This window comes from Caulobacter sp. P1_D6, from assembly GCF_056406095.1.
The window spans coordinates 1-44,538 of the sequence record NZ_JBFUAW010000031.1 but is presented as its reverse complement, the minus strand read 5'-3'; the positions used below and the strand labels follow the sequence as shown (position 1 = coordinate 44,538).

Below are 44,538 nucleotides of genomic sequence, written 5' to 3'. Positions count from 1 at the left end.
CGTCTGGGCGATGCCGATGATCGGCTTGCCCGACTGCAGCTCATCCAGCGACAGGCCGAAGTTCAGGTAGCGCTCCAGATACAGCGCCGTCATGTCCGCGTTGTCCGGATTGTCGAACCAGGCGCGCGAACGAAGGGCGCGGGGCGGAACGGCGGCAGAGCTCATGACAGTCCTTGATAGGCGGCGACAGCGGGAGGGCCTGGCGGGTGACATGAGGATTGTCCGCCATCTGGACGGAGCGATCGACAGCCCGTTCGGTTCACCCCTGTTTATTTGTCTGACTATACCGGCCAAGACGCGGCGTCAACGTGAGAGCTGCACCGCTCGACAAGGCCGGCAAGCCGTGTTTTCCAATTGAACGCAAACGAAAATTATTCGCCGTTTGTTGTCGGACGATAGGTCGCTCGGGAGGCGCCGATGGACTCGAAAAATCCGCTCGCGAGGAGCCAATTCCGCGCCCTTCGCCGGGCCTTGCTGGCCGCTTCGGTGGCCGCGCCCTGGCTTCCGGGCCTCGCCATGACCGCCAATGGGGCCGCCGATCCCCTCGCCTTCCGCCGCCTGGCCCCGACTCCGCCGATGGGCTGGAACAGCTGGGACAGCTTCGCCACCACCCTGACGGAAGACCAGGCGATCGACAACGCCAAGGTGATGGCCAAGGTGCTGCTGCCGCACGGCTACGACGTCTTCACGGTCGACATCCAGTGGTACGAGCCGGGCGCGACCGGCTTCGACTACCGCAAGGACGCCCATCTCGAACTGGATCCGTGGGGACGGCTGCTGCCGGCCGTCAACCGCTTCCCCTCCTCGGCCGCCCCCACTTCAACTGGCGTCGCGGGGTTCAAGCCGCTGGGCGACCGGCTGCACGCCCTGGGCCTGAAGTTCGGCATCCACCTGATGCGTGGCGCGCCCCGACAGGCGGCGGATCGGAACCTGCCGGTGCTGGGAACCGACGTCCGCATCGGCGACATCGTCGACCGCTCCAGCCTCTGCCCCTGGAACCCGGACATGTACGGCGTCGACATGACCAAGCCCGGCGCCCAGGCGTATTACGACAGCGTCTTCAAGCTGCTGGCCGCCTGGGGCGTCGACTACGTCAAGGTCGACGACATGAGTCGGCCCTATCACGACCACGCGCCGGAGATCGAAGCCGTGCGCAAGGCCATCGACGCCAGCGGTCGGCCGATGGTGCTGAGCCTGTCGCCCGGCGAGACGCCGCTGGACGCCGCCAGCCATGTGCAGCGCCACGCCAACCTCTGGCGGATCAGCGACGACTTCTGGGACCAGTGGCCGCTGCTGATGGAGCAGTTCGGCCGGCTGGAGCGCTGGAACCCGTACCGCATCCCCGGCTGCTGGCCCGACGCCGACATGCTGCCGCTGGGCGTGCTGGACCTGGGCAAGCGGACCACGCGGTTCACGCCCGACGAGCAGCGCACCATGATGACCCTGTGGTCCATCGCCCGCTCGCCGCTGATCATGGGCGGCGACCTGCGCAAGCTGGATCCGGCGACGACGGCCCTGCTGACCAATGACGAGGTGCTGGCCGTGAACCAGGCCAGCACGGGCAACCGGCCGCTGATCAACGCCGGCGGAAGCGTCGTCTGGATGGCGGAGGTTCCGGGCTCGACGGCGCGCTACCTGGCGCTGTTCAACACGACGGACGAGGAGATGCTGGTCAGGATCGACCTTGGGCTAGCGGGCGTGAAGGGCCGCGTGAACGTGCGCGACCTCTGGGCCCGCAAAGACGACGGCTTGGTCGAGCACAGCCTGCAACGAAGACTGCCGCCGCATGGCGCGGGGCTGTATCGGCTGGGGTGAGCCTACGATTGGGGACAGGCGCATGCGCCTGTCCCCAGCCGAGAACGACGCCGACAAGGAACCTGATCCCTAGGACTCGATCGCCGCGCGGGTGTCTTCCAGCGCCAGCCCCACCAGCCGCTCCATCGCCTGCCGCGCCTGGTCCGGCCTTCCGGCGGCGATGGCGTCGAACACCTTCCAGTGGTCGGGCATCGGGTCGCGCGGCAGCTCGCGCTTGCGCTGCTTGAAGATCGTGGTCCAGCGCACCGCCGCGCCGATGCTGCTGCTGAGCGTGAACAGCGGCGCGTTGGCGGTGGCCTCCAGCACGGTGTCGTGGAAGTCGCGGTCGGCGGCCTGGCCGGCCTCGGTGGCCAGGGTCTGGCTCTCCATCTGGATCAGCGCCTTGCGCATGCGTTCCAGCTGGCCGTCGTCGCGGCGCTCGGCGGCCAGGGCCGCGGCGGCCGGCTCGACGATCATCCGCAGCTCGTACAGCCCCTTGAGGAACTCCTCGCTGGGCTCGGACTCGAAGAACCAGGCCAGGACCTCGGGGTCCAGCAGGCTCCAGCGGTTGCGCTCGGTGACCCGGGTGCCGGTCTTGGGACGGCTCTCGACCAGGCCCTTGGCCGCCAGGATGCGGATGGCTTCGCGGTAAGCGCTGCGCGAGACCTGCAGCTGCTCGCTGGAATCGATCTCGTTGTTGAGGATGTCGCCCGGCTGGTACTGGCCCGAGACGATGGCCACGCCCAGGTTGCGGGCGATCGAACCGTGGATCCGGCTGGTGGCCGCAAGGCTGTCCCGCGCGAAATCGCCGTCCCCGGCCTTATCCTTCTTCTTCCGCACGCGCGCTTTGCCTCCCTGTCCAGTCGATGAACGGAGCCCCCGTCCGTCCGCCGATCTCGACGCAGCGCGACACTAACGAGACAGTTTGTGCGCCGACAAGGGATTTCGCAGCCACGACGTCGTTCGCGCGAAGCGGATTTCCACGCTGAAAAGTATGATGATTGCCAAACGCCGACACGGCGCGGGTTTGCGCCCGTTCTCGTGTTTCCACAGCGCCCCGCCTCGTCCGGGCCACCGCCGCAAGCCCGCCGATCCGGGTTTGACACCGCCCGGCAGTTCGCTATTTGTCTGACTAAATAGCCAAACCCGTTGGCCAAATCTCTTGGGAGTCACGACAGCCATGGTGCTGCGCTTTGTGCAACTGAAGGAACAGGGCGGGACGCGAATCCTCGCGGCGGTTAACGATGCGGGCCTGGCCCGCAAGGTCGAGGTGGCCGACACCCTGCTGGCCCTGGCCCAGGCCGCCCTGGCGGCCGGCGCCACCCTGGCCGAGGCCGCCCAGGCCCACCCGCTGGGCGCCGAGATCGACATCCCCGCCGCCCTGGCCGAGGGCCGGGTGCTGGCCCCGATCGATCATCCCGATCCCGCCCACCTGATCCTGACCGGCACCGGCCTGACCCACCTGGGCTCGGCCGAGGGGCGCGACAAGATGCACAAGGCCGCCCAGGCCGGCGAACAGCTCACAGATTCCATGCGGATGTTCCTGATGGGCGTCGAGGGCGGCAAGCCCGCCGCCGGCGCGGTCGGCGCCCAGCCGGAGTGGTTCTACAAGGGCGACGGCTCGCACGTGGTCGGCCATGGCGCGCCCCTGACCTCGCCCGCCTTCGCCCAGGACGGCGGCGAGGAGCCCGAGATCGCCGGCGTCTACATCATCGGTCCCGACGGCGCGCCCTACCGCCTGGGCTTCTGCCTGGCCAACGAGTTCTCGGACCACGTGATCGAGCGCGGCAACTATCTGTGGCTGGCCCACTCCAAGCTGCGCCAGGCGGCCCTGGGCCCCGAACTGCTGACCGGCGAGCTGCCGGCCGACGTGCGCGGCGCCAGCAAGATCCTGCGGGACGGCCAGGTGGTCTGGGAAAAGCCCTTCCTGTCGGGCGAGGCGAACATGTCCCACACGATCGCCAATCTCGAGCACCACCACTTCAAGTACGACCTCTTCCGCAAGCCGGGCGACGTGCACGTGCACTTCTTCGGCACGGCGACCCTGTCGTTCTCGGAAGGCTTCCAGACGAAAGTCGGCGACGTGTTCGAGATCGGCGCCGCGCCGTTCCTCTACCCCGTCAGCAATCCCCTGGCCCAGGCGCAGGACAAGCCGGTGACGGTGCGCAGCCTGTGACGCCGATCCGCCTTGCACTGGTGGGTCTCGGCAAGATCGCCCGCGACCAGCACCTGCCCGCCATCGCCGCCGACGACCGCTTCGAGCTGGTCGCCGTCGTCAGCCGCAACGCCGACCTCGACGGCGTCGCCCACTTCACGACCCTGGCCGAGCTGCTGGCCAGCGACGTGGCGGTGGACGCGGTGTCGCTGTGCACCCCGCCCCAGCCGCGCCACGCCCTGGCCCACCTGGCCCTGGCGGCCGGCAAGCACGTGATGCTGGAAAAGCCGCCCGGCGCGACGCTGAGCGAGGTCGAGGACCTGCGCCAGACCGCCGCCGAGCGCGGCCTGACCCTGCAGACCACCTGGCACTCGCGCTACGCCCAGGGCGTGGCGCCGGCCCGCGAATGGCTGGCCGACAAGACCATCAAGTCGGTGCGCATCGACTGGCGCGAGGACGTCCGCGTCTGGCACCCGGGCCAGACCTGGATCTGGGAGGCCGGCGGCCTGGGCGTTTTCGATCCGGGCATCAACGCCCTGTCGATCGCCACCGCCATCCTGCCCCGGCCGTTCTTCCTGACGAGCGCGGCGCTGCACGTGCCCGAGAACTGCCAGTCGCCGATCCAGGCCGAGCTGGACTTCGTGGACGCGGCCGGCGCGCCGATCCGTGCCGAGTTCGACTTCCTGCAGACCGGTCCGCAAAGCTGGGACATCACGGTCGAGACCGGCGACGAAGATACCGGTAACAACGTGTTGAAGCTGTCGCACGGCGGCGCCAAGCTATGGATCGACGACGTCCTGCTCCGCGAGGGGCCGGACGCCGAATACGCCGGTCTCTACGACGCCTTCGCGCGCCTGGTGGCCAGCTCCGCCAGCGATGTCGACGTCAGCCCGCTGCGTCACGTCGCCGACGCCTTCCTGCTGGGCCGACGGGTCGTCGCTCCGGCGTTCATTGAATAGAGCGAGACAACGAATGGCCGAAGCCGCCCTGCGGGCCTTGAACCCCGCCACCAACGAACACTTCGGCCAAAGCTTCCCAGAGCCCAGCCCCGCCGAGATCGAGGCGGCGCTCGCCGCCGCGGCCGCCGCGTTCGACGTCTATCGCGAGACCGACCTGGAAACCCGCGCCGCCTTCCTCGAGGCGATCGCCACCGAGATCGAGGCCCTGGGCGACGAGCTGATCCAGACCGCCGTGGCCGAGACCGGCCTGCCGGTGGCCCGGATCACCGGCGAGCGCGGCCGCACCTGCGGCCAGCTTCGGCTGTTCGCCCAGGTCGTGCGGCGCGGCGACTGGATCGGCGCCCGGATCGACCCGGCCATGCCCGAGCGCACGCCCCTGCCCCGTTCCGACCTGCGCCAGCGCTTCATCCCGCTGGGCCCGGTGGTGGTGTTCGGCGCCAGCAACTTCCCCCTGGCCTTCTCGACGGCCGGCGGCGACACCGCCTCGGCCCTGGCGGCCGGCTGCCCGGTGATCGTCAAGGGCCACTCGGCCCATCCCAACACCGGCGCCCTGGTCGGCGGCGCGATCGACAAGGCGATCAAGACCGCGGGCCTGCCGGCCGGCGTCTTCGCCATCCTGATCGGCCAGCAGCGCACCCTGGGAACCGGCCTGGTCGCCGATTCCCGCATCAAGGCCGTGGGCTTCACCGGCTCGCGGGCCGGCGGCACGGCCTTCATGCGGATCGCCGCGAGCCGACCCGAGCCGATCCCGGTCTTCGCCGAGATGAGCAGCATCAATCCGGTGGTGCTGATGCCCGCCGCTCTGGCCGCCCGGGCCGAAGCGCTGGGCACGGCCTTCATCGGCTCGCTGACCATGGGCGCGGGCCAGTTCTGCACCAATCCCGGCCTGATCTTCGCCCTGGCCGGCCCTGACCTCGAGCGCTTCGAAGCGGCCGCCGTCGCCGCCCTGACCGCCGCCCAGCCGCACGTCATGCTGACACCGGGCATCTTCGGCGCCTACGAGCAGGGCGTGGACCAGCTGAGCAACCGCGAAGGCGTCCAGCAACTGGCGCGCGGCTGCGTCGGCGACGGCGTCAACCAGGCGGTCGGCGCGCTGTTCGCCGTCGACGCCGAGACCTTCCAGCGCGACGAAGTGCTGAGCCACGAGGTGTTCGGCTCGTCCTCGCTGATCGTCCGCGTGCGGGACGCCGTCCAACTGGCCGCCGTGCTGGAGGGCCTGGAGGGGCAGCTGACCGCCACCCTGCAGATGGACGCCGCCGACGCCGAGGCCGCGCGCGGCCTGATCCCGATCCTGGAGCGCAAGGCCGGCCGCATCCTGGCCAACGGCTGGCCGACCGGCGTCGAGGTCTCGCACGCCATGGTCCACGGCGGCCCGTTCCCGGCCACCTCGGACCCGCGCGGCACCTCGGTCGGCACCCGCGCCATGGAACGCTTCCTGCGCCCGGTCTGCTACCAGGACATCCCCGACACCCTGCTGCCGCCGGCCCTGAAGGCGGACAATCCGCTGGGCGTGCGTCGCGCCGTGGACGGCGTGCTGTAAGGAATGGCCCCAAGTTCGTCATCCCCCGCCCCGCCGGGGGATGACGGCTTTATAGTCCGACAATTACAGCTTCCCTTTCGTAACCTCTCCACCGTGGAACCGGGCGCGCGGCCAATCATCATACTTTTGATCTTGCGCCCTCCAGGATTCATCGTTATCCCGCTTTTGTCTGAGTAAATAACTCAGACAATAACCAGCCCCCAATCAAAGGCGGGCGGAAGCAAGAGCGCTCTGGCGCCGTGACCGGGAGGAGACGACGGCTTCACGCCACCCTTCCGTCACGCGTCGCGGGCCGACTGGGGAGTGGATGCGTGGCGCGTGTGCGGCTTGACCATCTGAGCAAGAGCTTCGGTTCCGTCGCCGTGCTCGACGACATTTGCCTCGACATCGCGTCCGGCGAGTTCATCGCCTTCCTCGGTCCGTCGGGCTGCGGCAAGTCCACCCTGCTGCGGATGATCGCCGGGCTGGAGACGGTGGAGACCGGCCAGATCCATATCGGCGAGCGTCGCGTCGACGCCCTGGCGCCGGGCGACCGCGGCGTGGCGATGGTGTTCCAGCACTACGCCCTCTACCCGCACATGACGATCTTCGAGAACATGGCGTTCGGCCTGCGCAACGCGAAGGTTCCGAAAGCCGAGATCGAGGCCCGCGTGGCCGAGGCGGCGCGCATCCTGGAGATCGAGCGCTTCCTGCAGCAGAAGCCCGGCCAGCTGTCGGGCGGCCAGCGCCAGCGCGTCGCCATCGGTCGGGCCATCGTCAAGAAGCCGGACCTGTTCCTGTTCGACGAGCCGTTGTCCAACCTCGACGCCGCCCTGCGCATGCGCACCCGGCTGGAGCTGGCCCAGCTGCGCCGACGCGTCGAGGCGACGATGATCCTGGTCACCCACGACCAGGTCGAAGCCATGACCCTGGCCGACCGCATCGTCGTCATGAGCGACCGCAGGATCCAGCAGGTCGGCACGCCGATGGAGATCTACGCCCGGCCCGCCAACCGCTTCGTGGCCACCTTCGTCGGCTCGCCGCCGATGAGCTTCCTGGACGTGACGCTGGGCGAAGGCGCCGGCGGCGTGGCCCGCGCCACCCTGCCGGGCGGCGCGACCGTCGACACCGAAGTCCCGCTCGCCGCCCTGCCCGCCAGCGCCGCCTGGCGCCTGGGCGTGCGCGCCGAGGCCGTGAAGGTGGTCGCGCCGGGCGCGGGCCTGGTCGACGCCAAGGTCGAGTTCGTCGAGCGCCTGGGCGACCGCACCCTGGTCTATCTGCGCCTGGCCGACGGGGCGGCGATCATCGCGGAGGACGCCGGGACCAGCCGCGCGGCCATGGGCGACGCGGTCGGCCTGGCCCTGGACGGCGCCGTGCACCTGTTCGACGCCGACGACCGCGCCCACTACGCCCCCCCGCCCATTGGGGCTGTCGCATGACCGCCGTCTCGCCTCGCAAGAGCACCTGGGTCAACGGCCTGTTCGTGACGCCGTACCTGCTGGTCTATCTCACCCTGCTGCTCTACCCGCTGCTGGCCGGGGTGTGGCTGAGCCTGCACAAGGCCGACCTGTTCGGCGGCGAGGCGTTCGTCGGGTTCGAGAACTTCGGCCGGCTGCTGCGCGACGGCGTCTTCCTGCAGGCGGTGCGCAACACCTTCTGGTTCGTGCTGCTGACCGTGCCGCCGCTGGCGGTGATCGCCCTGGCCCTGGCCATCGCCCTGAACCGTCCCACCCGGGCGGCGGCCTTCTTCCGGGGCGTGTTCTTCAGTTCCTCGGTGCTGTCGGTGACCATCGTCACCCTGATCTGGCGGCTGGTGCTGATCCCCGACGGCGGGCTGATCGCCAACATCCTGCACGCGGTCGGCCAGCCGCCGATCCCGCTGCTCAGTCATCCCGACCTGGTGCTGCCGGCCATCGCCCTGACCACCGTCTGGTGGTGCCTGGGCCTGCCGATGATGCTGTACCTGGCCGCCCTGCAGCAGGTTCCCGCCGAGCTCTACGAAGCCGCCGCCCTGGACAAGGCCAGCCCCTGGAAGGCCCTGACCCGCATCACCCTGCCCTCGATCCGCCGGACCCTGGTGCTGGTGGTGATCATCCAGTGCGTGCTGCAGTTCCAGCTGTTCGGCCAGGCCCAGTTGCTGACCCAGGGCGGCCCCAGCGGCTCCTCGCGGCCGATCGTGCTGTTCATCTACGAGGTCGGTTTCCGGCGCTGGGACATCGGCTACGCGGCCGCCGCCTCGGAGATCCTGTTCGGCCTGATCCTGGTCGCCACCGTGCTGCAGTACGTGACCACGCGCGAGAAGGAGGCGGTCCGATGAGCGCGCTGGACCGCGCCGCCGGGCGCAATCCCTGGATCAACCGCCTGGGCTGGGCCGCCCTGACCCTGGCCGTCCTGGTCATGATCATGCCCTTGCTGTGGACCGTGGGCCTGTCGCTGAAGTCGAACGGCGAGCTGCTGCGCGACACCGCCTCGGTGTTCCGCGGCCCCTACACGCTGGAGAACTACGGCTCGATCCTGGCCCGGGCGGCGGTGTTCCGCTGGCTGGCCAACAGCCTGCTGGTCTCGCTGTGCACCACCGCCGGCGTGCTGGCCCTGTCGTCCCTGGCCGGCTACGGCTTCGCGCGGCTGGAGTTCCCGGGCCGCAAGTGGCTGTTCGCCCTGGTGCTGTTCGGCCTGGCCGTGCCCGAGCAGTCGGTGATCATCACCCGCCACCAGCTGTTCAGCGCCCTGCACCTGCACAACACCTATCCCGGCCTGATCCTGCCCGGCCTGGCCGCGCCGTTCGGGGTGTTCCTGATGACCCAGTACTTCAAGGCCATTCCGGTCGAGCTGGACGAGGCGGCGATGCTGGACGGGGCCTCGCGCCGGCAGGTGTTCTGGAAGGTGCTGCTGCCCCTGACCCTGCCCGCCCAGGCGACCCTGGGCATCTTCACCTTCCTGTCGTCGTGGAACGACTACTGGTGGCCGCTGATCTCGGCGACGCGGTCCGAGATGTTCACCCTGACGGTGGGCGTCGCCAGCTCGCAGATCAACTTCGCCCAGACCAGCGGGCTGGGCTTCCTGATGGCCCAGGCGGTGTTCGCCAGCGCGCCGATCCTGGTCGTCTACGTGTTCTTCCAGAAGTACATCGTGCGGGCGGTGTCGGGAGCAGCCGTGCGATGAGCCGCCCCCTGCGAACCCTCGCCCTGGCCGCCGTCGCCCTGGTCCTGACCAGTTGCGCCAAGAAGCCGCACGTCACCCAGATCACCGTCCAGCGGATCTTCGGCGAGTGCCGCTCGGCCGGGGCCGGCGCGCGCAATCCCGACGGCGAGTGCGAGATCATCACCGGCCTGCTGGACCAGTTCCAGCGCGAGAACCCGGACATCCGGCTGAAGGTCAACATCGCCGCCTGGCCCGGCTACGACCAGCTGTCGGCCCAGTTCGCGGCGGGCGATCCGCCCGACCTGGTGACCATGCACATGTCGGCGATCTCGGACTACCAGTCGCGCGGCCTGATCGAGCCGATGGGACCAGGGCTGGAGAGCGTCGGCGTCGATCCCGCCGCCTTCACCCGCGCGGCCCGCGAGGGGGTGACCAAGAACGGTCAGGTCTGGGGCCTGCCCTTCGACAACTGGGCGCCGCTCTGGCACATCAACCTGAACCAGTTCCGCCAGGCGGGACTGGTCAAGGACGGCCAGCCGGTCCTGCCCACCAGCGCCGACGAGCTGTTGGCCCAGGCCCGCCAGTTCAAGGCCGCCACCGGCAAGCCCTACCTGGTCCAGGCCATGGCCAACGAGACGGCCAGCTACACCCGCAACCTCTACACCTACCTGATGACCCAGGACGCGGTGTTCTTCACCGATCCCAAGCACATCAAGCTGACGACGCCGGAAGCCCACCGCATCGTCGCCCTGTTCAAGACCCTGCACGACGAGAACCTGTCGACCCGCGACCAGGACTATCCCGCCGCCACCAGCGGCTTCATGAACGGCGACGGCGGGGTCTATCTGGTCGGCACCTGGATGATCGGGACCTTCGAGGCCGAAGCGCACACGCCCGGCCGGCCGCTGTCGGGCGGCTACGCCGTCGCGCCCTATCCCCGGATTTTCGGGACCAAGGAGGCGGCCTATGTCGACGGCCATGCCTGGGTCGTGCCGCATCGCGATCGGACGCCCGAGCAACGCGCCGCCGTCTATCGACTGACGAGGTTCCTGGCCGACCACGACTACGACTGGTCGCGCACGGGCCACCTGCCGGCCATGCAGGCGGTGATCGACAGCCCGCGCTTCAAGGCCCTGCCGCACCGCCAGGCCATCGCGCCGCTGGCCACGATCGGCCAGACCCTGCCGCCGGAGGTCGAGCGCCAGTTCGCGATCCAGGACATCATCGGCGACGAGATGGCCAACGGCATCACCGGCCGCAAACCGATCGACACCGCCCTCGCCGACGCCGAGCGCCGCGTCAACGACCTGCTGTTCCACCTTCTCTAGCTGCACGAGCTCGCCATGCTGACCGCCAAGATCATCGCCGACGCCGACTTCGTGGTGGCTCCGCTGGACCGCCGGATCTTCGGCACCTTCGTCGAGCACATGGGCCGCTGCGTCTATGGCGGCATCTACGAGCCAGGCCACGCCACGGCCACGCCGGAAGGCTTCCGCCAGGACGTGCTGGACCTGACCAAGGAACTGGGCGTGACCATCGTCCGCTACCCGGGCGGCAACTTCCTGTCGGGCTACAACTGGGAAGACGGCGTCGGCCCCAAGGAGGATCGCCCCGTCCGCCTGGACCTGGCCTGGCACTCGACCGAGACCAACCAGTTCGGGACCAACGAGTTCATCACCTGGTGCCGCAAGGCGGACCTCGAGCCGATGTTCGCGGTCAATGTCGGCACGCGCGGCGCGGACGAGGCCCGCCATTTCCTCGAATACTGCAACCACCCGGGCGGCACCCACTATTCGGACCTGCGCCGCGCCCACGGCTACGAACAGCCGCACGACATCAAGTTCTGGTGCATCGGCAACGAGATGGACGGTCCCTGGCAGATCTGCGCCAAGACCTCGGCCGAGTACGGGCGCATCGCCCAGGAGACCGGCAAGGTGATGAAGTGGGTCGACCCCACCATCGAGCTGACCGCCTGCGGCTCGTCCCAGCGCGCCATGCCCACCTACGGCAAGTGGGAATACGAGGTGCTGGACCAGTGCTTCGATCAGGTCGACTACATCTCGCTGCACCACTATTGCCGCAACGACGCCGGCGACATCCACGAGTTCCTGGCCACGATCGACGACCTGGACCATTTCATCCGCGAGGTCGCCGCGATCGCCGACGCCGTGGCGGCCAAGCGCCGCTCCAAGAAGCGGATCATGCTGTCGCTGGACGAATGGAACGTCTGGTACAAGGCCAGCGGCCCCGACGACCTGAAGAAGCCCGGCTGGCCCGAAGCCCCCCCGCTGATCGAGGAAGTCTACAATCACGAGGACGCCCTGGTGGTGGGCGGCTGCCTGATCGTGATGATGAACAACGCCGATCGGGTGAAGGCCGGCTGCCTGGCCCAGTTGGTCAACGTGATCGGCCCGATCATGACCGAGACCGGCGGCCCGGCCTGGCGCCAGACCATCTTCCACCCGTTCGCCGACTGCACGCGCCACGGCCGCGGCGAGGTGCTGAAGCTGAAGGTCGAGACCGGCACGTTCCCGACCAAGGCCCACGGCGAGGTGTCGAACCTGCTGGCCACGATCGTGCGCGATCCGGATACCGGGGCGACGACCCTGTTCGCCCTGAACCGCAGCGTCACCGACGACATGGAGCTGTCGGTCGACCTGCGCGGCGTGGCCGACGACCTGGTGATCCAGACCTCGACCCAACTTCACGATCCGGACCTGAAGAAGACCAACACCAAGGCCGCGCCCGACGCGGTCTCGCCGGTCGCCAACCCGACCGCCAAGCTGGAAGGCGGCCGCCTGACGGCGACGCTGAAGCGCCAATCCTGGAACGTCGTCAGCCTCGCCCGGGACTGACCATCGACGATGACGACGACGGCGGCGGCGGCGCGGGATCGCTACCGCCGCCATCGACTGCCCCAAGGCGTGGTCATACGAATCTCTCATATTTGTCTGACCAAGATTCGAACGATCCAGGTGCCGAACCTGCCTCGGCGAACGAACCTATTCCGCGTTGCGAACCGCCCGTGCGCCTACCGTGCCGTTAGGTGACAGGTCTCATAATTCGCTGAATTTATTCAATCTATTGCCACACCCAGCGCCCTGGACAGGGCGCACGCCGAGGCGCGCCATTCTGCACGCGCGAACGAACGTCGTTCATATTTCGATGATCACATTAGTAATACTCTTGCGAATGGATCATTTGTCAGACAAGATAATCTGCATCGAGAAGCTTCCCGCGCAGACGGGGAGACGATGAGACTTGGGAGGGAAATCCATGACTACCGGCACCCAAAAGCCGATCCGATCCGCCGCGCGCCTCGCGCAGCGGGCCCTGCTGATTTCGGCCGCTTCGGCCATCACCTTGCTGGCCGCCGCGCCGGCCCTGGCCCAGACCGCCGCGCCCCAGGACGACCAGACGGTCGACGAAGTGGTCGTCACCGGTCAGCGTAAGGCCGCCCAGAGCGCCCAGCAGATCAAGAAGAACAACGACCTGGTGGTCGACTCCATCGTCGCCGAGGACGTGGGCAAGTTGCCCGACAACAACGTCGCCGACGCCCTGGCCCGCGTCACCGGCATCCAGGTCCGCCGCGACTCCGGCGAGGCCAATTCGGTGCTGATCCGCGGCCTGCCCAACCTGGTGACCCTGCTGAACGGCCGCGAGGTGTTCACCACCACCGGCCGCTACATCGCCCTGGCCGACGTGCCGGCCAACATGTTGCAGCGGGTCGACGTCTATAAGAGCGCCGCGGCCGACCAGATCGAAGGCGGCATCGCCGGGGCGATCGACATCCGCACCCGCCGGCCGTTCGACTTCGCCGGCGCCCAGGTCAACGCCTTCGGCCACGCCGCCTATTCCGACAAGGTCAAGGAATGGAACCCGGACTTCGGGGCCACCGCCTCGAACCGCTGGGAGACCGGCGCCGGTGAGTTCGGCGCCCTGCTGGGCGTGTCGTTCGTCGAGCGCGACTACCACGAGGAGCGGGCGTTCAACACGCGACCCGAAACGCAGACCGGCTGTCCGCAGCCGCCTCCGCCCGCCGCGCCCGTCCCGCCCAACCGCACCTGCGGCCAGTTCAACGCCGCGCACCCCGCCCCGGTCGACGACTTCCGCGGCCCGTTCGTGATGGGCTACATCCCGATCGTCGGCGACCGTAAGCGCCAGGCCGCCAACTTCGCCCTGCAATGGCGGCCGGACGACACCAGCGAGCTGTATTTCGAAGGCTTCGTCACCGACTACAAGAACGTGTTCGAGCTCGACTTCCTGGTCGGCCTGCCGTTCCTCGGCAACGGCGACATCTCGGCGACGGTCTTCCCGGGCACCAACCAGATGAAGACGCTGACCAACCACAACGTCTTCACGATCATGTCGACCCAGGCCAACGACCAGCACTCCAACACCAACCAGTTCTCGGCCGGCGGCTACAAGGAGCTAGGCAGCTTCAAGCTGTCGACCGACCTGTCGGTGACCAACTCGTTCTTCCGGTACGAAAACCCGATCCTCGACAGCTCGACGATCGTTCCGCTCGTGCAGGTCGACACCAGCCACGACGGCACCGCCCAGCTGAACTACAACAGCCCGGGCTACGACATCAAAAACCCGGCCGCCTACAATATCGAGAACTGGTTCGACAACTACGGCAAGCAGACCGGCACCTCGGTCGATTGGCGCGCCGACGTCGTCTACACCGCCCCGTCCGACGAATTCATCCGCGAGATCAGCGCCGGCGTCCGCTACGCCGACCGCAGCGCCGAGTCCAACCAGTCGTACGGCGGCGCGGCCTATCCGTTCGTGCACAGCTCGGTCAGCATCCTGCCCGGCCTGAACGGCGTGTCCGAGCCCATGGCCGACGGCGGTCCCGATTACGTCACCACCCAGTGGTACACGCCCAGCGCCTCGTACCTGCTGAACAACACCGACAAGGTGCGGGCCCAGACGGCCCTGCGCTACGTGCCCTACTCGATCAATGGGGCCGGCGTCGGTTCAGGCACCACGCCCACCGAATACGCCCTGCGCAACGACCCGGTCACCGGCAAGCGGAAGATCGATCCGGGCATGTTCTTCTCCGACGTCGAGAAGACCTTCGCGGGCTACGTCCAGTCCAAGATCGGCGGCGACCTGGGCAGCGTTCCCTGGAGCGGCGTCGTGGGCCTGCGCCTGGTCCGCACCGAACAGACCCTGGGCGGCAACATCGCCCAGGCCGTGCGCCTGGCCACCCCCTACAACAGCAACCCCGGACACCTGGACGATCCGGAAAACTTCCTGCTGACCTATACCCCGACCACCAAGAAGAACTCGTCGGTCGACCTGCTGCCCAGCGCGAACCTGAGGTTCAACCTGCGGCCGGACCTGGTGGCCCGCGTGTCGCTGGGCCGCACCGTCACCCGCCCCGACTTCGCCCAGCTCAATCCGGGCGTCTCGCTGTCGACCGTTGTGTCCAACACCACCTTCCTGTCGGGGTCGGGCGGCAATCCGGGCCTCAAGCCGGTGACTTCCGACAGCCTCGACACGTCGCTGGAATGGTACTTCTCGGCCGACGGTTTCCTGACGCTGGCCTACTTCCACCGCAACATCGACGGCTATATCGAAACCACCTCGGCCAACGAGGTGATCAACGGCCGCACCTACATCATGACCCGGCCCAGCAACTCCGGGAAGGACAAGCTGGACGGCGTCGAGCTGGGCTACCAGCAGTTCTACGACTTCCTGCCGGGCGTGTTCAGCGGCCTGGGCCTGCAGGCCAACGCCACCTTCATGGACGGGTCGATGAAGAACGCCGTCACCGGCGTGAAGACCGAGTTCCGGGGCCTGTCGAAGTGGTCCTACAACGTGGCGGTCCTTTATGAGAAAGGCCCGATCTCGGGTCGCCTGGCCTACAACTGGCGCAAGCACTTCCTCGACACGCCGAACTTCGAGAACAGCGGCTTCGACCTGATCGCCGACGACACCGCCCAGATGGACGGCAGCCTCTCCTACAAGGTCGGCGACAAGCTGACCCTGACCCTGGAAGGCGTCAATCTGCTCGACACCGAGTTCAAGGACTACTTCACCGACAAGCACCTGTACCCGCGCGACACCCGTCGCTACGACCGCCAGGTCCTGATTGGCTTCCGCTGGAAGATGTAAGACCCGCGCGCGCCCGGCTCCCCTGGAGTCGGGCGCGTCCGCCTTCGCGTCGGAGTTCGTGATGCTGACCCGCAGACATGCCCTGGCCGGGGCCCTGAGCGCCGCCGTCCCGGCCGCCGCTCAGGCCGCCGCCAGCCTCAACGACCGGATGACCGGCGACCTGTCGCCCGTCCACGATCCCTGCATCATCAAGCAGGGCGCGACCTACCACCTGTTCTGCACCAGCCAGGCCAACCAGAAGCCCGGCCTGATCCACTGGCGCACCTCGCCGGACCTGGCGGCCTGGACCCTGGTCGGCGCCGTCATGCCCGCCCTGCCTAACTGGGCGCAGAAGGAAGTGCCCGGCACGCGCGGCGCCTGGGCCCCGGACATCAGCCTGATCAATGGCCGCTATCACCTCTATTACGCGCTCTCGACCTTCGGGAAGAACCGCTCGGTCATCGCCCTGCAGACCACCGCGACCCTGGACCGCTCCGACCCGGCCTTCGGCTGGCGCGACGACGGCGTGGTGCTGGCCTCCAAGCCCGGCGACGACTTCAACGCCATCGACGCCAACATCGTCACCACCCCGGACGGGCGCGTCTGGATGAGCTTCGGCAGCTTCTGGTCGGGCCTGAAACTGGTCGAGATCGATCCCGCGACCGGCAAGCCCAAGCCGGGCGCCCCGCTGACGGCCATCGCCGCCCGGCCTCACCCAGACGCCATCGAGGCGCCCTGCGTCATCGAGCGCGACGGCTGGTTCTACCTGTTCGCCTCGTTCGACTTCTGCTGCCGCGGCGCCGACAGCACCTACTACACGGTGGTCGGCCGCTCGAAGGCGGTGGCCGGCCCCTATGTCGACCGCAACGGCAAGGCGATGATGACGAAGGGCGGCGGGCTGATCGTGCTGCACGCCGACCTGGATCCGGCCAAGCGCTTCAAGGGCCCCGGTCACGTGGCCGTGCTGCGCGACGCGGGCCGCGACTACATCGTCTACCACGCCTATGACGCCAGGAAGGGCGGCGTCCCGACCCTGCGCATCCAGCCCCTGGCCTGGAGCGCCGACGGCTGGCCCGTGGCCGTCTGAACCCTTTTCCCCACCTGAGTTCTGCCCCGCCTGCGCCGTTCCGGACCTGCTCCGGAACGGCGGCTTTCTTTCCGTCCAAGCTCGATTGCATCGGCTCGATTTGTCGGAGTATATGACAACTAAGCCGCCTCCAGAGCCGCTGCGTCGTTGGAACGAGGAACACCATGAAGACTTCAGGCCGCAAACTGACCGGCGCGCTTCTGGCCGCCACCGCCATCGCCCTTCCGGCGGGAGCCTTCGCGGCCGACTACGCCCGCGCCTCGTTCGGCAAGACGCCCGACGGCGTCGAGGTCGAAGCCATAACCCTGACAAACGGTAAGGGCGTCAGCGCCACGGTGATCACCTACGGCGCCACCCTGCAGTCGCTGATCGCGCCCGGCCGCGACGGGACCAAGGCCGACATCGCCCTGGGCTTCAAGGACGCCGAGGCCTACGCCAAGAACGCCAGCTATTTCGGGGCCTCGGTCGGCCGGTTCGCCAACCGCATCGGCAAGGGCAAGTTCATCCTGGACGGCAAGACCTACCAACTGGCCCTGAACAACAACGGCGTCGCCGCCCTGCACGGCGGGGTGAAAGGTTTCGACAAGCAGGTCTGGAAGGTCAGCGACATCAAGCGCGGCCCGGTCGCCTCGGTCACCTTCACCTATGTCAGCCCCGACGGCGAGGAAGGCTATCCCGGCACGCTCACCGCCACGGCCACCTACGCGCTGGACGAGGCGAACCAGCTGACGGTCGTCTACGGCGCGACCACCGACAAGCCGACCATCGTCAACCTGACCAACCACGCGCTGTTCAACGTGGCCGGCGAGGGTTCGCCCGACGGCGCGATGGGCAACGTCCTGACCCTAGCCTCGGACGGCTACACCCCGGTCGACGCCGAACTGATCCCGACCGGCCAGATCACCCCGGTGGCCGGCACGCCGTTCGACTTCCGCAAGCCCACCGTCGTGGCCGAGCGCCTGCGCGACGCCCGCGATCCGCAGATCGTCGTCGGCCGCGGCTACGACCACAACATGGTGCTGACCGGCAAGGCGGGCGGCGCCCCGCGCCTGGCCGCGCGCCTGGCCGATCCCAAGAGCGGCCGGGTCATGGAGATCCTCAGCGACCAGCCGGGCATCCAGTTCTACACCGGCAACTTCATCGACGGCACGATGGTGGGCAAGAGCGGCAAGATCTATCGCCAGGGCGACGGCATCGCCCTGGAGCCGCAGCACTTCCCCGACGCCCCCAACAAGCCGGCCTTCGCGCCGGTGCGGCTGGATCCGGGCCAGAAGTACAGCAACACCATGGTGTTCAGGCTGACCACGGACGGGAAATAGCCCCCTCTCGCCGGAGAACAACGACCTTCCGGGTCATTGCGGAAGGCGGTGGAAGTCTGTTTCCCTCTGGGCATGCCCGCCGCCTTCTCCATCCACTCCGTCCGCACCGCCGACGACCTAGCCGCGGTCGTCGCGCTGTTCGAGGACTATGTCGCCGGCCTGACCGTCGACCTGGGCTACCAGGACTTCAGCGGCGAGTTGGCCGGTTTGCCGGGCAAGTACGCGCCGCCGAAGGGCGAGCTGTTGCTGGCGCGGGACGCGGAGGGGCGGCCGCTGGGCTGCGCGGGCCTGCGCCCGATCCCACCCGATGGCCGCTGCGAGATGAAGCGCCTCTACCTGCTGCCCACCGCGCGAGGCCTTGGCCTGGGCAAGGCCATGACCGAGGCGGTGATCCAGGCGGCCCGCGCCCTCGGCTATGAAGAACTGCGGCTGGACACCCTGCCCAGCATGACCACCGCCATGGCGCTCTACGACGCCATGGGCTTCGAGCGCACCGGCCCCTACTACGCCCCGACGCCCGACGGCACGGTGTTCATGCGGCTGAAGCTCTAGCGAAAAAGACGCTGGACTGACCCAAGGGCGCCGGCGTTCTCCTCCGGTCAAACATCCGTTTCTGGGAGGAACGCCGTCATGCCCGAAGCCCTGATCATCGACGCCTGCCGCACGCCGCGCGGCATCGGCAAGGTCGGCAAGGGCGCCCTGGCCGACTTCCATCCCCAGCATCTGGCCGCCACGGTGCTGAAGGCCTTGGCTCAGCGCAACAACCTCAACACCGCCGAGGTCGACGACATCATCTGGGGCACAAGCACCCAGCGCGGCAAGCAGGGCGGGGATCTCGGCCGGATGGCGGCGCTGGACGCCGGCTACGACACCAAGGCCAGCGGCATGACCCTGGACCGGTTCTGCGGCTCGGGCATCACCACGGTGAACCTGGCGGCGGCCTCGATCATGTCCGGCATGGAGGACCTGGTCATCGCCGGCGGCACCGAGATGATGTCCTACACCGCCGCCACCGCCGACCGCACCTCGCCCGGCCTGCTGGACAGCGGCAACCTGCGCCTGCGGGCCAGGCATCCGCAGAGCCACCAGGGCGTCTGCGCCGACGCCATCGCCACGCTGGAAGGCATCCCGCGCCAGGCCCTGGACGAGCTGGCCCTGGTCAGCCAGCAGCGCGCCGACCGGGCGATCCGCGAGGACCGCTTCGACCGCGCCCTGGTTCCGGTCTTTCACGATGACGGGGCGCTGGCCCTGGACCGCGAGGAGTTCCCCCGCCCCGAGACCACGCTGGAAGGGCTGGCCGGGCTGAAGGCCTCGTTCGGCGCCGTCGCCGGCGTGCCGATCGACGAAGCGGGCACCACGCTGGGCGGGCTGATCAACCAGGTCTATCCGGACCTGAAGATCGAGCACGTGCACCACGCCGGCAACTCGTCGGGCGTGGTCGACGGCGCGGCGGCGGTGCTGCTGGCCTCGCCGGCCTACGCGGCCAAGCACGGGCTGAAGCCTCGCGCCCGCATCGTGGCCATGGCCAACATGGGCGACAGCCCGACCCTGATGCTCAACGCCCCTGTCCCCGCCGCCCGCAAGGTTCTGGCCAAGGCCGGCCTCACCGTCGACGACATCGACCTGTGGGAGATCAACGAAGCCTTCGCCGTGGTGGCCGAGAAGTTCATCCGCGACCTGGGCCTCGACCGCGACAAGGTCAACGTGAACGGCGGGGCCATGGCCCTGGGCCACCCGATCGGCGCCACCGGCTCGATCCTGATCGGCACGATCCTGGACGAGCTGGAGCGTCGCGACCTCAAGCGCGGCCTGGTGACCATGTGCGCGGCCGGCGGCATGGCCCCGGCGGTGATCATCGAGCGGGTGTAGCGGGCCAACGCTCTCAAATCTTTGATCTTCCAATCCGCTCATCCCGGCGAAAGCCGGGACCCAAGCGGGCTGTAAAGGCTGACGCTTGCGAACGGGGCGGCCGTGACCTATCGGCCTGCTCGGCTTGGGTCCCGACTTTCGTCGGGATGAGAGGAGCAAAGGAGCGACGCTTCGGTAGAGGCGAACGCTGTCGACACCTACCCCTTGGTCGCGCTCAAGAGATTGTCGCGCAGCCGGGCCACGGACGCCTGCACGACCGGAAACTCGGCCTCGTCCAGCCCGATGACGTCGGTCAAGGCCGCGCCGGGATCGGCGTCGACCAGCTTGCGGCCGGCCGGCGTCAGGTGCAGCCGCACCTGGCGTTCGTCGGCCGGATCGCGCCGGCGCTCGACATAGCCCAGCGCCTCCATCTTCTTGAGGATCGGCGTCAGGGTGTTGGATTCCAGGAACAGCTTCTCGCCCAAGGCGCCGACCGTCTGGTCGTCCTCGTCGGCCAGCGCCACCAGCGCGATGTACTGGGTGTAGGTCAGGCCCAGCGCGTCGAGCAGCGGCTTGTAGGCCCGGCCAAACGCCAGATTCGCCGAATAGACAGCGAAGCACAGGAACTTCGGAAGCTTGGGGTCGTCGCCATCGGTTGGCCGCGGGGTCGGGGGGGTGTGGGTCATCTGCATATCCAGGGGCGTCAGGGCCTCATTCATATAAATCGCATCCGATTAAATCGGAAAGGCTTGACTCGATATGGGGCGACAACTAATTAGATCGCATCCGATTGAAACGGATGCGATCAACCTCTCTCGAACAAGGAATTCCCCATGACCGCCAAGGTTCTCTTCACCGGCAAGACCCACACCACGGCCGGCCGCGATGGCGCCGCCCGCAGCGCCGACGGCTTCCTGGACGTCAAGCTGCCCCAGCCCCACCCCGCCGCCGAGAACCTGTTCGGCGCGGCCTGGTCGGCCTGCTATCTCGGCGCCATCCAGTTGGCCGCCGGTCAGCAAAAGGTCGCTCTGGTCGACCCTTCCGTCGACGCCGAGATCGACCTGGCCAACGAAGCCGGGGCCTTCTTCCTGCAAGCGCGCCTGAGCGTCAGCCTGCCGGGCGTGGATCGTGATGTCGCCCAAGGCCTGATCGAAGCCGCCCACGCGATCTGCCCCTATTCGAAGGCGGTCCACGGCAACATCGACGTCGTCACCACCCTGGCCTGATCTCAAAAGCACCTGTCATCCCGGACAAGCGCGCAGCGCGCCGATCCGGGACCGACGCCTGAGCTCAGCGCTTCAGGGCGGTCCCGGGTCTTCGGCTCGCTTCGCGAGCCTGCGCCCGGGATGACAGCTTGAGAGATGTTCGTTGTCTCAGGCGCGCTTCTTCGCCGCCTTCGGCTTCGAGGCGTTCAGCGCCACGGCGGCGCGGATCAGCGCCTTGAACGCCGCCTCATCGATCGCCTCGCCCTGGCGGAAATCGATGGCGCGCCGCGTGGCGCCCTCAAGGCTCGAATTGAACAGACCCTTGGGGTCCTCCACCGACGCGCCTTTGGCGAAGGTGGTCTTCACGGCGGCCTTGTAGATCTCGCCCGTGCAGATGATCCCGTCGTGCGACCAGACCGGAATGCCCCACTTCCACTCCTCGACCACGTCGGGATCGGCCTCGTGGATCAGCTTGCGAAGCTTGGCCAGCGTCTCGCCGCGCCAGTCGTCCAGCGCCGCGATCGCCTTGTCGATCAGTTCCGAAGGAGGTCCTTCCAGCGGTCCGCCCATCTTCTTCATCGTGTCACCTCGTACTTTCCAGCTTTGTACTGGCGGCTCACATTCGTTCGCCGGGCAACTGGCTGGCCTGCTTCACCCAGTCAGTGAACTGGGCCTCGTCGAACGCCTCGTCCTCGCGGATGTGGAAATAGCGCACATCCTTCTGCTTGGAGCCGACCGGCGGCAGGGGATCCAGCGCCGCGCCGCGGAAGAAGGCCACCTTGATGTACTTGGCGAAGACGTGGATTCCGAGGAACCAAGTCTTCTCCTCCATGCCGTAGAGCGGCGAGTTCCATTTCACCGCCTTCAGGACGCCCGGAACGGCGCCCGAGATGAGCGTGTCCAGTTGGCGCCCGACCTCGCTCTTCCAGCCGGGCATGGCCGCGATATAGGCCTGGACCGGCGCGTCGCCTTGGCCCTTGGGGACCTGAGGGTTGCCGCCCGACAGCAGTTTCGGCTCGGCCATGGCGTTCCTCCTATCCCTCCGCGCGGCGCCCGTTCCGCCCCTTGGCGACGTAGGGCAGCACGAACATGTACAGACCGGTGACCAGGAGCAAGATCAGCGGAACCAGCGCGAACAGGCCGACCCACGCCGGGGGCTGCCCCTGGCTCATGACGATCATGTAGCTGATGACGCCCAGCGTGAAGGCGATGGACAGCCAGCGGTGGGTCTGGCGGATGATCTTGTTCAAGGAAACCTCCTTTGACGACGTGACGACGCGGACAGGGCGGCGGCCCTAGTCCAGCCGTTCCAGCAGTTGATCCAGGTTGCCGAGGAACTGCTTCCAGCCGGCATGGGCGCCGCCGTAGGCCTGCTTCTGATTGGGATTGAACCCGGCCTGCTCCACGCGCAGGTGCGTGCCCGCGCTGGTCGGCGTCAGGGTGAAGGTCACCACGCTCTGCAGGGCGTAGGCCGGGTCCGGATGCTCGTGGTTCCAGGTGTAGGACAGGGTCCTGTTCGGCTCGACGGCCAGGACCTCGCAGTCCAGCACGCCGCCCCACTCGCCGCGAAGCTGGAAGCCGTGGCCCACCTGGGGCTTGAAGTCGTTCTTCATCAGCCACTCCTCCATCAGGTGCGGCTGGGTCAGCGCGCGCCAGAGCTTTTCGGGGGGATGCGCGATGTCTCGTTCGACGACGACGGTGCGCGTCTCGGTCGCGGTGTTGGTCATTGGTCCATCCTGTTGAGCAGGTCTTCGAGATTGTCGAACCGGGTCTCCCAGAACCCGGCCATGCGGCTTGTCCAGTCGACCAACGGGGCCAGGGCGTTCAGCTGGGCGCTGTAGTGCGTCTGTCGGCCTTCGTGGCGGTCGCTCACCAGCCCGGCCTGCTTCAGCACCCCGAGGTGCTTGGAGACGGCCGGCTGCGAAACGCCCGCCAGGGCGGTCAGGGCCCCGACCGTCTGCTCGCCGTCGCGACACAGCCGCTCGAAGATCCCCCGCCTTGTGGGATCGGCGAGCGTCCTGAAGAGCACGTCGTGAGCGTCGGTCATGGGAACTGATAACCCGTTGGCTATGGGTTACTCATAACTGGCGAGTTATGGGTTCGTCAAGCAGCGAGTGCGGGCACGGGGATCGAGGGGCCTCAATCCCCGTGCCGAGCGACCCCGAACCTGAAACCTTTCAACGCTCTATAGAATAATCAGCGTCACAAGCGCCGCCGCGCTCACGCCGCCTGCATACTTCTCCCCGCCCTGTCGTAGGGGAGGACGTCCGGCCGGCGACCTCGACGTGCGGCTGGGGCGGTCGAGCGGGAAGCGTTCGTCGATGGTCTTCAGTGACGCTTCGCATCGTCAGGTCAGGTTCCCTGCAACACGGGACGAAGCCCTGGCGGCGAAGGATCGGCGAACGCACCAGGCGCGGGCTGAAATCGCCCGCGCGGTCCGGACGGGGTACGTCGCCCCTCCGCCCGCCGGGGGCCTCCATCGGAGCGGGTTAAAAATCCGCGATCCGAAGGCTTCTGGAAGACGGCCGCGCGGAGCGCCCGTGACGTGTCGAAACGGTACTCTCCAAACCTACTCTTCCGGGCGCGCCCCGGACGCTCCGCCGCCTCCCCAGCCCGCCGGGCCTCCCGGTCGGGGACATGCCCTTGCGGCGTGTCCCCATCAGACGCAGTGCGAGACTTGGGGRCACGCCGCGAGGGCATGTCCCCGGTTAGCGAGCGTAATACGCCTCGACCAGCTGCCGATGCGGCGGCAGGTGCTTGAGCGCCTCGCGCGCGGCATCGGCGACCTTGGCGAAGCTCTGCCTGGCGACCTCGCCTTCGTCGTAGCGCCCCTCGACCGGCGCGAAGTCGGTGGCCGCGTTCATGCCGTAGAGGATGTACTGGTAGCTGGACGGCAGGAAGGTCTCCAGATCGACCAGGAAGTCGAACCGCGACACCGGCCGGTGCTTCCACTGGGCCAGCAGGTCGCGCAGGGCCTCGGGCCAGGTGGCCGGATCGGCGTTGTCGCGCCAGTAGGGCTCGTCGCGCTTGGTCAGGCAGTAGTGCAGCTTGAGGAACGTGACGATCCGCTCGAAGCGGCCGACCATCAAGCGGTTGAAGTTGCGGGCCCCGGCGTCCATCGCGGCGCGCTCACGCAGCGGGAAGACCTCGGCGATCATCACGGCGGCGGCCTCGATCAGCATGATGCCGGTCGATTCCAGCGGCTCGAAGAAGCCCGCCGACAGGCCCACGGCCACGCAGTTGCCGATCCACTGGCGCTCGCGATAGCCGGTCTGGAACTTCAGCAGGCGGGCGTTGAGGCCGTCGCCGGCCTTGCCGACATAGCCGCGCAGCACCTGCTCGGCCCGGTCTTCGTCCGTATGTCGGCTGGAGAACACGTAGCCGACGCCCCGGCGGCTATCCAGGCCGATGTCCCAGGTCCAGCCGGCCTCGTGCGCGGTGGCCAGGGTGTAGGGATTGATCGGCGAGTCGGGCGTCTCGTATGGGACCTGGATCGCCAGGGCCCGATCGTTGAACAGCACGTCGTCGACCCGCTTGAACGGCGCGCCCAGGGCCTCGCCGATCAGCAGGGCGCGGAAGCCCGAGCAGTCGACGAACAGGTCGCCCTCGATCGTCCCGAGATCGCCGGCCTGGATCGAGGCGATGTCGCCGCGCATGTCGCGGGTGACGCCGTCGACCTTGCCCTTCAGGTGCGTGACGCCGGCCTCGACCGCCACCCCGCGCAGGAAGTCGGCGAAACGCGCGGCGTCGAAATGGTAAGCGTAGTTCATAGGTCCCTGGAAATCGGGATCCTCCAGGCGCTTGGGCGCCAGCCCCTGACCGATGATCGCCCCTTGCGTCGTCACCGCGTCGGCGAACGGCAAGGCGCCGCCCGCCTGGTGGTCCAACAACCAATACGGCGACATATCGCGGCCATTGGGGCGGAGCGGCAGGTTGAACGGGTGAAAGTATTCGGAAGATTTCCCATTTTCCGAACGCTGTTCCCAATTCACGAACCGGACGCCCTGCTTGAAGGTCGCCGAACTCTCGCGCAGGAACCGCGCCTCGCTGACGCCAAGCTCGGCCAGGGTGGACCGGATCGTCGGAAATGTGCCCTCCCCGACCCCGATGGTGGCGATGTCAGGAGCCTCGATCAGGGTGATCCGCGCGCCGTCGGGCCGATCGGCGCCCAGGCGCTTGGCCAGATAGGCGGCGGTCAGCCATCCGGCCGTGCCGCCGCCGACGATGACGATGCGGTTCCCGGTCATGAGCACGGTTCCTTGGAGACGCCTCGGGACTCCGACGAAAGCCCGAGTCGGCCGCCGAATGTCGGCGCGGAGAAGAAAAAGCCTGGGTGACGGTCAGGAGAGCCGTCACCCAGGGAGCGCAGTCTGGGAGGCAATACGCTCAAAGAAGGGCGGAGCGACAAGCCTCCCCCCGAAGGAAAAGAGGGGCGACATGCCGCTCCTGAAACGCGGCCGTCCTGGGCCGGACGGCGGATCGCGCTTCAAGCACTCGAAACAGGACCTCCCCGCCCGGCGGACCGGACGGGGAGGCTTGGACCTGACCTAGAACTTCGTCCGCAGACGGAAGCCCCAGGTGCGCGGCGGCTGATAGACCGACGACCAGACCACCGGATAGTTGCCCTGGCCGGCGGTGCCGGCGCCGGTCCTGATGTTTTTGTCCTCGAGGTTCTGGACGAAGGCCTCGACCGACCACGGATCGGTCGGCGGCTCGTAGCGCACGCTCAGATCGGTCCGAGTGTAGCTCCCCTGCTGATCGGGGGCGCCCTGGTTGAAGTAGGACAGCCACGACTTGCTTTCGAAGTGCGTGCTGATCCGCGGGATGATCCGCGCACCGCTCGACAGCTCGAAGTCGTGCTCGTAGGCGATGTTGCCGGAGAAGTGCGGGGCGTGCGGAAGCTCGTTGCCCTTCACGTCGACGGCGTTGGCCAGGTTGCCGCCGTAGAGGCGCCCGTCGACCGACAGCAGGGTGTCCATCTTGGTGTCCTGGGCGGTCGCCGAGATCTGCAGACGGTCGTTGGCGGTCAGGTTGGCCGTCAGCTCGGCCTCGATGCCCATGGCCTTGGCGCCCTCGGCGTTGTCGGTCACGACCGAGGACGAGATGGTGTTGCCCTGGGCGTCCTTCACGGTGACGACCTGGTTGACCTGGTAGCCCTTGAAGTCGGCGTAGTAGGCCGCGAGGTTCAGGGTGGCCCGGCCGTCCAGGAAGCGGATCTTCGACCCGACTTCGTAGTTGGTCAGGGTTTCCGGGTCGGCCAGGCGGCCGCCGTCCAGGATGTTGCCCGACTTGAAGCCCGTGCTGACGCTGGCGTAGACGAGGATGTCGTCGGTCACGTCGGCGTCGGCGCGCGCCAGCCAGGTGAACTTGTCCCAGCTGCCCTTCACGTCGTTGTTGCTGATGTCGTAGCCGGGGCCCAGCAGGGCCAGCAGCTCGGTCGCCGAGGCGCCGCGGTCACGGCCGAAGATGCCGGTGTCGCAACGCGACGGGACGCCGCCGCCGGGAAGGGCGGCTTCGGCGGCCAGACAGGCGGAGTAGCCCTTGAACGTGACGTTCCGGCCGCCCTGGTCCTGCTTGGTGTCGTCGGTGTAGCGCAGGCCGGCGGTCAGGCGGACGCGATCGTTCATGTGCCAGACGGCCTGACCGAACGCGGCCTTGGACTCGATGGTCCGCTTGGCCTGGATGAAGCTGCCCGACCAGTTCATCGGACCGTCGCGATAGCCGTCACGCTGGTCGATGTCGAAGCGGATCGAGTTGTCTTCGTGGCTGTAGTAGCCGCCGACGATCCAGTCGACGGTCTGCTGGCCTTGCGACTTCAGCTGGACTTCGTGGCTCCAGGCGTCGTTGCGCGACCAGGTGGTGCGGTTCTCACCGAAACCGCCGCGGGGGAACAGGAAGCCATTGGCGTCGGTGGTGCCGTCGATCCGCAGCAGGCCGGCGTCGGCGTCGCTGACGGCGCTGCCGCCCACGCGTTGCCAGCCGGTGATGTAGGTCAGGCCGACATTGTCGTTGATGGAGTAGTCCATCGTGCTGCGCAAGCCGTACGAGAAGCGGTCGCTGTCCGGGGCGGTGTCGATCAGGGCCGACCAGTGCTTCTGGCCGGCGCGCGGCGTCTGGGCCAGGGCGATCACCGGCGCGCCGGTGTCCTGGTAGCCCTCGACGTTGACGTTCCAGGTGAACTTGTCGTTCGGCTGCCACAGGGCGCTCAGGCGAGCCGAGCGCTGGTCCTGGGCGTAGTACTTCTTGCCCTGGGTGACGAAGGCCGACGGATGGATCCCCGCCACTTCCGGCGGACGCTGGAAGTCGACATAGCCGTCGTGACGCTCGGTGATCGCGGCCAGGCGCAGGGCGAACGTGTCGGAAACCGGCATGTTGACCGAGACGCGGGCGCCGAGGCGGTTGTACGAGCCGGCCACGACTTCGGCGCTGCCGTAGTAGTCGCTCAGCGTCGGCTTGGCGGTGCGCAGGCTGACCGCGCCGACCGTGGCGTTGCGGCCGAACAGCGTGCCTTGCGGGCCACGCGCCACTTCGACCGCGTCCATGTCGTACATCAGCACGGCCGCGCCTTGGGCGCGGGGCGAGTAGATGCCGTCGACATAGATGGCGACTTCCGGGTCGGCCACTTCGGTGAAGGCGGTGTCGTTGCCGATGCCGCGCATGGTGATCAGGATCGCGCCCTGGTCGCCTTGCTGGTTGATGGCCATCGACGGCACGAACTTGGCCAGATCGGTGACGTCCTTGACCTGGTTGCGGTCGAGCGCGCCCTGGCCGAACGCGCTGATGGCGATCGGGGTGTCCTGCAGGTTGGTTTCGCGCTTGGTGGCGGTGACCGTGATCTCTTCGAGCTGGTTGTTGTCGGCGGCGGCCGGAGCCGGGGCCGTCTGAGCGTGGACGGCGGTCGCGGCGATCATGGCCGCCACGGCCGACGAGCCGGCCAATAGGGTTCTGCGGAGCTTCATCTTCATCCCTCCCTGCGCGCGATCCTTTGTGGTCGCGACTTGCGTCTTGTGAATAGCTACAGTACGACAACGTTGTCAATCACGTATGTATTTACGACTTAGTTGAAACTCTCGTTTCATTCGTCGTGAATAGCTAAAACTAGTCGCTGACCGGCAAGATTTGACAAAGAACGCCGCGCGTATAGCTTAAGACGTAAATGGGAGGAAAAAGAATGAAGCGACAGCAGATGCAGGGCCTGATGATGGCTCTGATGCTGACCACGGCGTTGCCGACGGCAGCCGCTCACGCCCAGGCCGCGACCGCGAGCGCCTCGAAACCTTGGATGAACACCAAGCTGAGCGCCGATCAGCGCGCCGACCTGATCGTTGCGCAAATGACGCAGGACGAGAAATTGACCCTGGTGTTCGGCTATTTCGGTTCGAACCAGGACAAACCCAAGTTCACCCCGCACGCCGAGGCCCGCATGGGCTCGGCCGGCTACATCCCGGGAATCGCCCGCCTGGGCGTGCCCCCGCAGTGGGAAACCGACGCCGGCGTCGGCGTCGCCACCCAGCGCGAGTCGAGCGATCCCTATCTGGAGCGCACCTCCCTGCCCTCGGGCATCGCCACGGCCGCGACCTGGAACCCCGAGCTGGCCTTCAAGGGCGGCGCGATGATCGGTTCGGAGGCCCGCTCCTCGGGCTTCAACGTCCAACTGGCCGGCGGCGTCAACCTGGCCCGCGACCCGCGCAACGGTCGCAACTTCGAATACGGCGGCGAGGATCCGCTGCTGGCCGGCGTCATGGTCGGGGCCCAGATCAAGGGCATCCAGTCCAACAACATCATCTCGACCATCAAACACTGGGCGCTGAACGGCCAGGAGACGAACCGCATGACGGTCAGCTCCAACATCGGCGACGCCGCCGCCCGCCAGTCCGACTTCCTGGCGTTCGAGTTCGCCATCGAGCAGTCGAACCCGGGCTCGGTGATGTGCGCCTACAACCGCATCAACAGCACCTACGCCTGCGAGAACGACTACCTGCTGAACCAGGTGCTCAAGAAGGACTGGGCCTATAAGGGCTACGTGATGTCCGACTGGGGCGGCACGCACTCGACCGCCAAGGCGGCCAATGCCGGCCTGGACCAGGAGTCGGCCTACACCTTCGACAAGCAGCCCTTCTTCGGCGCGCCGCTGAAGGCCGCCCTGGCCGACGGCTCAGTGTCGCAGGCGCGCCTGGACGACATGGCCAAGCGCATCACCCGCTCGATGTTCGCCCACGGCCTGTTCGACCATCCGGTGGTCAAGGGCCCGATCGACTTCGCCGCCCACGCCAAGGTGACCCAGGCCGACGCGGAAGAGGCGATCGTCCTGCTGAAGAACGACGGCGGTCTGCTGCCCATCCTTTCTGACAAGGGCGCCAAGAGCGCCAAGAAGATCGTCGTGATCGGCTCGCACTCCGACGTCGGCGTGCTGTCGGGCGGCGGCTCCTCGCAGGTGTTCCCGATCGGCGGCATGGCGGTGAAGGGCCTGGGCCCCAAGGGCTTCCCCGGCCCGATCGTCTTCCACCCCTCCTCGCCGCTGAAGGCGCTGCAGGCCAAGAACCCCGGCGCGGCCTTCACCTATGACGACGGCTCCGATCCGGCCGCCGCCGCCAAGGCCGCCGCCGGCGCCGACCTGGTGATCGTCTTCGCCCACCAATGGGCCGCCGAGTCGCAGGACTACTCCCTGACCCTGGCCGACAACCAGGACGCCCTGATCGACGCCGTCGCCGCCGCCAATCCCAAGACCGCCGTGGTCCTGGAAACCGGCGGCCCGGTGCTGATGCCCTGGCTGCCCAAGGTCGGCGCCGTGGTCGAGGCCTGGTACGCCGGCACCAGCGGCGGCGAGGCCATCGCCCGCGTCCTGACCGGCGAGGTCAATCCGTCCGGCCGCCTGCCGATCACCTTCCCGCAAAGCGCCGAGCAGCTGCCGCGCCCGGTGATCGATGGCGACCCGTCCCAACCGGAAGCGTTCTTCGACGCCAACTACGACATCGAGGGCGCGGCGGTCGGCTACAAGTGGTTCGACCAGAAGGGCCACGCCCCGCTGTTCGCCTTCGGCCACGGCCTGTCCTACTCGACGTTCGGCTACAGCGACCTGAAGACCTCGACGGCCGGCGACACGCTGACCGTCAGCTTCAAGGTGACCAACACCGGCAAGACCGCCGGCAAGGACGTGCCCCAGGTCTATGTCGGGCCGAAGGGCGGTTCGGGCTGGGAAGCGCCGCGTCGTCTGGGCGGCTTCAAGAAGGTCGACCTGGCGCCCGGCGCCAGCACCACGGTCAGCGTCTCGGTCGATCCGCGCCTGCTGGCGACCTTCGACTCCAAGGCCAAGGCCTGGACCATCGCCGCCGGCGCCTACGAGGTGTCGCTGGGCGCGTCGTCCCGCGACCTGGGCGCCAAGGCCGACGTGACCCTGGCGGCCAAGACGCTGCCAGTGTCGTACGACGGCAAGTAGTCGGCTGGGGACAGGCGCATGCGCCTGYCCCCAATCCCGCTATTTCGGCGCCGGCCCGGTCGAGGCCCGCACCATCAGTTCGAACGGCACCAGGGTGTTGCCGGCGATCTGCTTGTCTCCCGCCGCGCTGGCGACGATCAGCATGTCGGCGGCCTTCTCGGCCATCTTGGCCACGGGCTGGCGCACGGCCGTCAGGGACGGCACGCTCAGCCGCACGCCGATCGTATCGTCATAGCTGAGGATCGACAGGTCGCCCGGCACCGCCAGGCCCCGCGCCTGGGCGACGCTGACCGCGCCCAGCGCCATCTGGTCGTTCGACGCCATGATCGCGGTCGGCGGCTCGGGCAGGTCCAGCAGCGCCTCGGCCCCGGCCACCCCGGCCTCGAACGTGAAGTCGCCCTTGTAGATCCGTTCGTCCGGCACGGGCAGCCCGGCCGCCTCCATGGTCGCCTGGAAGGTCTCGACCCGCAGGATCGACGACGAGAACTTGTAGTCGCCGGCGATCATGCCGATGCGCGTATGACCCAGGCCCAGCAGGTGCTTGGTCGCCTGCCGCGCCGCGGCCCGGTCGTCCATGTAGACCCGCGGCCCCTGCCCGCGCACCGGGGTGTTCAGGCGAACGAACGGAATGTTGCGCTTCTTCAGCGCGCCCAGCACGACCGGGTTCTCGCAGTTCGGCGGCGTCAGGATCACGCCGTCCGGCTGCAGCGACGACAGTACAGCGGTGATCTGCTTCTCCAACTGGTCCGACTCGCGGTCGACCAGTTCGAACATCAGGTGGTAGCCCGACTGCTCGCAGCGCAGCATGGCGCCGTACAGCATCTGGTCGATCCACTCGTTGCCGCGTTCGCTGCGCCAGTTGTCCAGCGTCAGGCGGCGATCGTTGAAGGCGACCAGCAGGTACGAGCGCGAGCCGGCCATGGTCCGCGCGGCCTTGCTGGGGCTGTAGCCCAGCTTTTCGACGGCCTCCAGCACCCGCGCCTTCAGATCCGGCGTGACGTTGGGCTCGTCGTTGAGCACCCGCGACACCGTCTTGACCGACACGCGCGCCTTCTCGGCGACATGGATGATCGTAGCCGGCCGCTTCGCCATTCAGAATCCGTTTCCCCCCAGGGTTCGAATGAGCGTAACCGGCGTGAAACAATCTGTCTGCCCCCGTGCCGCTTGACGACAATGGGAGCGGTATCATTTAAGACCCAGCACTGATTTCGAAATGCGAGGAACGCGCCTTGACCATCACCGGTGAACTTCTGATCGACGGCGGCGCTCGCCCCGGAACCGGCGGCGCGATCCTCGCGGTCGATCCCAGCACGGGCGGCACGCTGGACGTGACCTTCGGCGGCGCGACCAAGGCCGACCTCGACGAGGCGACCGCCCTGGCGGCGGCGGCCTTCGGTCCCTACCGCGCCACCTCGCCCGAGCAGCGCGCCGTGTTCCTGGAAACCGTAGCCGCCCAGATCGAGGCGATCGGCGACGAGTTGATCGTCCGCGCCATGGCCGAGACCGGCCTGCCCCGCGCCCGCCTGGAAGGCGAACGCGGCCGCACGACGGGTCAGCTGAAGATGTTCGCCGGCGTGCTGCGCGACGGCGGCTGGCTGGAAGCGCGCATCGACCCGGCCCAGCCGGACCGCAAGCCGATGGCCCGTCCCGACCTGCGCCTGCGCAACGTGCCGCTGGGTCCGGTGGCCGTGTTCGGCGCGTCGAACTTCCCGCTGGCCTTCTCGGTGGCCGGCGGCGACACCGCGTCGGCCCTGGCGGCCGGCTGCCCGGTGGTGGTCAAGGCCCACCCGGCGCACCCGGGCACGTCCGAGCTGGTCGGCCGCGCCGTCCAGGAAGCCGTCAAGGCCTGCGGCCTGCCGTCGGGCGTCTTCGCCCTGCTGCACGACGCCGGCATCGAGATCTCGCAAGGCCTGGTCGCCGACGCCCGCATCAAGGCCGCCGGCTTCACCGGGTCGCGCCGCGCGGGCCTGGCCCTGCTGGCCATCGCCCAGGGCCGTCCCGAGCCGATCCCGTTCTACGCCGAGATGAGCAGCATCAACCCGGTCCTGCTCCTGCCCAACGCCCTGAAGGCGCGCGGCGCGGCCATCGCGCCCGAGTTCGTCGCCGCCCTGACCCAGGGCGCGGGCCAGTTCTGCACCAATCCCGGCCTGATCCTCGGCATCGACGGTCCCGAGCTGGACGCCTTCCTGGCGGCCACCGCCGAGGTCATCGCCAAGGCCCCCGCCGGCCAGATGCTGACCCCCGGCATCTGCAAGGCCTACACCGGCGGCGTGAAGGCGCTGGCCGAGACCGCGGGCGTCGCCGAAGTGGCCCACGGCCTGGAAGGCGGCCACGGCCAGGGCCGCGCGACCCTGTTCTCGGTGGACGCCGCGACCTTCCTGAGCACCCCGCACCTGCAGGACGAAGTGTTCGGCGCCGCCTCGCTGGTGGTCCGCGCCAAGGACCTGGCTCAGCTGACCCAGGTGATCGCCGCCCTGGAAGGCCAGCTGACCATCGCCGTGCACATGGACGAGGCCGACACCGACCTGGCTCGCGCCCTGCTGCCGGCCCTGGAGCTGAAGGCCGGCCGCGTGCTGATCAACGGCTTCGGCACCGGCGTCGAGGTGGGCCACGCCATGGTCCATGGCGGCCCGTTCCCGTCGACCTCGGACAGCCGCTCGACCTCGGTCGGCTCGCTGGCCATCTTCCGCTTCCTGCGTCCGGTCTCGTACCAGAACCTCCCGGCCGCCCTGCTGCCGGCGGAACTGCAGGACGCCAACCCGCTGGGGATTGCGCGTCGGGTGGATGGGAAGGTCGTGCTGGCCTAAGCCGCGCCTCGGCTGGGGACAGGCGCATGCGCCTGTCCCCAATCGTTTCCACGGCCTAGACCGCCCCATAGCCCCCGCCGCCCGGGGTCTCGATCACGATCGAATCCCCCGCCGCGACCTCGACCGCGTCGGTCGCGCCCAGCACCTGCACCGAGCCGTCCGCCCGCTCGACCCGCGCCGCGCCCAGCATCCCCTCACCACCGCCCGCCAGCCCGAACGGCGCCACGCGCCGCCGGTTCGACAGCAAGGTCGCGGTCATCGGTTCGCGAAACCCGATCTTCCGCACCACCCCGTCGCCGCCGTGGTGCGCGCCCGCGCCGCCGGAACCCCGCCGGATCGAGAAGGCCTCGACCAGCACCGGATAGCGGCTCTCCAACACCTCCGGATCGGTCAGGCGGCTGTTGGTCATGTGGGTCTGCACCGCGTCGGCGCCGTCGAAATCCGGCCCCGCGCCCGCTCCGCCGCAGATCGTCTCGTAGTATTGCCGTCGGTCATCGCCGAACGTGAAGTTGTTCATCGTCCCCTGGGCCGCGGCCATCACGCCCAGCGCGCCGTAGAGGGCGTCGACCACCACCTGGCTGGTCTCGACATTGCCGGCCACCACCGCCGCCGGATAGCGCGGCCGCAGCATCGAGCCTTCGGGGATCACCAGGTCGACCGGCCGCAGGCAGCCGTCATTCATCGGGATCTCGTCATCGACCAGGGTGCGGAACACGTACAGCGCCGCCGCCCGGCAGATCGAGGCCGGGGCGTTGAAATTGGTCGGAACCTGTTCGCTGGTCCCGGTGAAGTCGACCCGCGCCGTGCGGGCCTGGCGATCGACGGTGATGGCCACCTTCACCACCGAGCCGTCGTCCAGCTCGTAGGCGAAGTCACCGTCCGACAGGCTCGCCAATACCCGGCGCACGGCCTCTTCGGCATTGTCCTGCACGTGGGCCATGTAGGCCTCGACCACGTCCGGGCCGAACTCGGCGACGAGGCCGGTCAGCGACTCGGCTCCGCGCGCGCAGGCCGCCACCTGTGCCTTGAGGTCGCCGATGTTCTGGTCGGGGTTGCGGGCCGGCCAGGCGCCCGAGGCCAGCAGGGCCCGGACCTCGGCTTCGCGGAACCGTCCGCCCTCGACCAGCAGGAAGTTCTCGATCAGCACCCCCTCCTCCTCGACGGTCCGGCTGTTGGGCGGCATCGAGCCTGGGGTGATCCCGCCGATGTCGCCCTGGTGACCACGCGCGGCGACGTAGAAGGTCAGGACGCCCGCCGCGTCGAACACCGGCATCACCACGGTCACGTCGGGCAGGTGGGTGCCGCCGTTGTAGGGAGCGTTGAGCATGTAGACGTCGCCGGGCTTCAGGCCTCGGCCGTCATGCAGCCGCCCGTCGCGGATCGCCCGCACGCTGTCGCCCATCGAGCCCAGGTGCACGGGCATGTGCGGGGCGTTGGCGATCAGGTTGCCGTCGCGGTCGAACAGGGCGCAGGAGAAGTCCAGCCGCTCCTTGATGTTGACCGAATAGGCGGTGTTCTGCAGGGCGAACCCCATCTCCTCGGCCACGGCCATGAACAGGTTGTTGAACACCTCCAGCATCACCGGATCGGCCTTGGTTCCGGCCGCCTGGCGAGGGGCAAGCGCGGCGACGCGGTCGATGACCAGGTTCAGATGCCGATCGACCGTGGCCCGCCAGCCCGGTTCGATCACCGTGGTGCCGGTATCCTCGCGGACGATGGCCGGCCCCGCCACCTCGCCGCCGATCGGCAGGGCGGCGCGGTCGAACACCGGCGTGGCGTGCTCGGCGCCGGCCATGCGGGTGGTCAGCGTCGCCAGGGGCTTGGGCTGTGAGTCCGCTCCGAAGCCCAGGTCGGGCGCTTCGCCGGCGTCGGCGTGGCCGACGGCTTCCACGGCCAGGGCCTCGACGACCAGGGCGGTGCTCGGCGAGACGAAGCCGAACCGCCGCTGATGCAGCGCCTCGAACGCCTCGCGCACGGTCGCTGCGTCGCCGAGCGGCACACGCAGCGGCGTGTCGGTCCCGGCATACTTGACCAACAGGCTGGCGATCGTCTTGACACGGATCAACGGCACGTTCTGGGCTCGCAAGGCCGCCTCCGCCTCGCCGGCCAGGACGTCGGCGCGGGCCGCCAGATCGGCGGCCGCCTCGCTCAATGGCCGCTCGACGGTCGCCTCGCGCAGGGTGCGCAGATCGGCCAGGCCCATGCCGTAGGCGCTGAGCACCCCGGCGAACGGGTGGATCATCACCTCGGTCATGCCCAGGGCGTCGGCCACCAGGCAGGCGTGCTGGCCGCCCGCCCCGCCGAAACAGGCCAGGACGTATTTGGTGACGTCATAGCCGCGCTGGATCGAGATCTGCCGCACGGCCTTGGCCATGTTCTCGACGGCGATGGTCACGAAACCCTCGGCGATCTCGACGGGCGTCATGGCCTTGCCGGTGGCGGCGAGGATCTCGGCGGCCAGGGCTTCGAACTTCGCCACCACCACGTGGCGGTCCAGCGGCTGGTCGGCGTTGGGCCCGAACACCGCCGGGAAGAAATCCGGCGACAACTTGCCCAGCATCACATTGCAGTCGGTCACCGTCAGCGGTCCGCCGCGCCGGTAGCAGGCGGGCCCCGGGTTGGCGCCGGCCGAGGCCGGACCGACGCGGAACCGCGCCCCGTCGAACGAACAGATCGAGCCGCCGCCCGCCGCCACGGTGTGGATGTTCATCATCGGCGCGCGCATCCGCACCCCGGCCACCACGGTCTCGTAGGCCCGCTCGTACTCGCCCGCGAAGTGGCAGACATCGGTCGAGGTGCCGCCCATGTCGAAGCCGATCACCCGCTCGAACCCGGCCTGGGCGGCGGTCTTGGCCATGCCCACCACGCCGCCGGCCGGACCGGACAGGATGGCGTCCTTGCCCCGGAAGGCGTGGGCGTCGGTCAGGCCGCCGTTCGATTGCATGAACAGCAGCCGCGTCTCGCGACCCAGGGCGTTCGCGACCTTGTCGACGTAGCGGCGCAGGATCGGCGAGAGGTAGGCGTCGACCACCGTGGTGTCGCCCCGCCCGACCAGCTTCATCAGCGGGCTGACCTCGTGGCTGACCGACACCTGGGTGAAGCCGACCTCGCGAGCGATCGTCGCGACCCGGACCTCGTGATCGGTGAAACGGAAGCCGTGCAGCAGCACGATGGCCACCGCCCGGAAGCCGGCGTCGAAGGCGGCTTGCAGGCCGACGCGAGCGGCCGCCTCGTCCAACGGACGCAGCACCGCGCCCTCGACGCCGAGCCGCTCGTCGATCTCGACCACGCGGGTGTAGAGCGCCTCGGGCTTGACGATGTGACGGTCGAACAGCTTGGGCCGGGCCTGGTAACCGATGCGCAGGGCGTCGGCGTGTCCCTGGGTGATCGCCAGGACTGTCGGCTCGCCGGCCCGCTCGAGCAGGGCGTTCGTGGCGACCGTGGTGCCCATCTTGACCGCGTCGATCCCGGCCTCGCCCTCGAGCAGGGCCCGCACGCCGGCCACGGCCGCGTCGTCATATTGCTCGGGATTTTCGGAAAGCAGCTTGTGGGTCAGCAGCGACCCGTCCGGACGCCGCGCGACGATGTCGGTGAAGGTGCCGCCGCGGTCGATCCAGAACTCCCAGCCGCGGTCGGTCATGTCTCGAAGGCTCCCAACAGTGGGACCCCTTTTGAGGCTGAGGCCCGCCCGCATCAAGGGCGGACGGGCCTCGTCACGTCAAAGCACGTGGAACAGGTACAGCAGCAGGATGATCGGCAGCGGGATGCCCAGCAGCCAGAGGAAAATGCCCTTCATCGAAGCCTCCTAGACGCTGGGGGTGATCACGACGCGGGCGCGCCGATGCCAGACGGGATGGCGGGCGCCGAGGCGACCGCCGGCGACGGCGCCGATCGCGCCCAGGACCATGGTCGCCACGCCCCACCAGGCCAGGCTGGCGGTGACGTCGCCGGCCTGCTCGGCCGCGGCCTTGGCGTCGGCGTCGCTGACCCGGTCGTCCGGGCCCGAGACTTCATCGGCCGCCGTGGCGTAGGCCGTGGCCGCCGTGTCGCCGCCTTGCAGAAGACCGCCGACGCTGCTGCCCAGGCCCGCGAAGGCCAGGACGAAGGCCACGCCCCAGACCGCCAGACCCTGGAACAGGCCCCGGTGGTGGTCAGGGTACTTGGCGGCGCGGGCGGCGATGAAGGCGCCGACCTGCAGGGCCACGGCGTTGGAGAACGCCACCCACAGGCCGCCGCCGATCGTCAGGGCCTTGGCGTCGCCGCTGTCCATGGTCCAGGGGTTGGCGGCGGTCGCGCCGATGGCCAGGCCCAGCATGTTGAGCAAGGCTCCCAGCGCGATGGCCACCGCCACGCCCGCGATGACCGCCCCCCACGAGATCAGCGGGTGCGCGTAGACGTCTTCGTGAAATTCCGATGGCGACAGATCGCTCATCTTCCCATCCTCCCACAGTTCAGATGCGGGAGAACGGAGAGACGGGGATTTCGGTTGCGCTAGGCGCGGAAGGCCTCGATCCCGGCCCAGATCCCAAGGCCCAGGAAGATCAGCGCCGCGCCGGTCCGCACGTACTTCAGCGGCACGATCTTGGTCGCCGCCTCGCCCAGGTACACGGCCGGGATATTGGCGGCCATCATGCCAAGCGTGGTGCCGGCCGCGACCCACAGCACGTCGTGGAAGCGCGCGCCCAAGGCGACCGTGGCGATCTGCGTCTTGTCGCCCATCTCGACCAGGAAGAAGGCGATGGTGGTGCTCAGGAACACGCCGTAGCGACCCTTGCCGCCGGGCATGTCGTCATCGGCCTTGTCGGGGATCAGGGCCCAGCCCGCCATGGCGACGAACGAGACGGCGATGGCCCACTTGAACCAGGCGCCGTCGAACAGGCCCGAGACCAGCGAACCGGCCAGGGCCGCCAGGGCGTGGTTGGCCAGGGTGGCGACCAGGATGCCGAGGATGATCGGCACGGGCTTCTTGAAGCGGGTGGCCAGGATGATGGCCAGCAACTGGGTCTTGTCGCCGATCTCGGCGATGGCGACCACGAGGGCCGAAACGAGCAGGGATTCCATGGATCTAAAAACACCGTCCGGGCCGAGCGCACGCCAATAGCATCGGAGACCCCGCCCAGCCCGGAACGGAAACCGACGCCATTGGTCTCGCCGCGGAAGCCGGTGGCTTCCTTCACCCGCGCCATGGTCCGAAGACCAAGTGTGTTGACGACGGGCCCCGCTGACAGGCGCGGGCGGCTACTCCCCAAAGGTGGCGGGTTGGTAGCGGCGTTGGTCCTGGAGGTCAAGGCGATGAAAGGTCGCGACGCGGCTGGGGACAGGCGCATGCGCCTGTCCCCTTCCTCCTAGACCGCCGCCGGTCCGTCGAACCGCATCACGTGCATCGACACCCGCACCTTGCCGCCGGTGAAGCTGCCGCCCGCGGCCGTGATCACCACCGGCGTGTCGGCGTAGTAGGCCGTCGGGCCGATCACCCCGACGTTGCTGGCGTTCTTGGCCACGCCCAGCGAGGAGCCGAACTTGCCCGCCTCGCCGGCCACGCCGCAGCTGTACGAGGTGGCCCCGGTGATCGCGACGCTGGTGCGGGTCGAGACGCCCAGCACGACGGCGCGGCTGGGGATCGCCACGCTGGTGGCGACCGAAGCGCCCGACAGGGTCACCTCCTGTTCGAGGATCTCGAACCGGGTGGCGGCGAAGAACGGCGAGCGGGCGGCCGTCAGGTTCTTGAAGGTCGAGGACAGCGGGGTCCAGTTCTCGCCGTCGTGGATCAGGGCCAGGCCCTCGTCGATGATCCAGGCCAGCCAGCCGGCCCTCGGCGTCAGGTCTTGCCAGACGCCGTCGACATAGTGGGCCAGCAGGCCGGCCGCTTTGTCGAACCACGCGGCGCCGGTCGCGCCGGAGGGCAGGATGTGCATCGCCCCGTCGGACGGCGAGGCCGGCTGGGTGGCCACCGTACGGCTATGGACCGCCAGTTGGACAAGGCCGTCCAGCTTGCCGAGGGCCTCGTTGACGGTGATATGCTTCTGGGCCTGGCCGGCGGCCACGAAGGGCAGCGACAGGCGAGGCGTCGTATCGTTGGACATGGGAGCTCCTGGAGGGTTTCAACGCCTCCAGTTTCCCCCCGCCGGGAGTCCCGGAGGACCGACGGCTGTCGATCCCCCTGCCATCCCCGCCTACTGGGCGGCGAAAGCCAGGCGGTTTCCCGAAGTCAGCGCCGTCTTGGCCGCCAGCTCCGCCTTGGCGTTCTCGTACTGCTCCGCGAACTTGGCGACCAGTTCGCCAGCGGTCAGCACCGCATCGATCGCACCGACGCCCTGGCCCGAGCCCCAGATGTCACGCCAGGCCTTGGCTTCCTGATTGCCGCCCGAGCCGAAGTTCATGGCCGACGGGTCGCTGACCGGCAGGTTGGCGGGGTCCAGCCCCGCCCGCTCGATCGACTGGCGCAGATAGTTGCCGTGCACGCCGGTGAACAGGTTGGAATAGACGATGTCGTTGGCCGAGGCCTCGACGATGGTGTCCTTGTAGCCCTGGGGCGCGTTGGCCTCCTTCGTCGCGATGAAGGCCGAGCCGATATAGGCCAGGTCCGCGCCCATGGCCTGGGCGGCCAGGATCGAGCGGCCCGAGGCGATCGAGCCCGACAGCGCCACGGGCCCGTCGAACCACTGGCGAATTTCTTGGACCAGAGCGAACGGCGACAGGGTTCCGGCGTGGCCGCCGGCGCCGGCCGCCACCGGGATCAGGCCGTCGGCGCCCTTCTCGATGGCCTTGTGGGCGTGCTTGTCGTTGATCACGTCGTGCAGGGTGATGCCGCCGTACGAGTGGATCGCGCCGTTCAGGTCCTCGCGAGCCCCCAGCGAGGTGATCACCACCGGGACCTTGTGCTTCACGCACATGGCGATGTCTTCCTCGAGCCGGTTGTTGCTCTTGTGGACGATCTGGTTGACCGCGAACGGGGCCGAGGGGGCGTCCGGGTTGGCCCGGTCGTAGGCCGCCAGCTCTTCTGTGATCCGCGCCAACCACTCGTCCAGCTGCGAGATCGGCCGGGCGTTCAGGGCCGGGAACGAACCGACGACGCCGGCCTTGCACTGGGCGATCACCAGGTCAGGATTGCTGATGATGAACAGCGGAGACGCGATGACGGGCAGGCGCAGGCGGTCGCGCAGGATCGGCGGCAAGGCCATGAGGGACGTCTCCTTTGGGGCGGCCGCTCCGGGCCGCTCATGTAAACAGCGTTAGCTTAAACGGTCGTTCGCACCGCGCGCAAGCGCTTGACCTACCCTAGGGCACGGGCGCATCTGCTGGCCAAAACAAGAAAATGCTGCGGTGCAGGAGACAGACGTCGTGAATCATCCGCCCACCCCCCTGGCCGAGGATTTTGGCGCCCCGGATCGGTCGAAGTGGATGGCCCTGGTCGAGAAGACCCTGAAGGGCCAGACGTTCGACGACGCCCTGATCACCCAAACCCCCGACGGCATCGCCATCCGGCCGCTCTACACGGCGGAAGACGGCGTGGCCGTGGCGCGCGATCTGCGGGCACGCGACGCCGAGCGTCCCTGGGACCTGCGCATGCGCGCCGCCCATCCCGATCCCCGCCAAGCCGCCGCCGAGATCATGAAGGACCTGGAGAGCGGCGCGGCCTCGGTGCTGCTGGCCCTGGACCCGACGGGCGTGAACGGCGTCGCCGTCGGCTCGACGCAGGACCTCGCCCAGGCGCTGAACGGCGTGATGCTGGACCTCGCCCCTGTCGCCCTGGACGCCGGCTTCCTGGGTCCCAAGGCCGCCGACTGGCTGGGCGGCCTGGCCAAGGCCGCGCCCAACGCGCCCCTGGCCTTTCACATGGATCCGCTGAGCGCCTTCGCCCAAGCAGGAACCAGTCCGGGACCGATCGAGGGTCATCTGGTCTCGGCCGCGACGGTCGGGGCGCGGCTGTCCGAGACCTACGCCAAGGCCCGCCTGATGCTGGCTACGGGCCGCTCGGCGCATGAAGCCGGTGGCTCCAACACCGAGGAGCTGGCGGTGATGGCCGCCTGCGCCCTGGCCTACGCCAAGGCCCTGGTCCGCGCGGGCATGTCGATGGAAGAGGCCTTCTCGCGCATCACCCTGGGCGTCAGCCTCGACGCCGAATACTTCACCGGCGTGGCCAAGGTCCGCGCCGCCCGTGCCCTGTGGGCTCGGATCACCGACGCCTGCGGCGTCTCCGTTCCGGCGGTCATCGAGGCCCGGTCCTCTCATCGCATGCTGACCCGGGCCGACGCCTGGACCAACCTGCTGCGCCTGACCTCGGCGGGCTTCGCCGGCGCGGTCGGCGGGGCCGACGCCATCGTGCTGGGCGCCTTCACCGACGCGATCGGCCTGCCCACCGCCTTCGCCCGTCGCCAGGCCCGCAACACCCAGCTGGTGCTGATGGAGGAGAGCCACCTGGGCCGCGTCGCCGATCCGGCCGGCGGGTCCTGGTACCTGGACAGCCTGACCGACCAGCTGGCCCGCGCCGCCTGGGGCGGGTTCCAGGCCATCGAGGCGGCCGGCGGGATCGTAAAGGCGCTGGAGAGCGGCCTGATCACCGACATCGTCGGCGCCACCCGTGCGGCGCAGGAAGCCGCCTTCGCCGACAAGAGCCGCAAGATCCTGGGCGTCACCGCCTTCCCCAACGCCGACGACAAGCCGGTGGAGGTGGCCACGCCCAAGACCGAAGACTTCGCCACCGACCCGCCCAGCGTCCGCGTGCCCGGACCGGATTCCCGTTGCCCGCCCCTCACGCCCATCCGGTTCTCGGCCGCCTTCGAGGGGGCGCAAGCATGAGCAAGTTCCCCGACTTCACGAGCGTCGTCTTCGAGACCGGCGCGACCGGCGCGACCGGCGCGGCCCCAGAGGGCGCGGTCTGGTCCACCCCAGAAGGCGTGGACGTCGCCCCGGCCTTCACCGCCGAGGACACGGCCGGCCTGGACTTCACCGACGGCTATCCCGGCGTCGCGCCCTATCTGCGCGGCCCCTACCCGACCATGTACGTGACCAACCCATGGACGGTGCGGCAGTATGCGGGCTTCTCGACCGCCGAGGACAGCAACGCCTTCTACCGGCGCAACCTCGCGGCCGGCCAAATGGGCCTGTCGGTGGCCTTCGACCTGGCCACCCACCGCGGTTACGACAGCGACCACGAGCGGGTGAAGGGCGACGTCGGCATGGCCGGCGTGGCCATCGACTCGATCCTGGACATGCGCACGCTCTTCAGCGGCATCCCGCTCGACAAGATGAGCGTCTCGATGACCATGAACGGCGCGGTGCTGCCGATCCTGGCGCTCTACATCGTCGCCGCCGAGGAGCAGGGCGTCAGCCCCGACAAGCTGTCCGGGACCATCCAGAACGACATCCTCAAGGAGTTCATGGTCCGCAATACGTACATCTATCCGCCCGGTCCCTCGATGCGGATCATCTCGGACATCTTCGCCTTCACCTCGGAGAAGATGCCGAAGTTCAACTCGATCTCGATCAGCGGCTACCACATGCAGGAGGCCGGGGCCTCGGCCGACCTGGAGCTGGCCTACACCCTGGCCGACGGGGTCGAATACGCCCGGGCCGGCGTGGCGGCGGGCATGTCGATCGACACCTTCGCCCCGCGCCTGTCGTTCTTCTGGGCGATCGGGATGAACTACTTCATGGAAGTGGCGAAACTTCGAGCTGCACGTCTCCTGTGGGCCCGGCTGATGAAGCGCGAGTTCGCCCCCAAGGACGACCGCAGCCTCTCCTTGCGCACCCACAGCCAGACCTCGGGCTGGTCGCTGGCGGCCCAGGACGTGTTCAACAACGTCTCGCGGACCTGCGTGGAGGCCATGGCGGCCGTCAACGGCCAGACCCAGAGCCTGCACACCAACGCCCTGGACGAGGCCCTGGCCCTGCCCACCGACTTCTCGGCCCGCATCGCCCGCAACACCCAGCTGTTCCTGCAGATGGAGAGCGGCACCACCCGCGTCGCCGACCCGTGGGGCGGCAGCTACTACGTCGAGCGCCTGACCCACGACCTGGCGGTCAGGGCCCTGGCCCACATCGAGGAGGTCGAGGCGGCCGGCGGCATGGCCAAGGCCATCGAGCAGGGCATCCCCAAGCTGCGCATCGAGGAAGCCGCCGCCAAGACCCAGGCCCGCATCGACGCCAATCGCCAGAGCGTGGTCGGCGTCAACCGCTACAAGCCGGAAGTCGTCGACGAGATCCCGATGCTCAAGGTGGACAATAGTTCGGTCCGCACCCAGCAGCTTGAGAAGCTGGCCCGCCTCAAAGCCGAACGCGATCCGGCGGCCACGGCGGCGGCGCTGAAGGCGCTGGAGGACGGCGCGCGCGGAACCGGCAACCTGCTGGCCCTGGCCGTCGACGCGGCTCGCGCCCACGCCACGGTCGGCGAGATCAGCCTGGCCATGGAGAACGTCTTCGGCCGCCACCGCGCCACCATCCAGTCGATCCAGGGGGTCTATATGAAGGAAGCCGGCAGCGACCCCGCCGCCGCCCGGGCCAAGGCCATGGTCGAGGCCTTCGAACAGGCCGACGGTCGCCGCCCCCGCATCCTGGTCGCCAAGATGGGTCAGGACGGCCACGACCGCGGCCAGAAGGTGATCGCCACCGCCTTCGCCGACCTGGGCTTCGACGTCGACATCGGCCCTTTGTTCCAGACCCCGGCCGAGGCCGCCAAGCAGGCGGTCGAGAACGACGTCCACATCGTCGGGGCCAGCTCCCTGGCGGCCGGACACCTGACGCTGGCCCCCGAACTGAAGGCCGAACTGGCCAGGCAGGGCCGCGGCGACATCATGATGGTGGTCGGCGGCGTGATCCCGCCCCAGGACTTCCAGGCCCTGCGCGACGCCGGCGCCGCGGCGATCTTCCCGCCCGGCACGGTGATCGCCGAGGCGGTGATCGAGCTGCTGGACAAGCTGAACAAGCAGCTGGGCTACACCCAGGGCGAGGCGGCTTAGGAGACCTCATGCGCACGGGTTAGGCCTCCCCCTGTGGGGGAGGCGATCGCGCAGCGATCGGTGGGGGGAGGTTTAGGATCGTCGATCGTTGATCCGGCCATCTGCCGATCACTCCCCCCTCCGTCGCCCTTCGGGCGACACCTCCCCCACAGGGGGAGGGACTTTGGCGGCACGGCTTCTTGTCCTCACACTCTTGTCCTCACAC

General features: G+C 68.6%; 35 protein-coding genes and 1 riboswitch. Of the genes, 19 read left to right on the top strand and 16 right to left on the bottom strand.

Going from position 1 to position 44,538, the window contains the following annotated elements:
- The coding region (locus AC1DYP_RS18160) for a hypothetical protein (RefSeq protein ID WP_477047504.1) at positions 1 to 165 on the bottom strand (165 nt) is incomplete at its 3' end.
- Positions 166 to 417: 252 nt separating this feature from the next.
- Between AC1DYP_RS18160 and AC1DYP_RS18155 the strand changes: the two genes are divergently transcribed.
- Entirely contained in the window at positions 418 to 1,815 is a 1,398-nt protein-coding gene (locus AC1DYP_RS18155; RefSeq protein ID WP_477047502.1) for a glycoside hydrolase family 27 protein, read from the top strand.
- A 69-nt stretch (positions 1,816 to 1,884) separates the two neighbouring features.
- Here AC1DYP_RS18155 and AC1DYP_RS18150 read toward each other — a convergent pair whose 3' ends face one another.
- On the bottom strand, positions 1,885 to 2,565 hold the full coding sequence (locus tag AC1DYP_RS18150) for a FadR/GntR family transcriptional regulator (RefSeq protein ID WP_477036058.1): 681 nt from the start codon (positions 2,563 to 2,565) through the stop codon (positions 1,885 to 1,887).
- Positions 2,566 to 2,974: 409 nt separating this feature from the next.
- Here AC1DYP_RS18150 and araD1 point away from each other — a divergent pair, with 409 nt between their 5' ends.
- The 13 genes from araD1 (at position 2,975) to AC1DYP_RS18085 (ending at position 19,948) form a co-directional block, all read left to right on the top strand.
- Positions 2,975 to 3,970, top strand: a complete 996-nt coding sequence (gene araD1 / locus AC1DYP_RS18145) for an AraD1 family protein (protein WP_477047501.1) — start codon at positions 2,975 to 2,977, stop codon at positions 3,968 to 3,970.
- Positions 3,967 to 4,908, top strand: a complete 942-nt coding sequence (locus AC1DYP_RS18140) for a Gfo/Idh/MocA family protein (RefSeq protein WP_477047500.1) — start codon at positions 3,967 to 3,969, stop codon at positions 4,906 to 4,908. The genes araD1 and AC1DYP_RS18140 overlap by 4 nt, the downstream gene beginning before the upstream one ends.
- 13 nt (positions 4,909 to 4,921) lie before the next feature.
- Entirely contained in the window at positions 4,922 to 6,448 is a 1,527-nt protein-coding gene (locus AC1DYP_RS18135) for an aldehyde dehydrogenase (NADP(+)) (protein WP_477047499.1), read from the top strand.
- A gap of 311 nt (positions 6,449 to 6,759) precedes the next feature.
- Positions 6,760 to 7,866, top strand: coding sequence for an ABC transporter ATP-binding protein (locus tag AC1DYP_RS18130; protein WP_477047498.1), 1,107 nt, complete (start codon positions 6,760 to 6,762; stop codon positions 7,864 to 7,866).
- Positions 7,863 to 8,744, top strand: coding sequence for a carbohydrate ABC transporter permease (locus tag AC1DYP_RS18125; RefSeq protein WP_477047497.1), 882 nt, complete (start codon positions 7,863 to 7,865; stop codon positions 8,742 to 8,744). Before AC1DYP_RS18130 ends, AC1DYP_RS18125 begins: the two co-directional genes overlap by 4 nt.
- On the top strand, positions 8,741 to 9,589 hold the full coding sequence (locus AC1DYP_RS18120; RefSeq protein ID WP_477047496.1) for a carbohydrate ABC transporter permease: 849 nt from the start codon (positions 8,741 to 8,743) through the stop codon (positions 9,587 to 9,589). The genes AC1DYP_RS18125 and AC1DYP_RS18120 overlap by 4 nt, the downstream gene beginning before the upstream one ends.
- Positions 9,586 to 10,896, top strand: a complete 1,311-nt coding sequence (locus AC1DYP_RS18115; RefSeq protein WP_477047495.1) for an extracellular solute-binding protein — start codon at positions 9,586 to 9,588, stop codon at positions 10,894 to 10,896. The genes AC1DYP_RS18120 and AC1DYP_RS18115 overlap by 4 nt, the downstream gene beginning before the upstream one ends.
- Before the next feature lie 15 nt (positions 10,897 to 10,911).
- Positions 10,912 to 12,423: an arabinosylfuranosidase ArfA gene (gene arfA / locus AC1DYP_RS18110; protein ID WP_477047494.1), complete on the top strand. Its 1,512-nt coding sequence runs from the start codon at positions 10,912 to 10,914 to the stop codon at positions 12,421 to 12,423.
- 421 nt (positions 12,424 to 12,844) lie between these two features.
- On the top strand, positions 12,845 to 15,694 hold the full coding sequence (locus tag AC1DYP_RS18105; protein ID WP_477047493.1) for a TonB-dependent receptor: 2,850 nt from the start codon (positions 12,845 to 12,847) through the stop codon (positions 15,692 to 15,694).
- Between the two features lie 61 nt (positions 15,695 to 15,755).
- The gene (locus tag AC1DYP_RS18100; RefSeq protein ID WP_477047492.1) at positions 15,756 to 16,760 is read left to right on the top strand and encodes an arabinan endo-1,5-alpha-L-arabinosidase; all 1,005 of its coding nucleotides are present in this window, start codon (positions 15,756 to 15,758) and stop codon (positions 16,758 to 16,760) included.
- A gap of 164 nt (positions 16,761 to 16,924) precedes the next feature.
- Complete coding sequence (locus tag AC1DYP_RS18095) at positions 16,925 to 18,079, top strand: aldose epimerase family protein (RefSeq protein ID WP_477047491.1); 1,155 nt, start codon at positions 16,925 to 16,927, stop codon at positions 18,077 to 18,079.
- Between the two features lie 48 nt (positions 18,080 to 18,127).
- Complete coding sequence (locus AC1DYP_RS18090) at positions 18,128 to 18,631, top strand: GNAT family N-acetyltransferase (RefSeq protein ID WP_477047490.1); 504 nt, start codon at positions 18,128 to 18,130, stop codon at positions 18,629 to 18,631.
- A gap of 78 nt (positions 18,632 to 18,709) precedes the next feature.
- Entirely contained in the window at positions 18,710 to 19,948 is a 1,239-nt protein-coding gene (locus AC1DYP_RS18085) for an acetyl-CoA C-acetyltransferase (protein ID WP_477047489.1), read from the top strand.
- Positions 19,949 to 20,145: 197 nt separating this feature from the next.
- On the opposite strand, the gene AC1DYP_RS18080 is transcribed toward AC1DYP_RS18085, so the two are convergent.
- A complete protein-coding gene (locus AC1DYP_RS18080; RefSeq protein WP_477047488.1) occupies positions 20,146 to 20,613 on the bottom strand; it encodes a MarR family winged helix-turn-helix transcriptional regulator in 468 nt (155 codons plus the stop codon).
- 147 nt (positions 20,614 to 20,760) lie between these two features.
- Between AC1DYP_RS18080 and AC1DYP_RS18075 the strand changes: the two genes are divergently transcribed.
- The gene (locus tag AC1DYP_RS18075) at positions 20,761 to 21,153 is read left to right on the top strand and encodes an Ohr family peroxiredoxin (protein ID WP_477047487.1); all 393 of its coding nucleotides are present in this window, start codon (positions 20,761 to 20,763) and stop codon (positions 21,151 to 21,153) included.
- A gap of 147 nt (positions 21,154 to 21,300) precedes the next feature.
- Here AC1DYP_RS18075 and AC1DYP_RS18070 read toward each other — a convergent pair whose 3' ends face one another.
- The 7 genes from AC1DYP_RS18070 to AC1DYP_RS18040 form a co-directional block, all read right to left on the bottom strand.
- Complete coding sequence (locus tag AC1DYP_RS18070; protein WP_477047486.1) at positions 21,301 to 21,711, bottom strand: DUF1801 domain-containing protein; 411 nt, start codon at positions 21,709 to 21,711, stop codon at positions 21,301 to 21,303.
- Positions 21,712 to 21,748: 37 nt separating this feature from the next.
- Positions 21,749 to 22,156, bottom strand: a complete 408-nt coding sequence (locus tag AC1DYP_RS18065; RefSeq protein WP_477047485.1) for a DUF1801 domain-containing protein — start codon at positions 22,154 to 22,156, stop codon at positions 21,749 to 21,751.
- 10 nt (positions 22,157 to 22,166) lie between these two features.
- Positions 22,167 to 22,382 (bottom strand): hypothetical protein, encoded by a 216-nt coding sequence (locus AC1DYP_RS18060; RefSeq protein WP_477047484.1) that lies wholly within the window; start codon positions 22,380 to 22,382, stop codon positions 22,167 to 22,169.
- A 45-nt stretch (positions 22,383 to 22,427) separates the two neighbouring features.
- Positions 22,428 to 22,859, bottom strand: a complete 432-nt coding sequence (locus AC1DYP_RS18055; RefSeq protein WP_477047483.1) for an SRPBCC family protein — start codon at positions 22,857 to 22,859, stop codon at positions 22,428 to 22,430.
- Complete coding sequence (locus AC1DYP_RS18050; protein WP_477036035.1) at positions 22,856 to 23,179, bottom strand: ArsR/SmtB family transcription factor; 324 nt, start codon at positions 23,177 to 23,179, stop codon at positions 22,856 to 22,858. Before AC1DYP_RS18050 ends, AC1DYP_RS18055 begins: the two co-directional genes overlap by 4 nt.
- 661 nt (positions 23,180 to 23,840) lie before the next feature.
- Positions 23,841 to 25,379 carry a tryptophan halogenase family protein gene (locus tag AC1DYP_RS18045; protein WP_477047482.1) on the bottom strand — a complete coding sequence of 513 codons (1,539 nt, stop codon included), beginning with the start codon at positions 25,377 to 25,379 and terminating at the stop codon, positions 23,841 to 23,843.
- A 300-nt stretch (positions 25,380 to 25,679) separates the two neighbouring features.
- Positions 25,680 to 28,091, bottom strand: coding sequence for a TonB-dependent receptor (locus tag AC1DYP_RS18040; RefSeq protein WP_477047481.1), 2,412 nt, complete (start codon positions 28,089 to 28,091; stop codon positions 25,680 to 25,682).
- Between the two features lie 212 nt (positions 28,092 to 28,303).
- Here AC1DYP_RS18040 and AC1DYP_RS18035 point away from each other — a divergent pair, with 212 nt between their 5' ends.
- Entirely contained in the window at positions 28,304 to 30,568 is a 2,265-nt protein-coding gene (locus AC1DYP_RS18035; protein WP_477047480.1) for a beta-glucosidase, read from the top strand.
- Positions 30,569 to 30,607: 39 nt separating this feature from the next.
- Here AC1DYP_RS18035 and AC1DYP_RS18030 read toward each other — a convergent pair whose 3' ends face one another.
- Complete coding sequence (locus AC1DYP_RS18030; RefSeq protein WP_477047479.1) at positions 30,608 to 31,660, bottom strand: LacI family DNA-binding transcriptional regulator; 1,053 nt, start codon at positions 31,658 to 31,660, stop codon at positions 30,608 to 30,610.
- Between the two features lie 137 nt (positions 31,661 to 31,797).
- Between AC1DYP_RS18030 and AC1DYP_RS18025 the strand changes: the two genes are divergently transcribed.
- Complete coding sequence (locus AC1DYP_RS18025; RefSeq protein WP_477047478.1) at positions 31,798 to 33,375, top strand: aldehyde dehydrogenase (NADP(+)); 1,578 nt, start codon at positions 31,798 to 31,800, stop codon at positions 33,373 to 33,375.
- 55 nt (positions 33,376 to 33,430) lie between these two features.
- Here the strand turns inward: AC1DYP_RS18025 and AC1DYP_RS18020 are convergent, their stop codons facing one another.
- The 5 genes from AC1DYP_RS18020 to AC1DYP_RS18000 all read right to left on the bottom strand — a co-directional run bounded on the left by AC1DYP_RS18020 (position 33,431) and on the right by AC1DYP_RS18000 (position 40,556).
- On the bottom strand, positions 33,431 to 37,015 hold the full coding sequence (locus AC1DYP_RS18020) for a hydantoinase B/oxoprolinase family protein (RefSeq protein ID WP_477047477.1): 3,585 nt from the start codon (positions 37,013 to 37,015) through the stop codon (positions 33,431 to 33,433).
- Between the two features lie 165 nt (positions 37,016 to 37,180).
- Positions 37,181 to 37,807 carry a hypothetical protein gene (locus AC1DYP_RS18015; protein WP_477036028.1) on the bottom strand — a complete coding sequence of 209 codons (627 nt, stop codon included), beginning with the start codon at positions 37,805 to 37,807 and terminating at the stop codon, positions 37,181 to 37,183.
- Positions 37,808 to 37,866: 59 nt separating this feature from the next.
- Positions 37,867 to 38,436, bottom strand: coding sequence for a TMEM165/GDT1 family protein (locus AC1DYP_RS18010; RefSeq protein ID WP_477047476.1), 570 nt, complete (start codon positions 38,434 to 38,436; stop codon positions 37,867 to 37,869).
- 63 nt (positions 38,437 to 38,499) lie between these two features.
- Positions 38,500 to 38,634, bottom strand: a riboswitch (yybP-ykoY riboswitch).
- 86 nt (positions 38,635 to 38,720) lie between these two features.
- Positions 38,721 to 39,458, bottom strand: coding sequence for a DUF2793 domain-containing protein (locus AC1DYP_RS18005; RefSeq protein ID WP_477047475.1), 738 nt, complete (start codon positions 39,456 to 39,458; stop codon positions 38,721 to 38,723).
- Positions 39,459 to 39,548: 90 nt separating this feature from the next.
- A complete protein-coding gene (locus tag AC1DYP_RS18000; protein ID WP_477047474.1) occupies positions 39,549 to 40,556 on the bottom strand; it encodes an NAD(P)H-dependent flavin oxidoreductase in 1,008 nt (335 codons plus the stop codon).
- Between the two features lie 220 nt (positions 40,557 to 40,776).
- Here AC1DYP_RS18000 and AC1DYP_RS17995 point away from each other — a divergent pair, with 220 nt between their 5' ends.
- Both AC1DYP_RS17995 and scpA read left to right on the top strand, forming a co-directional pair.
- The gene (locus AC1DYP_RS17995; RefSeq protein ID WP_477047503.1) at positions 40,777 to 42,174 is read left to right on the top strand and encodes a methylmalonyl-CoA mutase family protein; all 1,398 of its coding nucleotides are present in this window, start codon (positions 40,777 to 40,779) and stop codon (positions 42,172 to 42,174) included.
- Positions 42,171 to 44,333 carry a methylmalonyl-CoA mutase gene (scpA, locus tag AC1DYP_RS17990; protein ID WP_477047473.1) on the top strand — a complete coding sequence of 721 codons (2,163 nt, stop codon included), beginning with the start codon at positions 42,171 to 42,173 and terminating at the stop codon, positions 44,331 to 44,333. The genes AC1DYP_RS17995 and scpA overlap by 4 nt, the downstream gene beginning before the upstream one ends.
- The last annotated feature ends 205 nt before the right edge of the window (positions 44,334 to 44,538 follow it).

What these genes read in the sequence shown, in the direction of transcription:
- AC1DYP_RS18045 (WP_477047482.1), bottom strand. Translation starts at nt 25,379, where the DNA reads ATGACCGGGAACCGCATCGTCATCGTCGGCGGCGGCACGGCCGGATGG.
- AC1DYP_RS18075 (WP_477047487.1), top strand. Translation starts at nt 20,761, where the DNA reads ATGACCGCCAAGGTTCTCTTCACCGGCAAGACCCACACCACGGCCGGC.
- AC1DYP_RS18105 (WP_477047493.1), top strand. Translation starts at nt 12,845, where the DNA reads ATGACTACCGGCACCCAAAAGCCGATCCGATCCGCCGCGCGCCTCGCG.
- AC1DYP_RS18065 (WP_477047485.1), bottom strand. Translation starts at nt 22,156, where the DNA reads ATGGCCGAGCCGAAACTGCTGTCGGGCGGCAACCCTCAGGTCCCCAAG.
- AC1DYP_RS18030 (WP_477047479.1), bottom strand. Translation starts at nt 31,660, where the DNA reads ATGGCGAAGCGGCCGGCTACGATCATCCATGTCGCCGAGAAGGCGCGC.
- AC1DYP_RS18100 (WP_477047492.1), top strand. Translation starts at nt 15,756, where the DNA reads ATGCTGACCCGCAGACATGCCCTGGCCGGGGCCCTGAGCGCCGCCGTC.
- araD1 (WP_477047501.1), top strand. Translation starts at nt 2,975, where the DNA reads ATGGTGCTGCGCTTTGTGCAACTGAAGGAACAGGGCGGGACGCGAATC.
- AC1DYP_RS18135 (WP_477047499.1), top strand. Translation starts at nt 4,922, where the DNA reads ATGGCCGAAGCCGCCCTGCGGGCCTTGAACCCCGCCACCAACGAACAC.
- AC1DYP_RS18050 (WP_477036035.1), bottom strand. Translation starts at nt 23,179, where the DNA reads ATGACCGACGCTCACGACGTGCTCTTCAGGACGCTCGCCGATCCCACA.
- AC1DYP_RS18120 (WP_477047496.1), top strand. Translation starts at nt 8,741, where the DNA reads ATGAGCGCGCTGGACCGCGCCGCCGGGCGCAATCCCTGGATCAACCGC.
- AC1DYP_RS18020 (WP_477047477.1), bottom strand. Translation starts at nt 37,015, where the DNA reads ATGACCGACCGCGGCTGGGAGTTCTGGATCGACCGCGGCGGCACCTTC.
- AC1DYP_RS18155 (WP_477047502.1), top strand. Translation starts at nt 418, where the DNA reads ATGGACTCGAAAAATCCGCTCGCGAGGAGCCAATTCCGCGCCCTTCGC.
- AC1DYP_RS18080 (WP_477047488.1), bottom strand. Translation starts at nt 20,613, where the DNA reads ATGACCCACACCCCCCCGACCCCGCGGCCAACCGATGGCGACGACCCC.
- AC1DYP_RS18005 (WP_477047475.1), bottom strand. Translation starts at nt 39,458, where the DNA reads ATGTCCAACGATACGACGCCTCGCCTGTCGCTGCCCTTCGTGGCCGCC.
- AC1DYP_RS18070 (WP_477047486.1), bottom strand. Translation starts at nt 21,711, where the DNA reads ATGAAGAAGATGGGCGGACCGCTGGAAGGACCTCCTTCGGAACTGATC.
- AC1DYP_RS18040 (WP_477047481.1), bottom strand. Translation starts at nt 28,091, where the DNA reads ATGAAGCTCCGCAGAACCCTATTGGCCGGCTCGTCGGCCGTGGCGGCC.
- AC1DYP_RS18000 (WP_477047474.1), bottom strand. Translation starts at nt 40,556, where the DNA reads ATGGCCTTGCCGCCGATCCTGCGCGACCGCCTGCGCCTGCCCGTCATC.
- scpA (WP_477047473.1), top strand. Translation starts at nt 42,171, where the DNA reads ATGAGCAAGTTCCCCGACTTCACGAGCGTCGTCTTCGAGACCGGCGCG.
- AC1DYP_RS18115 (WP_477047495.1), top strand. Translation starts at nt 9,586, where the DNA reads ATGAGCCGCCCCCTGCGAACCCTCGCCCTGGCCGCCGTCGCCCTGGTC.
- AC1DYP_RS18015 (WP_477036028.1), bottom strand. Translation starts at nt 37,807, where the DNA reads ATGAGCGATCTGTCGCCATCGGAATTTCACGAAGACGTCTACGCGCAC.
- AC1DYP_RS17995 (WP_477047503.1), top strand. Translation starts at nt 40,777, where the DNA reads ATGGCCCTGGTCGAGAAGACCCTGAAGGGCCAGACGTTCGACGACGCC.
- AC1DYP_RS18055 (WP_477047483.1), bottom strand. Translation starts at nt 22,859, where the DNA reads ATGACCAACACCGCGACCGAGACGCGCACCGTCGTCGTCGAACGAGAC.
- AC1DYP_RS18035 (WP_477047480.1), top strand. Translation starts at nt 28,304, where the DNA reads ATGAAGCGACAGCAGATGCAGGGCCTGATGATGGCTCTGATGCTGACC.
- AC1DYP_RS18095 (WP_477047491.1), top strand. Translation starts at nt 16,925, where the DNA reads ATGAAGACTTCAGGCCGCAAACTGACCGGCGCGCTTCTGGCCGCCACC.
- arfA (WP_477047494.1), top strand. Translation starts at nt 10,912, where the DNA reads ATGCTGACCGCCAAGATCATCGCCGACGCCGACTTCGTGGTGGCTCCG.
- AC1DYP_RS18085 (WP_477047489.1), top strand. Translation starts at nt 18,710, where the DNA reads ATGCCCGAAGCCCTGATCATCGACGCCTGCCGCACGCCGCGCGGCATC.
- AC1DYP_RS18010 (WP_477047476.1), bottom strand. Translation starts at nt 38,436, where the DNA reads ATGGAATCCCTGCTCGTTTCGGCCCTCGTGGTCGCCATCGCCGAGATC.
- AC1DYP_RS18125 (WP_477047497.1), top strand. Translation starts at nt 7,863, where the DNA reads ATGACCGCCGTCTCGCCTCGCAAGAGCACCTGGGTCAACGGCCTGTTC.